Origin of the sequence: Thermoanaerobacter wiegelii Rt8.B1 (genome assembly GCF_000147695.2) — a bacterium.
GTDB lineage: Bacteria > Bacillota > Thermoanaerobacteria > Thermoanaerobacterales > Thermoanaerobacteraceae > Thermoanaerobacter > Thermoanaerobacter ethanolicus.
In genome coordinates this window covers 2,114,387-2,172,057 of sequence record NC_015958.1, presented here as the reverse complement: position 1 = coordinate 2,172,057, position 57,671 = coordinate 2,114,387, and the positions used below count along the sequence as shown (strand labels likewise).

The window sequence follows — 57,671 nt, the reverse complement described above, 5'->3', positions numbered from 1 at the left end:
TCTTTTGCGTCCTTTTTTTGCTTTTTCTTCATTCTTTACAGATTCAATACTCGCTTTTAATGCACTTACTAAATCAAGAACATTATCGGCTTCAGGTGCTTTTTGGGGAATTTCTACATCTTTGTCCTGTATTTTTGACTCAATCATTTCAATTAACGCTTTTCTGTAGCTATCATCATATTTTTCGGGTTTAAAATCGGAGGTCAAAGTATCAATAAGTTGTTTGGCCATTTTTATTTCATTTTCCTGTAAGCTGACTTCTCTTAAGGGAGGAAGCTGGTTTGCGTTTTTTATTTCATCAGGGAAATGCATTGTTTCCATGACCATGTATTTTTCATCATACACTCGTATGCATGCGAGGTTTTGCTTTGACCTAATTACCACTTTCGCTATTGCAACTCGCTTTGTTTCTTTCATAGAATCTCTTAAAAGTACATAAGGCTTTGTACCAATATCTTCAGGTACAATGAAATATGTTTTGTCATAGTATATGGGGTCTATTTGTCCTATATCGGTAAAATCTACTATATCAATGGTTTTAACTGTTGGCATAGGTATTCTTTCCAAATCTTCATCATCTATAATGACAAATTTACCTGGTTCGTATTCATACCCTCGTACTATTTCCTCATCTGAAACGGGTCTATTACATACAGGGCATATTTTTTCATATTTTATGGGGGATTTACATTCTTTGTGAAGTTGCCTAAAATGTATGGCATGGTCTTCTGTAGCGGTATACAGTTTTATGGGGATACTTACAAGACCAAAACTTATTGCTCCTTTCCACATTGAGCGCATATTTAAATCACCTCATAATTAATATCCCCATTAAGAAACTTTTTATTTATAAAATCATATTTGTAAATTGGTATATATGGATATATATATTTGTTGAAATATGATGTTATATACAGTATAATATGGAGTTGAATGGGGGGATAAAATTGAAGAATATAAAAAAGATACTTTCATGGATTCTTATTATTGCTATTGTTGTATTGATACCTATATTTTCGTATGCAAGAAATCTTCCAAAATTCACTTTTGGGTCAAGGCTTTTATATAGCGGGACGTATGGAACTGATGTAGAAGAATTACAAGCTATGTTAAATAAAGCGGGATTTGATACAGGTACTGTTGATGGCATATTTGGTAAAATGACATTAAATGGAGTTTTAGACTTTCAAAGGTACAAAAATTTTGTACCCGATGGAATTGTAGGTCCTAAGACATATGCTGCTCTTGAAACTGTTTCCTGGGCTGACCCGATAGTTTACTCTGTCAAACCAGGGGACAACTTATACTTTATAGCAAAGCGCCATGGAACGAATGTCCAAAATATAATGGATGCAAATGGATTAAATGATGGGGATAGTTTATATGTTGGGCAAAAGATTTTAATTCCTCATCCGCCTGTTGAAGTGCCGCAGCAATTGAACAATGCTACAAATTATCAAGAACTTAAAAATAACATTCAGGTATTAATATCTCAATATCCTGGTAAATACGGAGTTTACTTTATTGACTTAAATACAGGGCAAACTTTTGAAATAAACGGTTATGATTCGTTTATTGCGGCAAGCACTTATAAAGTACCTCTTAACTTTTACCTTTATACTCTTATAACCGATGGAAAAATAGACCCTAATATGAAAGTGCAATACACTCAAGCTGACTATGAAGGGGGTGCCGGTTCTATACAGGCAGACCCTGTTGGAAGTTATTATACTATAAGAGAGCTTTCAAGACGTTCGATTGAAGAGAGTGATAATATAGCATCAAATATGATTATGAGAGTTGTAGGGAGGGATAACTATATAAAATTCATGGAAAGCTTAGGAGCAAATGTAATACCTTATAACAGCAATGTTACTTCCCCAAGAGATATGAGTATGTATATGGAAAATCTCTTAAATTATGTGAAGGCTCATCCGGATACAGCTGGAGAATTGATGTATTATCTCAAAAATACCATATACAACGATAGAATATCTTAATTGATAATTTAAAAGTTAGAACTCATGACGATAGATTAAATGAATTAATAGATATTGCTGTAACAAAAATTAAAAAACCAAGACAAGAAGACAGGATAATGGCTTTAGAAAAAATATGGGATGCATTTGAAAGACTAAAAACGTTTTATACAGATGACAAAAAAGAATCTGTCACAAAGTTAATTAAAAAAGTAGCTGGTAAAACAGCAAAATTTGATGCTCTTTTAGAGGAGGAATTCAAAATTTTAACACGTATATGTAATGAGTATCAAATAAGACATTTTGAAATTGATAAAATTCAAATAGAATCTTTACAGCAAATTGATTATCTCTTTTATAGAATGATTGCTTTAATAAACTTATGTTTACTAACAATTAATTTGTAGTTTTTTAATTGGAGTAAAGATACTGGCTAGCTAGTTTCAAATAATAAGAAACTTTTTGTAAATAAAATCAGGTACTTTTATTACAACCGATTCTCTCGCTAAGTACTACAAGGCTTGTAAGCAAAATTTTCGAGGTAAAATATACTTAAATAAAACAAAGTTAAGCTTCTAATAAACAGCAGAGGTTATTAGATGGATTTTTACACTTCTTATTGAATTTGCAGGCTCATTTTCTTATTAGCCCATATTATACAAACTTCCGATGTGGTCAATAGTGGTAGATGAACAAGGAGAAGGAGGCATTAGGAGTGCCTGAAAGAACGCAAAAACTGTGCATTATAGACCGCTTTGAAGAAGGTTGGGTAGTAATCGAATATGGAGAACAATTTTTTAACTTTCCCAAAGAACTTCTTCCCAAAGAAGTAAAAGAAGGCGATATACTTAAATTCAATGTAGAAATAGACATTGAAGAGACTGAGAAGTGTAAAAAGGCTATTGAAGGCCTTGCGAAGGAACTTTTCACCGACGAGTAAATCGGTGGATTTGAAATGGGGTGGATGTATGGCGACGGAAATAAAAGTGTGGCAGATTATTAACGGCAATTTGGAGCCTATTGAAACAACAATGGTTGAAGCAGGACGTAAAGAAATAGAAGACCTTGAAAAATGGATTAAAAGCAATCCCAAAATCCTTGGTGAAGATGTATTAATTATAGGGGAACAGGTGCCAACAAAATCAGACCCAATGGATTTTCTTGGTATAGATAAATCAGGAAATCTTGTTGTGATCGAATTAAAAAGAGATAAACTCCCAAGAGATGTACTAACACAAGCCATTGATTATGCCTCAGATGTTTCTTCATGGGATGTTGATAAGCTTAGCGAGATATGTACTAAATATACTGGCCAAAGTTTAGAAGATTACCTCAGTGAGAAATTTGAAGAAATTGATCTGGAAGATTTAACTATAAATAAGACGCAAAGAGTTCTTCTTGTCGGTTTTTTGATTGAGGAATCGTTACAAAGAATGATTGAATGGCTTTCAAATAATTATGGAGTTAGTATCAATGCAGTCATTTTGAAATATGTAAAAACAAAGAATGGCGAAGAGCTTATCGCCCGAACAGTAATAATACCGGAAGAGATCGAAAAAGAAAGAATTAGAAAAAGACAGCTTGAAATTTTAATGTCCGACGAACCTGGGAAATACAACGAAGATGAACTTAGAGAGCTGCTGATTAACTATTTGTCAGAGAATAGAATTACTCCTCGTCGAATAAGGGAAATACTATTTCCTCTGTGTTTGGAGCACAAGTTTGTAAATAGAGAAATGATAAAAAAAGAATTACTTAAAAGAAAAGAAGCCGAAAACGATACACAGGCAGGTATTATATTGACCACCATTTCTAGAGAGATTGGAATTGCTAAAAGAGATTATTTAAGGCAGATTATTCAATATGATAAACCTAACCCATGGGAAAAAGAAAATTATAGACTAGTAGAGCATTATAGAAATTTAGTAAAGAATGTATTAGAGATGTTGAATAAACAAAAAGAAGAAAAGTGATATGCTGCGTTACAAGTTCAGCTGCGGTCGGGAATTAAACATGATTGGGATCGGGTACTAATGATCGGAATAAAGGAAATTAATAATATGGTGTCTCAGCTGTCACGAAGTATACCTGAACTTTACATCATAAACTAATTCGAAGGTTACTGAGAAACGATTGAATACGAAGTAAAATTCTTTACCTTTCCAAAAGAGCTTCTTCCCAAGGACGCAAAGAAAGCGATGTATTTAAATTCAATGTAGAAATGAAAATTGAAGAAACTAAGAAGTGCAAAAAACTGTTGAGGACCTTGCAAAATATTTATTTGTAGATGAATAAATATAGGAGGAAACAACAAACCACGTTGAAGAAGAGATTACTCTCACTGCTTTTAATTTTCATTCTTCTCCTATTTTCCTTTGCAGGCTGCTCAGGTACAACAAACATAGACCAACAATCAACGTCAATACAAACACAGCAAGTGAATGCTGTCCAGACACAACAAACAAATACGCAGGAAACCAATCAGGCAGCACAGCAGCAGTCTAATAAAAGCACAAATACTTCAGTGTCAGGCAAACTCACAGCAAGCTTTATAGGCATGGGACAGGGCGACAGCATATTCATTCAAACACCATCAGGTAAAACAATGTTAATAGATGCAGGAGTTCCTGAAATGGGCAGCAGAGTAGTGGACTTCATAAAAAGTCGTGGAATCAATAAAATAGACATACTTGTCGGTACACACCCTCATGCGGACCATATAGGTGGTATACCGGCAGTAATAGAAAACTTTCAAATAGGCAAATTTTACATGCCTAAAGTAACAACAACCACAAAAACTTTTGAAGATGTTTTAAGAGCAGCAAAAGCAAAGGGACTTTCAATAAATATTGCAAAAGCTGGAGTTGCATTTGACCTTGGTAGCGATGTAACTGCAAAAATGATTGCACCTAATAATACATCTTATGATGATTTAAACAATTATAGTGCGGTAATAAAGCTCACATACGGAAATACCTCTTTTCTATTTACAGGAGATGCAAGTGCCCAGTCTGAAGAGGAAATGCTCAGCAAAGGATATGATTTAAAAGCAGACGTATTAAAAGTAGGACATCATGGAAGCTCTTCAGCTACAACATGGGTATTTTTAAAAGCAGTCAGTCCAAAATATGCTGTAATTTCAGTTGGTAAGAATAATGATTACGGTCATCCTCACAAAGAAACAATGGAAAAACTCAAATCTCTTGGTGTAACAGTATACAGGACGGATGAATGCGGAACAGTAGTTGCAGTAAGCGACGGCAGGACAATTTCATTCAATGTTAAACCGGGAGATTACACAGCCGGCAGCAGTGGAAACAGCAGTACATCAAGTACATCTTCGTCAAAAACTTTTCAAAGCCTGCCGTATATATGTAGACAGCAGCGGTAGGAGCTTAATTAAAGGCAATATCAACAGCAAAGGAGAGAAGATATACCATATTCCAGGAGATCCATGGTACAACAAAACAAAATAGGTTATCCCATATGTATTTTATTGTAAAAGTAAAATATAAACTTATTTGGAAGGAGTTGTTTTAAAAATGGATAACATCAATACAGAAAAAATATTGGGTTTATACGAAGAAAATTATCCTTTTGTCCATTTTGAAATAATAGATGAAAATGGTAATTCTTGTGGAACATATAACAATAATTTAATAAGAGTCTACTTGCCACAAGTAAAAGAATTATACGATAAATGTATAAAAATAGCAAAAGACAATAAATTTTGTGATTTTACTCTATATGATTGTATTTCCTATACTCTTGACCATGAATTAATTCACCATGATATTGAGAAAACTATAATAGCAAAATATGGTTATACTAATTTTTTAGGATATGCGGAATATCTCTTCTTGAGTGAAGCAATTGTTAATTACAAGCAGTATATTGACTATCATAAAAATAATAAAATAAAATTTTCTATTATAAAATCTAGATTACTTGATTTAATAGATGTGATTAAAAACATACATGAAAATAATGAATTATATGGAGAAAATAAAATTAAAAAACCAAAGCCGATAGAAAAAGGTTTTAACTTGCGTCAAAAAAACTATTCGGATGAGAAAATTATTAATTTTTATGGTGGTTTAATAGGCTGTCAATTGGCTTACAATGAAGTAAAAGACAACTGGAATGACGAATTAAATAATTTCAACAAAAAAATAGTATCTTTGCAAAATATTTGAATCAGTTTGCCGATGATATATTAAGTTCTGCAAATAATTATGAAAACATTACTGAAGAATTATTAAATAAAATGCAAAGAAAGAATGATATTTTTATAAGTCAGAATGGTCTTAAAACATATATTTAAAATCTAGTAATGAAGGAGTAATAATTTAAAATACAGAAATTTGGAATGTTATTTCAACAGTAATTACGGCAGGAATGGCTATTGCTACTGCCTGGATGGCGATAATGCCCATATTTTTGAGGATATTGACCTGATTTTGAAAGATAGAGGTCAAATAATCATGAGAGAACTCATTAATAAAACGGCGAAAAATCCATTAAGAAGGAAGAGGTTTAGAAATATCGAAGCCATAAAGATGAGCAATGATAAGATTGTTGCGGAGATAATCTAAAAGGTCAGAAATTGTACCAAATCTTAGAGCTTAATAACAATAAAAACTCTAAACATTCCATGATGAGAATAACCCTTACGTCCATGATTAGAGGAAGGGAATTCAGGTATTGAAGATAGGTCAAGATTTTTAAACATAGAAGAATAGAAATCAATTTTAGACTGAGAGGTAAAAAGCTCAGGTATATTTAAAAGTAATTGAAGTTGGTACATGTAGGATTTCCTCCTCCTTAAAAAAATTTTTTATAGTGTATATATAATAATTCGACAAATGGGAGGGGAAATCCTACATAAAAGATAAAAAATTCAAGAGTGATAGTGAAAAAGTATGTCTACAAAGTGGCTTAAATGAAGGCTTTTGGATTTTGCACAAGTCTATAGACTTAATTAATTTTTTTAAAACATTTGGGTTGAAAACATGGGATTTTATATAATTTCAACATAACATGTAAAGAGGCGATACTGTGATTAAGTCAAAGTTAGATTATAGCAAAGGCGCTCAGCCATTATATTTTCAAATCAAGCAGATTTTAAAAGAGAAAATTGAGACTGGTGAATATAAACCAGGTGATATAATTCCTTCAGAAAGAGAATTACAAGAGCAATTTAAAGTAAGCAGAATTACTATACGACAAGCTATAAATGAGCTGGTGGGAGAGGGATATTTATCTCGCAAGAGAGGAAAAGGTACTATTGTAATACCTCATAGAATTGAAGAGATGTTATCAAGAATCAGAAGTTTTACAGATGAAATGATTTTGAGAGGATTAAAACCTTCTACTTCAATAGCGCAAATAAGTATTCAAGAAGCTTCTAAAAAGGTTGCGTTAGCTCTTAATATTAAAGAAGGAGATAAGGTATATAGATTAAAAAGAGTAAGATGTGCAAATGATGAGCCGATTGTTGTATTTGACACTTATTTACCAAATTTCCTTGAACTTCCACTTGATGATAATTTATATTATGGTTCTTTATACAAACTTCTTGAAGAGACAAATGGAATTAAAATTACCGAAGCTATAGAGTATATTGAAGCAACTGTTGCCGATAAAGAAATTGCTAATTTGTTAGAAATGGAGGTGGGGTATCCAGTTCTAAAAACAGTAAGAACTTCCTTTAATGAGAGGAAGAATCAGATTGAATATACAGAATGTTTCTATAGGGGTGATAGGTATAGGTATTTTGTTACATTAAAATGAAAAAAGAAAGGAGGGTTTTTTATTCTAAAAAGATATAACATTATAACAAAATAACATTATTACATTAAGGAGTAGTAATTATGGTTGGAATTATATTGATTTCTCATGGTAAATTAGCAGAAGGACTTCTCGACGCAGGAAAAATGATTTATCCGAATATTGAAAACGTTGAGACGGTGATGCTTTCAAATATGGAAGGAATTGAAAAATTTACTTTTGAATTAAAAAAACAATTGATGGCTTAATAACCTGTGAGGAAGTTTTGCTAATGTGTGATTTACAAGGTGGTAGCCCATATAATGTGAGTTTAGAACTTGCAATTAAAAAATATTCAAATAAAAATATACGAGTAATTTCTGGTTTAAATTTACCAATGTTTTTAGAAATAATTGCAATGAGAGACACTGCTAATTTGGAGGAACTTGTTAATATAGCTATACAAACAGGTAAAGAAAGCATTTTTGCTCCTGAAATATAAAAATTGCCAATAGAATAATTGAGGGGGTTATTAAAATGCCAATAACACTTGTCAGAGTGGATGATAGAGTTATTCATGGACAAATTGTAACAAGGTGGGCGAGAGAGAAAAAATGCGACGAAATAATTGCTGTGGATGATAAAATAGCATCAGATAAAGTTCTTTCTATGGTTATGAAAAATGCCGCTCCTCCTGGCATAAAATCTAGTATTTATACTATCAAAGATGCAATTCCTAAAATTATTGAAGCAAGGGATTCCCAAAAAAATTACTTTATTATTGTAAAAACTCCCATTACTTTACTTAAACTAATTGAAGGGGGGTGTGATTTTATAAAAGAAGTAATTTATGGGCCCTCAAGTGCGAGGCCAAACACAGTAAATGTTGCTCCAAATGCATCTCTGACGTATGAAGAAATAGAAGCGTGTGAACAATTGCATAATTGGGGGGTAGACATAACATTTCAACTTGTACCTGACAGCAAAATGTATAGATGGAGTGACATAAGAGAAGAGTTTGTAAAAAAATAAAATTAAAAAATTAAAAGGGAGGATTTGAAATGCTTTTAAAGGCAATATTAATAGGTATATTTTGCTACCTTGGTTCTTTGAGTACGCCGTGGATCTTAGGTACAACAGGCGGATGGTATACACTAACACGTCCTCTTGTTTCGGGAATGATTGTCGGTCTAATACTGGGAGACGTACAAAAGGGTATTTTAATAGGAGTTGCTGTACAGGCAGTATATATAGCTTTGATAACACCCGGAGGTACAATGCCGGCAGATCTTAATTTTGTGGCTTATCCTGCAATTGCACTTGGTGTATTATCAGGTGCTGACCCTAAAGTTGCTGTAACACTTGCTGCTACAATTGGTATTGCGGGAACAATCGTATTTAATTTCATGATGGTATTAAATTCTGTATATGCCCATATGGGTGATAGATTTGTGGAAAAGGGTGACTTTAGAGGAATTGTATTAGTAAATGCAGTTTATCCGCAGATAACGAATTTTCTTTTGAGGTTTATACCTTCGTTTATTGCGGTTTATTTTGGAGCACCATATATACAGCATTTTGTAACTGCAACACCTAAAGTTGTTATTGATATTATGAGTGTTCTTGGCGGTATGTTACCTGCAGTTGGTATTGGTATTTTATTAAAACAGGTTGTTAAAGATGTCTCCTTGCTAGCATTCTTTGCTGTTGGTTTTATAGCAGTGGTTTTCTTAAAATTGAACATGGTCGCACTTGCTATGTTAGGTATTGCTTTTGCTGTAATGCATTATAAATATAGTTCCTCAAATAAGGAGGCAATTGAAAATGAGCAATAGTGCAAATGTAAAGAAACTCGAAAAGAAAGATTTAATCGCGGGATGGTGGAGATGGCTTTTCTTCAATTTGTCTTCAATGAGTTTTGAAAGATTAGAATCATTTGGATTTTGTCATTCAATGATTCCAATCATAAAAAAATTATATGACAAAAAAGAGGATCAAATAGCTGCTTTAAAAAGACACTCCGCTTTTTACAATACAGAACCTCAAATTGGCAGTATAGTAAATGGTATTGTGGCTGGATTAGAAGAAGCAAAAGCAAATGGAGAGGATGTTGATGAAGAAACTATTCAAAGTGTTAAAGTAGGATTAATGGGTCCTTTAGCAGGAATAGGAGATTCTTTAATTCCTGGTATGCTTATACCAATCTTGTTAAGTATAGGGATGGGGCTTGCTTCTGGAGGAAGTGTTTTAGGGCCTATATTTTATATAGTGACGTATAATCTCATTATAGTTTTAGGCACCTATTATTTATACATGAAAGGATATAGTTTAGGTCTGGATTCTGTAAAAATTTTAATAGGAGAACAAGCTAAAAGGATAACGGAATCGTTTATAGTACTTGGAATGATTGTAATTGGAGGAATAGCAGCTAGCTACGTTAATCTTTCAACTAAGTTGGTTTATAAAAGTGGAAATGTCAACATTGAGTTTCAAAAATTACTTGATAATATTTTCCCTCATTTATTACCTTTTTTGCTAGTTATAATAACGTGGTATTTAATGTCGAGAAAAAATGTATCTGCTTTAAAAATGATGATAATCTTGCTTATAACAGCAATTGTAGGAGTTTTACTTGGAATATTTTAAAAAACCGGGCTTTTGCCCGGTTTAGCATTGAATATTGATAATATTTTAAATTATATTAATATTGGGAGTGTGTATAATAATGAGACAATATTATGGAATTGAGATAATACCGACAAAAGAACCTCTGGGTTTTATTTATGGTAAAAATGTATTTGGGCCAGAAGTAGAGTATAGAAGATTAGAAGATATCAGAAAAAGTTTATTAGATCCTATGTGTGAAGGACCAGAGATAGTATATGCTATAGCAATGGATGTAGGAAAAAGTAAAGATAAAAATGTATTAATAAAGAAAAACTTACTATTTGGTATAGTAACTTATGCTTCTGGTAGGTTGGGGAAAGAACCTGTAAGGTCACAAGGACATATCCATGCTTTGTCAAGGTATTGTAATTGTTCAACGCCGGAAATATTTGAGATTTGGACAGGTGAAGCAGTTATATATATGCAAGAAAAAGTGGAGGATAATCCTGATAGATGTTTTGCAGTATACGCAAAACCTAAAGACATTGTAATAGTTCCCCCGGGTTGGGCACATTATACTGTAAGCGCTAATACAAAAGAACCTTTAACATTCTTAGCACTATGTGTGAGAGATTATGGTTTTGAATATGAAAGAATAAGAAGTTATGGTGGACTGGCTTGGTACCCAATTTTAGAACATAATGACAAAATAGAGTGGGTAAAAAACAATCGATATAAAGAACATGATTTAACAATAAAAGATCCAAGAAATTATGATGAATTTTCTATCAAACAAAATGTGCCTTTATATGAACAATTTGAAAAAAATCCAGACATATTTGAATTTGTTTCAAATCCTAATATGGTCCAAAGGCTGTGGAATAATTTTATTCCATAGTTTCTGGATAGTTAATGAAGGGAGAAATGTTTAAGATGAATATATTAAAACCAAAACTACAGTTTGACAGGGTAAAAAATATTTTGGTTGGAATAAATGTAAAACATTACAAAAAACATTTGAAAGATGTTTTACATTTATATGCAGATGCTGATGTTTCTATTTATAATCATGAAACTATAATGTATGAAGTTTATTCATACGGAGAAGGCGATGAAGATAAACAAGGAAATTTATTATATGGACTTACTGTAATGTATCCAGTTTATATTAAAAATGAATGCAATATGACGCAAGGACATTTCCATGTTGATAAAAATTGTGCAGAATATTATTTTGGCATAGAAGGTGAAGGATTGTTATTACTGATGAATGAGCAAAGAGAAATGTATGTGGAAAAAGTATTTCCTGGGTCCATTCATTACATTGATGGTAAATATGCACATAGATTAGTTAATACTGGAGATTCGGTTTTTAAAGTGGCAGCTTGTTGGCCAACAACAGCAGGTCATGATTATGAAGCTGTCAGAAAAGGAGAATTTCCATATAGAGTATATAAAATTAATGGCAAAATTGAGTTTGTTAAAAGATAAAATTATATTTATGTTTAAGGAGGTTTCGATGTGAGGTACAGAGCAACAATATCAAATTTCAACAAGGAACCTGAAGTAGTTATACATGGGTATGACAATTGTGCATGGGAAGGTTATTCTGATATATTAAAGGAAATTAAAAGCAAAATAAACAAAGAAAAATTCATTATTACAGTGGATACCTATTTGGGAGTTAGGGAAAGTGAGGTTTTAACAGCTTTCAAAGATGGATTAAAACCTACATTAATAATAAAGAGTGATGACATTTTTTATGAATGTAACAAATTAACTGAGCTGATGCAAAGAAATTTAACCGATGATAGGGTTTTTGGTATTATGTATTACGGAACAATCTATGATTTTATAGATACTGAAAAACTACAAAAAGCTAAAAGGGCAGTTGAGGAAGTAGAAAAAGGATTAATTCTTATCTATGGTTTTGCAGCTAGTGTTGTAAACAGAGGAGATATTCTTATATATGCAGATTTGGCTAGATGGGAAATACAGCAAAGATTTAGAAGAAACGAATTAGGTAATTTTAAACTAGATAATTTTGATGAAGATGTTTTACGAAAATATAAGAGAGCCTTTTTCATAGAATGGAGAATAGCTGACAGACATAAAAAAACTCTTTATGAGGAAATAGATTATTTACTTGATACTAATATATATGATAAACCCAAAATGATTACTGGAAACGCTTTTAGAGCTGGGTTAATAGAGGTAACGAAACGACCTTTTGAATTGGTACCGTATTTTGATCCTGGGGTATGGGGAGGTCAGTGGCTGAAAGAAGTATGTGATCTTGATAAGACAAAAGAAAACTATGCTTGGTGTTTTAACTGTGTCCCAGAGGAAAATAGTCTTTATTTAAGGTATGGAAAAGTTAGAATAGAAATACCCTCGTTAAATGTGGTATTATACAGACCCAAGGAACTCTTAGGTGAAAAAGTCTATGCGCGATTTGGTGCAGAATTTCCAATAAGATTTGATTTTTTGGATACAATGGATGGAGGTAATCTCAGCCTTCAAGTCCATCCCACAACCGAATATATTCAAGAAACTTTTGGAATGCATTATACACAAGATGAAAGTTATTACATTTTAGATGCTAAGGAAGATGCACATGTGTATTTAGGATTGAAAGAAAATATAGACAAAGAAAGTTTTATTACTGAACTTAAAGAAGCGGAAAAAGGGAAATTAGAATTTGATGCGGAAAAATATATAAACAAATTCCCTGTCAAAAAACACGATCATCTTTTAATCCCAGCAGGTACTGTCCATTGTTCAGGTAAAAATTGCATGGTTTTAGAAATAAGCGCTACTCCTTATATTTTTACTTTTAAATTATGGGATTGGGGACGGGTAGGTCTTGATGGTTTGCCAAGACCTGTGCATATAGATCATGGTGTCAAAGTTATCCAATGGGGAAGAACTACAGAATGGGTGAAAAAAAATCTAATTAATAAAATAGAACTCATAGAGGAAGGAGAAAACTACCGAGAAGAAAAAACTGGATTACATGAATTAGAATTTATAGAGACGAGAAGACATTGGTTTAGTGGACCAGTAAAACATAACACGAATGGAATAGTAAATGTGTTGTGCCTTGTGGAGGGTGAAGAAGCTATTGTTGAAAGTCCGGAGAATAAATTTGAGCCTTTAATTGTACATTATGCAGAAACATTTATAGTACCTGCTGCTGTTGGCGAGTATACGATAAGACCTTATGGAAAGAGTAAAGGAAAAACAATTGCAACAATAAAGGCATATGTTAGATGTTAGAGAACATTTCTTTGGTATTGTGTTTATTTGTTTATTTTTTATTTAATATTCTAGATAGAAGTTAAAAAGTGTTAATTTCAATTAAAGAAATATGAAGAATTTAACATTATTCATAATTTGGGGTGAAAAAATGAAATTAGAGGCACAGTGTATACCTTGTGTAATAAATCATGCATATAAAGTAGCTAATAAATATTTTAAAAATGAGGATGAAAAAATACTCTATTTGAAGGAAGTGATGAAAAATGTAGTAGAGGTACCCTCCTCTAAAAGTCCTCCCTATATTACACACATCACGTATAATTTGCTAAAGAAATATTTAGGGATTAGTGGAGACTATGATTTTTATGCAAAAGAAAGAAAATATTTCAATAAAAAGTTATTGAGTTTAACAAAAAAGCTAGAATATATTATAGAAAGTTCACAAGATAGACTCTTAACATCGATAAAAATTGCAGGGGCAGGTAATATAATAGATTTTGGAATCTTTGATAATGTTGAAGAAAATGTAATGGAAAAAATAATTGTTCCAACTTTAAAGAAAGAGTTTTCTATGGAAGTATATAATAAATTTAGAGAAGACATAAAAAAAGCCGAGTATATTCTTTATTTAGGTGACAATGCAGGAGAAGTTGTTCTCGATATGCTTTTAATAAAAGAGATAAAAAATTATAATCCTGACGTGAAAATAATTTTTGGAGTAAGAGGAGGATATATATTAAATGATGTTACAAAAGAAGATGCATATATGGTAGGAATAGATAAATTTGCTTGCATTATTGATAATGGCACTGCTATACCGGGCACAGATTTAGAAGAAGTATCTGATAAATTTATGAAGTGGTTTAAAAAAGCGGATATCATTATATCAAAAGGCCAAGGGAATTTTGAGACTTTGAATGATATTTATGGACGTAATATCTATTTTATTTTTTTGTGTAAATGTGATGTTATTATGAAAAAGATCCAGCTTAATAGTCTTGATATTGCTTTTTTAAACATACACCTATAGATGAGAAAAATTTATGGTGTTTATTGTAAAATAAAAATGGACAAAGTTGCAAAGAAAAATCCCCAGATTTGCAAAGGGTCATTGCAGGCACCCATAAAAACCATTATTCCTGTAGTTAGGGAAACTCTTAAATTGCAAGGAAGGAATGGAGGATGCTCACAATGACCCAAATAGATAATATCAGAAATGCGTTCTTTTTAAGGGGTTAAATATCAGTGAAATAGCAAAGAAATTTAAAGTTGACCGGAAAACGGTGCGCAAATATGTTTACCAGGAATACTGGGATGCTTCAATTGACACCAAAGCGAAAAAGGTATTTCCAAAACTTGAGCCTTTCAAAGAAGATATAGATAAGTGGCTTGAAGAAGACAAAAAAGCCCGAAGAAAACAAAGTCATACTGCCAAACGAGTTTATGATAGGCTGTGCGAAGAATATGGTGATAAATTTAATTGTTCTTATCGCACTGTAGCAGGATATGTGGCTATGGAGAAAAAGAGCTGTATCAAAACAACTCATGCCGTTTACCATTAGAACATATACCAGGGGAGGCTCAAGTAGATTTTGGTGAAGCTGATTTTTATGAGAATGAAACATTGTATCATGGATTTTATTTGAATCTATCATTCCCCTACCAGCAATGTAGGTTATACACAGCTTTTCAAGGGAGAAAATCAGGAATGTTTATTCCAGGGATTGAAGAACATATTTGAACATATCGGTGGGGTACCGCATAAGCTGTGGTTTGATAATGCCAGTAATATTGTAAAGCTATTAAAAAATAGTGAAAGAAAACTTACAGATGCATTTCTAAGGTTTGGGAAGCATTACGGTTTTGAAGTTACATTTTGCAATCCAAATGCGGGGCATGAGAAAGGGAACGCAGAAAACAAAGTAGGGTATCACAAGCGTAACTTTCTAGTACCACCTCCTCGATTTGAAAAGTTAGAGGATTTTAATGTGGAACTTTTACGATTATGCGATGAGGATATGGAACAGGAACACTCTAGGAAAGTGGGAACTCACGCCGAACTTTTCAGAGAAGACAAAAAAGCCTTGCTCAAATTGCCTGCTAACTCCTTTGAGGTAGCAGAGTATGTAATAGTTAAAACCAATGCTTATGGGAAATTCAGTCTGAATGGTGGCAAGCATATTTACTCTACTGCTCCAAAATATGCTAACAGTCGAGTATTAATCAAGATAACACCTTACGAGGTTATACCACTTGATGAGAATTATAGAGAAATTGTACATCACCATCGGTTTTACGGTGACACAAAACAAGAGAATATGAATTGGCTACCATATAATGCCCCCATTTGTCAAGACAATTTTTTTAAAAATCTAAGTTAGATTTTTGCTGGTTAGTTGTATAATTAAATGCAACAGATAAAAAAATAGAAACCATAGTGAAAATCGTGTATGATATAGGTGTCAAATCAACATCATACAAGGAGGATTTTCACTATGGTTCATAATAATTGTACCACAAAAAAGCGTTCTTTTAAACACTTAAGTAGCTATGAACGAGGAGAAATCTATGCATTACTCAAGGAAGGAAGGAGTATTCGGTATATTGCTAAAAAACTTAATCGATCTCCAAGTACCATAAGCCGTGAAATTAAACGTGGAACTACTACACAACTTAGAAGTGATTTGTCTTCTTATACAAGCTATTTCCCTGAAACTGGTCAGGCTGTCTACGAAAAAAATCGTTCAAATTGTGGAGCTAAATTTAAAGCAGCTAAAGCAGAAGATTTTTTGAAATATGCTGAAAATAAAATATTACATGAAAAATGGTCGCCGGATGCAGTTGTAGGTTATTGTAAGAAGGACCCAAGCTGGAATAATAAAACCATTGTTTGTACTAAAACACTCTACAACTATATAGATAGAGGATTATTAAAAGTTAAAAACATTGATTTACCTTTAAAACTACGTTTAAAACCAAGGAAGAAGCAAAACCGTAAAAATAAACGTATTATGGGTAAAAGTATTGATTTTAGGCCTAAAGAAGTTGAAAGCCGTGAAGTTTTTGGACATTGGGAAATAGATACGTTAATTGGCAAGAAGTCTAATGACAAGGTCCTTTTGACATTAACAGAGCGTAAGACTCGCCATGAAATAATACTTCTTTTAGATGCAAAAGACAGCAAATCTGTTAAAGATGCACTATCAAAATTAAAAGATATATTTGGTGATAATTTAAACAAAGTATTTAAAACCATAACATCTAATAATGGTACAGAGTTTAGTGATTTAGAAAGTACTCTTTTAGAATATGGGGTAGAAGTATATTATACACATCCATATTCATCTTGGGAAAGAGCTACGAATGAACGACATAATGGTCTTATACGACGTTTTATCCCTAAAGGAAAAAGTATTAAAGATTTATCTATAGATACGATAAAGAGAGTAGAAAATTGGCTTAATAACCTTCCACGAAAATTGTTAAATTATAAAACACCTAAAGAATGCTTTTATGAGGAACTGGCAAAAATCTGTTAAGCCCATCTCTTATAAAGTATAGAGCTCGCTCGTGATTTGTCAAGGGGCAGGCTTCGCCTGACTTAAACCCTTGACAAATTACGACCTTCGCTCAATTTGTTAACTAAGATGGGCTTAAGGTTATATATGATTTGTCCCAAATCCTATATCTACATGATTTTCATTAAGTGTTGCATTTAATATTGCAATTTATAACGAAAACTTGACACAGACTTTTTCATATGATAAGCTTTACAGTTATTGTTTTGTGATTTATAATAATTTCTGTAGTGTTTTATAGTGTTTTAGATAGGGGGTATTGTATGGAGAGAAAACAAAAAGTACTTCTTGCATTAAATAAACTATCAGAGAAAAACAAAGAATTAATTAAATTTGAAATTGGTTTTACTGCAGAAGAGGTTGCACGCGAAGCTGGTATATCACGGTGTAATGCCAGTAGCGATTTAAATTCACTTGTAAAAGCGGGAATTGTTATAAAATTTAATGGAAGACCCGTAAGGTTTATTTCGAAGAAATATTATGAACAATATTATAAAAGTAATGATTCTTTAAATACATTAAAAATCGAAGTTGATCCTTTTTCTTCAATAATAGGATGGAATATGAGCTTAAGAGATGCGATAGACGAAGCTAGAGCAGCGATAAATTATCCACCATTTGGACTCCATACACTACTTATAGGACCAACTGGATCTGGTAAAACTTATTTTGCCAAAAAAATGTTTGAATATGCAAAAAATATTGGTAGAATTTCTGATAAATCAGATTTTGTGGCTTTCAATTGCGCTGATTATGCTCATAATCCACAGCTTTTGATGAGCCACTTATTCGGACATATTAAAGGTGCTTTTACAGGTGCAAACAATGAGAAATCTGGCCTTGTTGATAGTGCGAATAATAGCATTTTATTTCTTGATGAGATTCACAGGTTACCACCTGAAGGACAGGAAATGCTTTTTTATTTAATGGATACGGGGCAATATAGACGCCTTGGGGAAACAAACGGATTTAGAACATGCCAAACAATGATAATTGGTGCCACAACTGCGGATCCACATTCCTCTTTATTAAATACTTTTTATCGCCGTTTTCCTGTTGTAATAAGGATACCATCTTTATCTGAGAGGCCAATTGCGGAAAAGAAATTAATGGTAAAGCAATTTTTTACACAGGAAGCCCATAAGATCGGAAGACCATTGAAAATTGCAACAGATGTTATTAAAAGTTTTATAATGTATGATTGTATAGGAAATATAGGACAACTAATTAATGATATAAAGGTTACCTGTGCAAAAGCATTATTAAACGCTATAAAAAATGGAATGTATGAGATTAAAATAACAAGAGAAGATTTGCCACCACATGTAAAAAAGGTGCTATTAAACGATAATTCATGTGATGATTTTTTATTAATTAATATTATGCTCGATGAAGAATGGAATTTTGACAAAGAAGATGCTTATGACGATGATGTGATAGGTGAAATTTATTCATTATTAAATGAAAAAGAGAAAAATAAAAATACGGTGGAGAAAAAGTGGAGTAAGGCTAAAAGTCTTTTAGAAAATTATTATAAAAATCATATAAATAAAATCTATCAAAATAAAGATAGGGTTATTTTAAACTTAACAAATATCATTGGGCAAGATGTCTTATCTATAGCCAATGAATGTGTAAAAATAATAAAACAGAATTTAAAAGTTGAAATAGATAAAAATATATTACCTGCGCTGGCATTACATATATATGCCTGCCGTGAGCGAATTATGTCTGGACTAAGGATAGAGAATCCATATATCGATAAAATAAAAAGAGAGTATCCAGAAGAATTAAATGTTGCTAACATGATAGTAGAATTAATGAAAGAGAGACTCAAGTTAGATATACCTGCAGATGAAGCGAGCTTTTTAGCAATGCTAATTCGATCAAATGAAAAAAATGAAGATGCAATAGAGAAACCTGTAGGTGTAGTTGTTATGTGTTATGGTGATAGCACTGCTTCAAGTATGGTAGCGACAGCAAATAAAATTATAGGTTCTGATATTGCTATACCAATAGATATTCCAGTAGATTCTGATCCAAAACAATATTTAGAGTATGCTATGAATGAAGTGATCAGAGCTGATAAGGGGAATGGGGTACTGCTTTTAGTAGATATAAAGAGATTTGTGTCATGGGGAGAAATAATAGCGGCGAAAACCGGAATTAAGATTAATATTATTGAAAATGTAAATACATCTATGGTTATTGAAGCGGTTCGAAAAGCAAGAAGAATGAAACTTGAAGATTTAAGTGCAGAAATTGAAAATTTTAATAAATATCCAGACTACTGGGTTGTTGACGAAAATAAAAAAAGTAAAACTTTAATATTAACATGTATAACAGGAAAAGGTACAGCGACTCGTTTAAAAGAATTGATAAGAGATTTAATAAAAGATGATGATATAAACTTAGTTACGCTTAACATAAATGGGATCGATATAGAATCTGGTTTGAAAGCGGATTATTTTAAGAAAAAGGAAAAGCCTGTAGCTATAGTTGGTAGTGTAGATTTAAAAATACCCGGTGTACCATTTATATCACTTGAAGATTTATTTTTTGGTGATGGGGAGAATAGAATTGCAAAATTATTAAATTTAGAAAATGTAAACATAGATATTACACCAACGGAAATAGAGAATGTTCTCAAATATTATCTTCGCTTTCTTGATAATAAAAAGATATATAAATTATGTACATCAATTATTAATAGGTTAAAAGAATCTGGATTTAAATTAAAAACGCATCAAATTATAAATCTTACTCTTCATTTAAGCTGTCTTGTAGAAAGAATTATCTCTGGTGAGGATTTTGGAAAATGGCCAAAAGAGGAAAAAATAAGAAGCGAGTATAAACACGAATGGGATACGGTAAGTTCAGCACTTTCTATTATTGAAAGGGAACTTAATATACTGATACCTGATAGCGAGGTAGCATATATTGTTCAGTATTTGATGGAGGGATAAGCCTCCTTTTGTTTTATAGTGTTTTAAACACATACTCTATACTATTGAAAATATAGAGTTGGCATGAAATTTGCTTTATATAAAGGGTAGATTAAAAAAAGGTGGTGATTGGAAGAAAACAATAACAAAAAGGTGGATAATAACAAAGGGGTGACTTTAAAAATGAGCAAAGTAGTTTTGTTTCGCATCGATGAAAGGCTAATACATGGTCAAGTTGTTACTGCATGGGTTGGATACACTAAAGCGAAAAACATACTGGTTGTTGATGACGAAAGTGCAAATAATCTCTTATTATCAAAGGTATTAAAAATGGCAGCACCACAAGGAGTTCAAGTAAAGGTTGTTACAATCAAAAATGCAGCAGATATGCTAAAAAATAGTCAGATTGACAATATCATGATTATTGTTAAAACTACAAAAACTGCTAAGGAGCTAATAGATTCATGTGATAAAGATATATTTCCTGCTGAAATTAATGTAGGAAATTCCGGCAAAACTCCTGAGAGGGAGAAGATTACATCAAATGTTTATCTAAGTGAAAATGAAATAGCAGATTTAAAATCAATAAAAGCGAAAGGCTTCAATATTTATTTTCAAATGGTTCCTGATGATACAAAATATACATGGGAAAAAGTAATAAAAGAATAGGAGATGGTATTTATGGCGTTGTGGCAGGCAATTGCGATAGCATTTTTTGCATATCTTGCATGGATTGCTACACCGTGGCTTGGTGGGCAGACAATTGGTTATCAGGCATTTGGTCGTCCGCTTATTGCGGGTACAATTGTTGGATTGATACTTGGTGATGTAAAGACTGGCATGATAATAGGTGCAACAATCAATGCTATGTATATAGGCGCAATAACACCAGGTGGAGCTATGGCGGCAGATCTGAATTTCGCAGGCTATGTCGGAACAGCATTAGCGATGATATCACATGTTAAACCAGAAGTCGCTATTACACTTGCAGTTCCACTTGGTCTTGTTGGGACATTTACATGGCAGCTTTTTGCAACAGTCGGCGTATTTTTTGCCCATATAGCAGATAAATATGCTGAAGAAGGAAATACAAAGGGTTTAACATTTATGGTTATGGGTTTACCACAAATTTTTGCTTTCATTTTGAGGTTTGTACCTGCATTTTTAGTTTTATATTTTGGTGCCCCTATTGCGCAAAACATGGCAAACCTTATACCCGCATGGCTCACAAATGCACTGACAGTTATTGGTGGTTTATTACCAGCATTAGGAATGGCTGTACTCTTAAAGATGCTAATAAAAGATGTAAAATATATAGGATTTTTCCTCTTGGGTTTTATAATGGTGGCAACATTAAAAATTCAGATTCTCCCAGCATCTGTAATAGGTATAGCCCTTGTATTAATCAATTTGATTTATATTAACAATAAAAAGCCAGAGGAGGCTTCATTATGAACGAGAAATCAGGTATTGTTAGTAAAAGTGAAGAAATAACAAAAAAAGATTTAACCAAAGTAGCATTAAGATGGCTTTTCTTTAACACATCAGCATGGAATTGGGAACGTATGCAGCATATCGCATTCGCTTGGAGCCTCTTACCTGTTTTGAGAAAACTCTATAAAAATAAAGACGACCTTGGAAAAGCATTAAAACGTCATATGGTATTCTTCAATACTGAAATGGTTATAGGTAGTCCTATAATTGGTGCAGTCGCAGCAATAGAAAAAGAGAAGGCAGCGGGTGAAGACATACCAGATGATACTGTAAATGCAATAAAGAGTGGTCTTATGGGGCCCTTCGCTGCAATAGGTGATTCTCTATGGAGTAGTGCTATAAATGCTATATTATTAAGCTTTGCAATGGGACTCGCGATGCAGGGTAATATATTTGGCCCGATATTATTCGTTGCTGCGTGGGCTACATTAGCATGGTATGTGACAAAATTAGGTATTAATATAGGATATCGTATGGGCGTAAACCTTATTAATTCAGAGTTCCTTACGCCCGAAACAATAAACAAAGTAACAATAAGCTTAAGTATTCTTGGATTGGTTGTTGTTGGTGCATTAAGTGCAAACTTTGTAAATCTTACAACACCGCTTAAATGGATTGTTCAAAATAAAGAAACAACACTGCAGTCTATACTTGATAGTATGATGCCTAAGGTGTTACCTTTATTATGGATAGGGTTGATATGGTATTTACATCAATATAAAAACTGGTCTGTCATGAAACTATTAGGTTTTACAGTTATAATAGGCCTGTTAGGATCTTTACTGCATATTTTTTAGTTTTAGCCCGGTTTATTCGGGCTAATTCTTGCTATGAAGAGGCTAGATGGCTTGCTAGCTCAGCTCACACATAAAAATTGTACCACACTGTAAGGGTCTCTCCCTTTTTCGAATAGTTGCCGGTTATTCCAGGCTACAGGAGGTGTTAGGAGTACTGCTCGCAGCTTAACCTAAATTAATTTTCATAAAAGTACGCATATTATCAAGAATCAAAAATCTTTTTTTGATTAATTGATAAATTTAATCTAAATCATTATTTTATACGAGCTTAATTGAGTTAATCACAAAATATTGAGATAGGAGGCTACAACTGTGGTAGGAATTTTATTACTAACACATGGAGTATTGGCTGACGCAATGATTGATGTGGTAAATATGGTGCTTGGCAAGCAAGAGCTAACTGCAAGTGTTGGTCTAAAATCGGGTGATAATATTGATGATTTTCGCAAAAAGGCTTATAAGTATGCAAAAGAGCTTGACGAGGGAGACGGCGTTCTGATTTTAACAGATATACCTGGGGGAAGTCCTGCAAATATAGCGGCAGAAATAGTGTGCTATCGTAAAAATGTTGCAATGGTAACAGGTATAAATTTACCTATGCTTTTAGAGACATTTGTTCAGAGAAAAGTAGAAAACCTTAATAATCTTGCAAATCAAATAGTAACTTGGGGTATTGATGGCATAAAGGTATATAAATCTGAAGACATTGGAGGTGTTGTATTATGAATAGCAGAGAAAGGGTATTAAGAACATTAAAACATGAGGTACCAGATAGAGTGCCGCTTGCACTTGGTGGAAGTGCATATAATATTAATGATATTGCATATAAAAATTTAATTAGATATCTTGGTTTATCAGATGATTGGAAGCCATTTAGAAATGATGGATTTAAAACAAGTAATTATCTTGATGAAAGAGTTTTATCCGTATTAAATATTGATTTTAGGTATATTTATATGCCAACACCTGACCTTGTGAAAAAGGATGGAGGGATTTTCCGCAATGGCTGGGGACAAACAATAGAGAAATCGGGCGAATTTTTACATACAAGCGCAACACTTGCGGATGCTACAATAAAGGATATAGAGAATTATGCATGGCCAAATGCTGATGATTATAAGATAAGCCCTGATGTTATTGAAAAAGCGAAACAATATAAAGAAGCTGGGTATGCAGTAGTTGCTCGATCTGTATGCTCATATGGATTTATGGAGCAATCTGAACATCTAAGAGGTTCGGAGCAATTTTTAGTAGATATGATGATAGATGAAAGTATTGCGAAATGTATTGTGGACCATGTTGGAAATACAATATTAAATCTCACTAAGGTATATTTAGAAAATGTCAAAGATTTTATAGATATATATGAGCTTCCTGGCGATGATTATGGTTCGCAGGCAGGTCCCCTAATATCAGTAGACCTTTTTAATAAATATTTTAAACCGTGGTACAAAAAAATCGTTGAACTCGTGAAAGGAATGTCACCTAATGTTTATGTACTTGCACACAGTGATGGTTTTATAACACCATTTATACCTGAATTCATCGATGCTGGAATAGATATAATACATCCACTTCAACCAAATACAGGAATGGATAACACTGCTATAAAGAAAGAATACGGAAAATATGTTACATTTTTAGGTGCAGTTGATATACAAAGTGCATTGCCTTCGGGAGTAGAAGCTACAAAAAAGGAAGTAAAAACACGCATAAAAGAGCTTGGAGATGGTGGTGGATATATTGTTGCACCAGCAAATCATATTGGGCCAGACGTAAAACCGGAAGCAATTGTTGCTATGTATAAAACAGCTATGGAATATGGGAAATATTAAAGATGTGAATCCTTGTTTAAAGGCTTCTCTTACCATAACAAACTATATTTGACATTTCTAAGCGCCATAATGGTAAAAGAGATCAAAGCCATTTGTTTGTGTAAAATTCACTCTGGTTAAAATCAAGTGATCTAATTACCACCATTTGTCGAGAATACTGCCTCTAGCCCTTAGGGGTCAAGGATACGCTGCCACTAGCTTTTGTCGGTTCTTGACCAGAAGGGCTTCCGGCGGTTATTAACAGTTATGGCTATCTTATTGAAACTACCTTTTCCTTTGATTTTTTAGAGGTCTTCTTTCTGCTATTCAAAGTACTCGGCTATATCGAGTACTTTTTAGTAGAAGCCCATTTTTCATACTGTTCCATTAGTAATTTTCAGCCGATTGCTAGTTGGGAAATATCCTGATTATTCTTTCACGCTGGTGATTTCTTCATTTAGCCGTTCTAGGCTATTAGTAGTATTGAGGCCTTTTTCGATAACGATCAGGAAGCTTTAATACGGTTATAGCATCCTCAAAACCAGTTTCTAATACATCCAGGGTCTTAGCAGTTTTAGTTTTATACTCATTTCGTACTTGATTTAGTAGCATTCTTGCTGCTTTTGTATCTGGAGCTAAGCCATGACAGCTTTGATGTTGTGGAGGTCATTGGTCATCCTCGACATCAATTCACGTATCTTTATGTCGTCAAAAATTTAAAAAGCATTGCCTGTATGGGCTTAAACAGATTGTATTTTAAATCGAGTACAGTGTTTTCTGAGACCATTTCCAGCTAATATGAGCATAGCTATATCAATATCAATATAATCCTCTTATGGCACTTATAGATAATAAAAATTGCCAGTATGTGAGTTAAAAGTGCCTCCTTATAATCACCTTATCTATAAGTACTCTAGAAAAATATGAGGTATAAAAGGTAGAGGCCTACAGTTAAAGCTATGGATAAAAAAGGCAATAATGAAATAAAAACAACTCTCTTTTTATTCTGTTTGCCACTTGCCGAACTCAAGTTAAAGATACTTACCATGAGTTTGGACTTGTGTAAGAGGGTTTGATGTTGTTTTGTGTAACATTTTTGGTATAACATTAGCATATAAAATTTAAAAAAATCATAGCAAATTAAAAGATATGTATATTCCTGCGTGGTACTATAGTATAAAAAAGGGGAAGTTTCGTATGCCAATTGAAAAAAATAGAGAGGTGTTTATAGATAAAAATATTGTTTTCAAAAACTTAGGATATAATGAACTTAACAATATACCACAGGATATATTAAATGAAGTGGATGAAACTATATCTCATTCCATGTCGCTTATAAAACCTATGGTGGTTTATGAAAGATTGCCTTTTGAAGTAAATGAACAAGAAAAAGTTGTTTTAATTGACGGCAAGTATCAATTTAAAAGTGACTATCTCATAAAAAAATATAAAAGAAGCTGATTCCATGGTTATAGCTATAGCTACTATAGGCCCAGGCATTGATGAAATGTGTGATAAATATTTTAGCCAAGGACATTACTTAAAAGGAATGATTTATGATGCCATAGGTACCGCGGCATTGATCAACCTTATGAGAAAATTCTGGCTTGACCTAGTGAATAAAGCGAAAAATGAAGGCGTTGGTATAACACGGGGATTAAGCCCGGGTAATAAGGATTGGGATTTAAAGGCTCAAAAAATGATATTTAGCATCCTTGATGGTAGTTCTATAGGTGTAGAATTATCGGAAAACTTTATGATGAAGCCTATTAAATCTATATCTGTGGTTTATGGAATGGGTAAAAACATACCTATAGCTGTTGTGGATCATGACTGTGCAGACTGCGAAATAAAGGATTGTTCTTTTAGAATTACACCAAGATTAAAAGAAAGGTATAAAGTAGATATAATTAATGGAAATAACAAGCTAACGGTAGAAGTAGAGAGGTAAACGCTTATGGGACTTGCTTATGGAAAACAAAATACCCGTACAGAGTTCTTGTGGTGGGCATGGAACATGTGGAGAATGCAGGGTTATAATGCACCCTGTGAAACAATTTAATCAATTAACTCCAGCAGAAAAGAAATTTATATCTCTACAAGATACCCAAAAAGGCTATAGATTAGCGTGCACTATTTTTATTGATCAAGATATGGAAGTTATAGTACCAGAAGTAAACAAAGATGCGAAAATATTATCAGTAGGTGATGAAAAAGAAATAGAGTTAAAGCTTAGAGTGAAAAAAATAAATGTTATAATGAAAAGACCAGAATTAGATGATCAAAGGGATGACCTCAAGCGATTGGAATATAATATTGGAAGAATAAAATCAGTTCCCAATGTTATACGAAAGTTACCTAATGTTTTAAGACAAAACGAATTTAACATAAATGTTGTAATAAGAAATGGAGAACTTTTAGACGTAGTATCTCCAAACAACAAAAGTCTTTATGGTATAGCGATGGACATAGGCACGACGACAATTGTTGCATATCTCATAGATTTAAATACAGGAAAACAACTTGATGTTTATTCAAACCTCAATCCTCAAAAGCCTTATGGAGCCGATGTGATAACAAGGATAAACTACACTATTACAAACCCAAAAGGGTTAGAGGACCTTCACAATTCAATAATAGATGAAGTTAACAATATCCTAGCTTATTTTTACCAAAAGAATGGCATAAACAGCAATGACATATATGAAATTGTAGTAGTAGGTAATACCACCATGATGCATATATTTGCAGGGATACCTTGTGTCAATATCGCCAATGCTCCTTACATACCTGCATATACTAAAGAATTGGAATTTAAAGCGAGTGAAATAGGTATAAATATAAATCCTAACGGTTATATAGTAATGCTGCCTATGGTATCTGGATACGTAGGAGCAGATACCATTGCAGCGATTATCGCTAGTGGCATGTATGAGAGTAAAGAGATGAGTTTACTAGGAGATATTGGTACAAACGGCGAAATAGTACTCGGTAATAAAGATAAGATGGTATCCTGTTCTGCAGCTGCAGGTCCTGCTTTTGAAGGTGCTGAAATAACTTTTGGGACAGTTGGTGTAGCTGGCGCTATAAGTTATGTAGATCTTAACAGCGATAGTATTTATAAAACCATAGGTGACAAAAGACCTCCTATAGGGATTTGCGGCTCGGGTATCGTAGATACCGTTTCTGAGCTTATTAAAAAAGGTATAGTTGATGAGGCAGGAAAAATGCACAAAGCTGAAGAACTGGAAGACTTATTGGAACCCAGACTTTTAAAAAGGTTAGTGGAATATAACGGACAGGTTGCATTTGTACTTGATGATTCAACGGGAATTGTATTAACTCAGAAAGATATAAGGGAATTTCAGTTAGCAAAGGGAGCTATAGCAGCTGGCATAAACATACTAATAAATGAGTTAGGTATAGAAGCAGAAGACATACAGAAAGTTTATTTTGCAGGAGGTTTTGGTAACTACATAAGAATAGAAAGTGCTATAAATATTGGACTTATTCCCAAGATTTTAAAAGATAGGATTATACAAATAGGAAATGCAGCAGGAGTAGGAGCTAAGATGGCTCTGCTTTCAAATGATTATTTAAAATTAGCATTAGAAATAAAGAATAAAGTAAAATATATAGAACTTTTTGCTATACCAGAATTTCAAATAGAATTTATGAATGCAATGTATTTTTAGGGGTTGTTTCCTATGATATCTAAGGAAGTGCTGCAGAAGAGTATGGATGCGTACAAAAATTCCACTGGCATAGACGTATACGCGATAAATCCTGTGGGAGATGTGTTGTACCAAACTAGTTACAACTATGAATTCTGCCGTTATTTCAAGAAATTGGTAGGTGATAATTATTGTAGAAAACTCCAAATTGAGTCAGGTTATAGAGCCGAAAGCTTTGGAGAATCGTATATATTTTCTTGCTTTGGTGGTCTTGTACATTGGTCTGCGCCTGTAGTGATTAATAAGGTGATGGTTGCCATTTTAGTGGCAGGACCTGTATTGATGATTCAACCTGATGACATCATGTTGGATGATATGGCAAAAAAATATGGTTTAAATAGTCAGCAGCTTGATTTATTAAAGCAATTTCTTAAAAGCATACCTGTATTTATACCAGAACGCATTCGCTATCTATCAGAACTTTTGCTTATGGTGTCAGAACACATAAGTTCTGAAGAGATGTTTCAGTTAAAAGCCAAAAGAGAATTTTATGAGTCGCAGGCCAGAATTGCCGAAGAGATACAGGAGATAAAGTATGAAAACACATTTTTCTATTATCCCTTTGAAAAAGAAAGGCAACTGGTAAGACTAGTAAAATCAGGTGAAAAGATTGCGGCGAAGGCCTTGTTAAATGAACTGCTAGGTCATATATTTTTTAAAAGTGGTGGCAATTTTGAATACATGAAAGCCAGGGCTTTGGAGTTAGTTGTGATTCTGTCAAGAGCAGCAGTAGAAGGTGGTGCCGACCTTGAAATGATTTTTGACCTTAATTTAAAATATTTTCAAGATGTTGGTGCCATATCTGATGTTGATGAACTGTGCTACTGGCTTGTAAAAGTCCTGGATAAGTTTACAGAGAGTATATATAATATCGGCCAGTCTAAAAATACAATAATTTATAAAGCTATTGATTATATAAAAAAGAATTATAAAAAAGGCCTGACCCTTGAAGAGGTTGCTAGGTATGTGTATTTAAGTCCTAATTATTTTTCAAAGTTGTTTAAAGAGGAGGTGGGAATGAGCTATACAGATTACCTCAATAAATTAAGGGTAGAAGAAAGTAAGAAATACCTGATGCGATTGGATCTAAATATTCTCGACGTGGCACTAATGGTAGGATTTCAAGATCAGAGTTATTTTACTAGAGTATTCAAAAAGTATGAGGGAATATCCCCAGGTCAATTTAGAAAAATGAGCTGGGGCAATATATAAAAAACTAAATTTAGTGAGGAGGATTTGCTTTATGGAAATTTTGAAGGAAATTTCAGAAGCATTACAGGTAGGAAATGCTAAAAAAGTTAAAGAGTTGGTTCAAAAAGCTTTGGATGATGGCATAAGGCCCAATGATATTTTGAATAATGGACTTATTGAGGGAATGAGTATTGTAGGTGTTAAATTTAAAAACAACGAGATTTATGTACCAGAGGTATTGATTGCAGCGAGGGCTATGCAGGCAGGCATGGACGTGTTAAAGCCACTTCTTACTGCATCTGGTGTAGAACCTATTGGCAAAGTGGTGATAGGTACAGTTCAAGGTGACCTACACGATATAGGTAAGAACCTAGTAAAAATGATGATGCAGGGAGCAGGCTTTGAGGTAATTGACCTAGGAGTAGATGTATCTGCCGAGAAATTTATAGAAGCAGTCAATGAGTATAATCCTAATATTGTTGCAATGTCAGCTTTACTCACGACAACGATGATACAAATGAAAAATGTAATTGAAGCGCTTAAAAATGCGGGTTTAAGAGATAAAGTTAAAGTGATGGTAGGAGGTGCACCTGTAACAGCAAATTTTGCAAAAGAAATAGGAGCAGATGGTTATGCGAAGGATGCGGCAGAAGCCGCAGAACTAGCAAAAACATATGTTGTAGCATAGCAAAAGTTACGCAGAAGAATACCAAACATGGTATCTTTTGTAAAATATGTTCAAATAAAACAAAAATGAAATAGGAGGGGTTAAAAATAGACCTTCTTAATGCCTTATTCAAAGAAAACAAACTACCAGTAGTACCTTTAATGGGTTTTCCAGGTATTCAGTTGACAAACACAACAATAAAACAAAACTTAGAAGATGCACAAACACAATTTAAAACTATAAAAGCATTAAAAGAGAAGTTTAATCCCGATGCGGTTTTATATATGATGGACCTTTCTGTTGAAGCAGAAGCCTTAGGGTTAAAAATAAACAAGCCTGAAAACGAATCCTATACAGTTTCAGAACATCCAATAACAAATATAGAGGAATTAAGAAAATTAAAAATCCCTAACCCTTTAAAAGATGGTAGAATGCCTTTATTCGTAGAGGTAACAAAAAAGATGGCAAAAGAATTTCCTGATGTACCTAAAATAGCATATGTGATAGGGCCATATACACTTGTAGGACTGATGACAGGAGCAGAGAACACCGTTATAAATTCTATGATGGAAGTTGAATTTGTACACGAAGAATTAAACTTTGCAGTAGAAGTCATAAAAAGGTATGGAGATGCCCTAATAGAAGCAGGAGCTGATGCCTTGTGCATATTAGAACCAACAGCTACAGTATTATCTCCTGCGATGTTTGAAGAATTTTCAGGTAACTATGTAAAGCAGTTAAAAAAATATTGGAATTACCCTACTATACTACACATATGCGGTAATACCACTCATCTAATACCGAGTATGGTCAAAACAGGATGTGATGGATTAAGCCTTGATTCCGATGTAAGCCTAAGAGATGTAAAATTTCAAATACCAGATGGGGTACTTATAATAGGAAACCTAAACCCAGTTTCAACAGTAGCCTATGGCAAAAGAGAACAAGTAGAAAAAGAAATAAGGCGGTTAATAGAGGATATGAAAGACAAAAAACACTTTGTACTCTCATCAGGCTGTGACATACCAGGAGATGCAGATCTTGAAAACATACAATTAATGTTTGATGTAGCGAGAGGGAGAATATAAGTTTAAATGCCTTAATGTCAATAACAAAAATGATATGCGAAAAGGAAGATAAAAATGAAAGTAAAAGCCTATCCTATAGAAATTGATAAAGAATCTGTAATAAAATACCTTGGATACAAAGACAAAAAAGTTCCAGAGGATATTTCAAAGGAAATAGACATTGCTATTAAAGAATCTTCTCAAATAATAGATGCTAAAATCTGCTATGACGAATTTAAAATACAGTATGATGAAAGCAAAAAACAAATTATTTTACCTGATGGAAGTATTTTTAAAGATGAATATACTGTAAAGAATATAAAAGACGCTGACTACATAATAATGGCAATTATGACATTAGGCAAAGAAATAGACGATAAAATTTCCTATTATTTTAACAATGGTGATTACATGAAAGGCATGATATATGAGTCTATTGGAGTAGCTGCATTAGACTATTTAAGCAAAAAGTTTTGGCAAGACCTGATGAAAGATGTGTCAAAGCAAGGTCTTGGCATTACACATAGATTATGTCCAGGGGATAGCAGATGGGATATAAAAGACCAGCGAATAATTTTTAAGAATCTTGATGCTTCAACAATAGGGGTATCTCTAAATGAAAACTACATGATGACTCCTACAAAATCAACTTCTATGATATATGGAATAGGTAAGAATATTAAAACATCACTAATTGACCACGAGTGTGAAGATTGCGACCTTGTAAACTGCATTTATCGACACACATCAAAAAAGACGAAGCATGTATTAAATGTAGAATACATGGGACAAAGGAAAACAATACTTGCTGAAAAAGGAGAAAACCTTTTTAGAGCGCTAATTAAGAATAGCATAAACATTCCAAGCGATTGTGGAGGACATCATATATGTGGTAAATGCAAAATAATAGTAGATTCGGATGCAGATATAAACGAAGTAGAAAAAAAGTTTCTCACAGAAGAAGAAATAAAATCAAATATAAGACTTGCTTGCTTTTTAAATGTGGACAGAAATTTAAATATAACCATACCAGATACAAAAGGGGAAGCAGTAATACTGACAGATAACAAAGGAATATCACTTAAATCACTTAAGCCAAGAGTAATGAAAAAATTTCTAGACCTTTCCAAACCTTCATTAGAAGACCAAAGAGGGGACTATGAAAGAATTACTGATATTTTAGGTAAAGAAACAAAAATTCCTTTTAAAATCCTCAATAAATTGCCAGATATTTTAGAAAAACATAATTATCAAATTGTCTCAGTAATACGAAATAATGAAATAATCTCGTTAGAAAACTTGGAAAGTTTTAACCAAACATATGGCATAGCTATTGACATAGGTACAACAACAATTGCTGCGTATCTTTACAACATACAAACTGGAGAAAAAATTGATGTAATTTCCACATTGAACCCTCAAAAAACCTTTGGGGCAGATATCATATCAAGAATAGATTACACAATCACAGAAGAAGATGGACTTCAGAAAATGCACGAGAAAATAATTGAAGAAATGAACAACATAATTAATAACTTTTGCAAAAGAAATAAAATAAGTAGGCAAAGAATATATGAAGTCATATTAGTAGGAAACACTACAATGATCCATTTTGTTTTAAATGTACCTGCAAAAAACATTGCAAATGCACCTTTTATACCTGCTTTTACCTCCAAAATGGAGATAAAAGCAAGAGAGCTTAATATAAATATAAATCCAGAAGGGTATATAATAACACTGCCAATGGTAGCTTCCTATGTAGGAGCAGACACAATTGCTGCTGTATTAGCAAGCCGCATGTATGAAAAAGAAGAAATAAGCCTGCTTGTTGATATAGGGACAAATGGAGAAATAGTTCTAGGAAATAGAGAAAAGCTTGTTGCTTGTTCAACTGCTGCAGGTCCAGCATTTGAAGGAGCAGGAATCACATTTGGGATAGGTGGAGTTGTGGGAGCAATTGATCATGTAGAGTTAAGTAAAAGACCCATCTACACAACAATAGGGAATGCAGAGCCAAAAGGAATTTGTGGTTCAGGAGTAGTAGACGCTATAGCTGAGCTTGTAAAACTAGGAATAGTAGATATGACAGGAAGAATACTTTCAAGAGAAGAAATTGCGAATAAAGATATACCACTGGATATCATAGAAAAAATAAAAAAATAAAAGAATACAAAGACGAAAAAGCTTTTCAACTTGATGAAGAAAATGGAATATATTTAACACAAAAAGATATAAGGCAAATACAACTAGCAAAAGGAGCAATATATGCGGGGATAAAGGTACTAATAAAAGAAATGGGGATAAAGGCGAAAGACATCAAAAAAATGTATTTTGCAGGTGGATTTGGTAACTATATAAGTGTAGAAAGTGCTGCTACAATTGGGTTAATACCAAAAGAACTAAAAGACAGAGTAGAACAAATAGGAAATGCAGCAGGGACAGGAGCAGTGATGGCTTTACTATCGGAGGATGAACTAAAAAAGACAGAAGAAATTAAAAAGATGATAAAGTATATAGAATTATCAAGTATGCCATCATTTCAAGAAGAGTTTATGTATGCAATGTATTTCAAAAATTAACCAAAAAATCCGGTACGTGGTGAAGACATATTTACTACCTAATTTATTCCGTAGGAGGGTATAGAAGGTATTTACTTTTCTTAGAATTTCTTCAAGCAATAAGGTGGGGAATAGGAAAACATGGGAGGAAACCAGCACTTTGGAATCCTTAAACTTTTCAAAAGGAGTCCTCCCATTCATTCCCTTCCCATTGTGAGGTCTAAAAAAGTTCCATGTATCTTGCCACTTTTGAGCTCTTACCATAAATTCTTCTTTTGTTTTACATCTTTCTGCATGAATTATCAAAAAATATTCGTCATCTGCTCTGTGGGAATTTTCAATTATGCCCATTAGATGCTTTGCCCTAGGAGGAATGGGATTAAGTTCTACTCCAAGATAGTATAACATACTATTCCACTCCTCAAGCTTTTTTTGACTACCTCCACAAAACTCTGCACCATTGTCTAATCGTATTTTGATTGAGTTTCTCACGTTGTGAGTTCTTAACCATAATGCAACTAAAACTATAAACATAAAGCCAAAGGTAGAAGACAATTCATAAGTGTCATTTCTCAAATTAATTCAGCCCAAAACCGATAAAATTTTTCAGATTAAATAATCTTGTGATAAAATTAATGCTAAAGGAATGTGAAAAAAATTCATCACATTCTTTTAGCATTAATTTTTTAATTGGAGATGTTGTTTTATGCAAATAATTTTTCATGTTGATAACATTGAAGAATATTTGCAAAGAAGTAAAGATTACAATTTTCCTGACCCACCAGACAGATGCCCTCATTCTGACTGCAAGTGCAGAGTAAAACTAAAAAAGCACGGTTTTTACTACCGTTACTATTTAGATGGACCTAACTGTGTAAAAATAGCCATAAGAAGGTATATATGCCCTGTGTGCAAAAGGACTCTTTCCTACCTCCCTGATTTCTGTATTCCTCATTTTCAGTATTCTTTCAATATGATTGTAAAGTCTTTAAAAGAGACACTTACAAGAGAAAAAACTCTCAGTTCTTTCATAAATGACTTAAAAAGAAACTTCCCTACCATACTATTTTCAAGACAGCATATATATTTTTACACCAAAAGGATAATGAATAATTTAAGTTTTATCATATATGGATTAAGGCAAATAGACCCTTACATAAAGTTATTCGAGGTTAGTTCTCAAAGAGAGAGGGCCAGAGAGATTTTGGACATAATAAACATTGTACCACTCTTTTCCCAACAGTTTTATGCCCATTGCCAAAAATCATTTCTGGCCCCTCTCACATAATTTTAGCATTAAACATGAAAGATTTAAATAAAAATTTTGATTTTTTCTTAGCAACATAGCTTTTTCCTTTAATGTCCCCCAGATATGAGCTAAAATTACGATTAAGAAATCAAAAAAGTGAAGGGGGAACATATAAATGCTTGATGAAAAAGCGAGAGAAGCTATAGCATTAAAGAGATTTTCACTGATAAGTCCGGTGTTAAACGGACAGGTAAAAAATCAGAAAGAATATTTTGATGCTCTTTCCGATAAACCTATTGAGATACCTTATCTTGGAATGAGAAGATATACTCCCAAGACACTTAGAGGGTGGCTGTATCAGTATTTAAGAGGTGGTATAGAAGCGTTAAAGCCGGGTTATCGAAGTGACAGAGGCAAATACAGAAAGATAGACTTTGAACTTTCAGAGAAAATAAAGCAAAAGAAGCTTGAACATTCTGAAATGCCCAACAAACTTCTTTATGAGACATTGATAGGAGAAGGAATAATATCACCGGATAAAGTATCCCTTTCGACATTCTATAGGTTTTTGAAAAACATTCCTGTAAAATCTCTAGATAAAGAAAAAGAGGGTAAAACAAAGAGGTTTTCCCATGAATACATCAATGAACTGTGGCAAACTGATGTCATGTATGGGCCATATATTAAAGAAGGTAAAACAAAAAGACAAACGTACCTTATTGCATATATAGATGATGCTTCAAGGCTTTGTACCTATGCTCGCTTTTACTATACCCAGAATTTTTTAGCTTTAAGAGACTCATTTAAAGAGGCGGTGCTAAGAAGGGGGATACCCAAAATGCTTTACACTGACAACGGAAAGATATATAGAAGCACTCAATTGGAATATATCTGTGCTTCACTAGGCACGTCTCTTATTCACGCTGAGCCTTTTTCACCTCATTCAAAAGGAAAAATAGAAAGATTCTTTCATACGGTGAGAATGAGATTCTTAAGCACAATAGATCCTACCTCCGTAAAGAGTATAGATGAACTCAACATGATGTTTTTTAAATGGCTGGAGGATGATTACAACAGAAAAGAACATAGCAGTATTGGCATGAGTCCTTTAGATTTTTTCATGTCACAAGTATCAAGAATAAATATGTGTAACATAGATATGTTGAATGAATGTTTTCTCATAAGAGTAAATCGTAAGGTAAATAAGGATGCTACACTTAAAGTGGAAAATATACTTTATGAAACAGAAGAAAAGTTTAAAAATATGCACTTAGAAGTCAGATATGACCCTGAGTGGCTTAAGGATAATACACCGCTTCTACTTTATTATGAGGGCAAAAAAGTGGGGGAAGCGTATAAAGTGAACTTTCATGAGAATGCTAAAATTCCTGCTGCGTATATAAAAGGCAAAAATGACGTAAACGAAAATGAAGAAATAAGTGATTTTACCAAGCATAAAGTAATCTCTTTTGGCTCTTTGTCAATAGTTGGGGTGGGTATTTTTCTGAATGCCCGCCCTATAATTTTGTATTAGAATATAAGTAACTATTGTTTGTAAATTTTAGAAGAAGATATTTAAATTAAGGGACTTAAAATGAGTAAGTATTTAGCTGTTTTCCAAATCAAGTGTGAAGCAGATAAATTATTAATCTGTTTGCTGCAACGACCTTGTTTTGAAAGGCGGCAAACAAATTTATATTATGTGGTATAACAGTATTATTTGCGATGATGAAAGAAACAAATATGTTGTTTCCACCTGTATAGATTTATCCCAGAGATGTTAAAACAGTCCTCAATAATCTATGTAATCATTTTGAGGAAAAAACACATTTTATTTATGCGAATACAAAATCAAAACAAAAAAGACAAAAGACGGTAGATATATTTGAGTTCTAAGCAGGGGAAAGTCATTGTAGGATGAAGAGGACAGAGCCATAAGAATGGCAGGGTCGCACACAAAGTATTAAAAACTATATTATCAAAAAATTGTTAACTTTTTTCATCTTTATTTTAAAACTTACTTTTGAAGAAAATATGAAGAGAAAATAAATATAAAAGTACGTTTTTTTATGAGATTTTCAAAACTGGAATTAGGAATGGAGGTGAGTTATGAAACCTATATTTGATAAAGTATTTCGGTAATATGTCAAGAGGGTGATAAAAAAATCAAAGAAAAAATTTAATAAAATTAAAATAAGAGAAAAAAGGGCATAGCAAAGCTAACCATCACGCAACAAGCTGATGAAAATTAATGTAAAATATGGTTATGGGATAATATGTTAACTTATACAATCATCTCCTTTCATTATTGGGGATTTATAAAGTTTTTCTTCGCGCAGCAGAGCGAAGACTAACCTTACAGTTTTACGTGCAGTCAATACAAGAGCACGTTTATGCTTGTGAGTTTTGCTTTCTTTAAATTTGCGAGTATTATAGTATTGTAAGAACTCAGGTAAATGCTTCCTGAGCTTAAAGCTGCTTGAATAAAATAATATCTGAGATACTCATTACCAGTACGCTTGAGATATGTGTTCTCCGCTTTAAAATCAGTAGCATTAATTCTATAAGACTTGCGAACAGCCTCTTGAAGCAATTTAGCTGTAGCTTCTGGATCATCAAAACGATCTTTACTCTTATCAACCAAAAAGCTGGCAAGTTCATCAAGCGGTCGAGCCGCAATATCATCAAGGGTGAAAAACTCATTAAATATTTCAGTAGCAGCTTTAGCAAAATTATTACTAAAGACTTTATTTTGGCACAAACCACTAAACTTAAGGAACAAATTGCTGAGTAAATAATTTTTTTCTCTAACAATACTATTAACAATGTGAAAGCGATGGCGAGTAAGCCTCTTTAGAGCAAGGTATCTAAAATCTACAGAACAAGATTTAGGGAGTATGCATAACTGAAGGAGATACACTTGAGGAAGCACTATATATGGCTAAAAAAGCTTTAGAGCTTTTTATATACAATTTAGAAGAAATAAGGAAGCAATCCCAGCTCCAACGGCTCCAGAAAAAATAAAAGTTCCTGAGGGGGCTTTCGTTACTTTCATTACTCTCATTGAAGTTTATATGCCTCCTGTGAGAGATGAAATGGCAAATAAAAGTGTAAAAAAGACAGTTACACTTCCACGGTGGTTAAATGAAGCAGCAGAGAAAGCTAATATAAATTTCTCACAAGTACTTCAGTATGCTTTAAAAGAACAGTTGAAAATAAGGGAAAGAGGTAAAAAGATATAACTCATATTGTACCATGTGACTATATAATTAATTATGAAGGAAATTTTCTAAAATATATAGGAGAAGGTATTCCTCTATCAATGAGGACTGCTGGAAATGTGGGAAACTCAAGTGTTTCGAAAATTGCCTGGAATAGAGTGATAAAGTATGCATAAAGTTGTGAGCGTGAAAACAACAGATGATTATAAACTGTTTGCTACTTTTGATAAGGAATTGTAAAGGAATACGAGATGAAACCAAAGCTTAACGAGTGGCCATTTGAGTTATTAAAAAACAAAGCCTTTTTCAGAGCGGTAAAAGTTGATGCTGGTGGGTATGGTGTGAGTTAGAATAGTGAAATAGATTTGAGTGAATATGAGCTTTGGAAAAATGGAAAGAGATCAATTTGGTTTAAATTTGTTTTAAAGAAGAGAAGAGAGAAGAGGGGGAATAAAAATAATATTGACAATATTTTTAGCTTCAATATCTTTAAAATTCTAACAAGTAGTAGAAAGTATTAAATTAGGCTTAATACTTCATTAAAATTTTCATTAATTTTTAATTGAAAATTTGTTATACTAGTAGTATAATTTAATTAAGCAAAGGATAAAATAGGAAGGAGGGATATACATTGTTAAAAGCGGGTGATGTAGTTATGAGTAAGAGAAAATTTTCCAACCTTAAAAATCTGGTTTCGTATATGATTTCTGTAAGCGACTTAGGAAGAGGAAAAGCATCTAAGATTATAGAGGAAGTTGCTAAGAAAAAGGAGCATTATATAGTTATAAAAAACAATAAACCACAGGCAGTAATTATACCTATTGAGCAGTATGACGAACTTATGGAAGCACAGGAAAATTTGGAACTTTTGCAGCTTGCAATTGAAAGAACAAAGAACTTAAAAGAAGAAGATCATATACCTTTTGAAGAAATTCTTAAAGAAGATGGGCTAACTAGAGAAGAATTGAAAAAGTATATTGATATGGTGGAGATTGAATAATTATGTGGGACATTTCTTTTATACCTGAAGCGAAGAAAGATTTGTATAAGTTAGATAAAAATATCAGGACTATTGTATACGCAGGTATTGAAAAAGTAAGCTCTAATCCTCTTCCCCAAAGCGAAGGTGGCTATGGGAAACCTCTAGGTAACAAACATGGTAATAACCTGACAGGTTTTTTTAAGATAAAGTACAAAAATATAGGAATAAGAGTAGTGTATACACTTGTTAGAGATAAAAAACTTATGAATATAATAGCTGTTTCTCCAAGAGATGATGATTATTGTTACTCAGTAGCAGAGAAGAGAAAAAGAAAATACGGACCTGAGCTATTAACAAGCGAGTTTGAGAAATTGGAAAGTGACTGATTTTACTTAAAAAAAATTAAAAGAAAAAGAGGGGGAATAAAGAATATTGACAATATTTTTGACTATTATGGCTGTACTTATGTGGTTTATTGCATTTTGCATGCTTTTTAATATTAATTTTGAATACAAATATAGCTTTTTAAAAATTTCTCTAGAAACGGAAGAAAAGAAAAATTGAGGTATTATAAAGTACGTTCATAATTGAGAGCGATTCGATGCTACCATTTGTTTCCATAAAAAGAAAATAATCGCTTTTTCAGAAAGGATATTGGTTTTTATTTCTGAAAAAGCGATATTTTTTGTGTTTTAATTTTTTAACCTGACTTTTGCAGCAGAAAAGGATAAAAAATGCCCTCAACTCCTTTAAAATAAAGGGTTTAGGGCATTTTAATTTTGTCATAAGGTTGTAGTGAAAATTAACTTTTTTTCGTTTGTCCTAAAATTTTTTTAATCTCTCCCAGCCTCATAAATTTTTTACTAAAATCAATACTTAACTCTTTACCTATATCCTCAAGAACATCATTATAAAAATCAAAAAGATAATAATTCTCCTTAATATGACTACAAGATGCTCTTCTCAAGCTCTCAAGTATCTCTGATACAGAATATTTTCCCTTTAATCTATGCTCCAGTATCCTTGCAATTACAAGTGATATAAAACATGTCAGAAAATGAGCATCAATGTGATCCTTTAATGATAAATAAACCGGTCTACTCTCAAAATCACTTTTCGTTACCTTGAAAGATTCTTCTATCTTCCAAAGCCCACGGTACATTTCAATGGTTTTCTCAGGGGTTCTTTGTATTCACTGGTAACAATAGGATAGTAACCGTCAAACTTTTCCTCTTCACGTAATCTTTCTTCATCGAAAACTAAATGCTCATGAACACTCTCCAATATTTCAACGGTGTTAGGGTCAAATGTAAGGTTTTTTACGTATTTGGCAGCACCATATGCTGTTGATTTATTGTATTTATAAGGATTTTTAATCAAATCCATCGCTTTAATTAATGCAGCTTCACGATCTTGCTTAGCTTTTGCTGCATATTTAGGACTATAGAAAATAACCTGTCTTTCATCCACTACCTTTTTTATCTTTTTCCCGTTTGTTGCAGTTACTTGTATTTCTCTTGGATAAAGCCTTGATTTAATTTTAAAACCATCACCTTTGTCGATATATCCATTTTCATCAAGAACATAGTCTTGAAAATCCTTGTCTGCACTACGAATAGAATAGCTTAATACATAACCATTTTTAGCTGATAGAATGTACCAAATATTATCTCCAGTAGTTAACCCTTTGTCTGCTACTACAATAATTCTGCCTAAAGAATACTCACGTTGAATTCTACTTAAGGCGGGAATCAAAGTAGTTTTATCCGGAGCATTCCCAGGAAAAAGCTTATATGTAATGGGTATACCATTTGTGTCCATAAATAATCCCATCTGTACAATAGGGTCAGGATGATGTTCTTTTGAAACACCTTTTTTCCTAAGGTCATCCTGCTCATCAATTTCAAAATAATAATTTGTAACATCATAATAAACAAGCTCCGTATTGCGATTATACAAAGATTTAATACGTTCATGAAGCCAAAGCTGAAGAGCATCACTGTGTTTACTAAACAGAGAAAGGCTTCTATAATATATCATCCAAAGAAAAATCAAATTTTTCAAAGAACATATCTTTGTTTTCATAAGTTTTTTTCTTAGAAGCAGGATAAAGCAAGCGGGAGAATACCAGTAGTTTCATGATGGCATTTGCATCATATTTTTCATTTGAATGTCGTTGCCTGTTTCTTATAAATTTATCTATTCCAAGTTCATGATAAATTTTACTCAAAGCAGTATAGCCAAAATTCTTGCGAGCATTATAATTAGAATCCATAGATTCATTTAAAGAAAGCTGGAGATTAATAGAAAGCTTCTCATTATTATTCTTCTCATTCATCTTACGAACTTCTTCAGTAAAAAAAAGCAATTGGATCATCATATTCTTTTAGAAGTTCATCCAGATAACCAAGAGAGCGGACTGTGGACGTACGAGATTGCTTAGTTTGCTTATCATAATAACTATTAACAATTGACAAATAAGTTCTGCCTGTTTTACGGTTCGTACTTTTTTTAAGATACAAGTTTAAACACCTCAACAATCTTGTAATACGAAGGATTATATTTTTATTATACCACAATTCGCCAGAAAACGCTAGTAAAATTTGACGAAAAACAGAGATTTCGCATCTAATTTCCAATAAAACTTTTTTCTTGACAGGAAATCAGACGTATTCTATTTTGTTGAAATTTTGGAATTTGAAAAGGCCGTAGGCCGTGTATATAGATACACTTTCCCCCTCCCCATTATATCGAAAAGATATACTTCCAATTTTATTATCAACTATGTAGTGTTAAAAATTGGATTAATCCAATTCATAATTATCAACATTTCATCTTTCAGATCTTCTATTATATTTATCTGCAAATGTCTTTTCCCTCTAAATCCCCTAATGTTTCTAAAAAAGTATAATTGGGTCAAGTTAAAGGCTATCATCATGAATCCAACTATAGCCTCTACGCCCCTAGGGCTATGCAAATAGCAATGATCAAAATGACACTCTGTTTTCAATTGGTGAAATACATTATTTTCAATATCCCATCTTTTATGTATTATCTTCCATAAAGTCTCAACACAAATATTTTTGTTGGTGGTTACAATCCAGACTTCTTTTAACTCTTTCTTATCACCTTCTTGAATATTCTCTAAAAATCTTATAAATCTCACCTTAATATCCATACCCCTCATTTCAAATCCATCATCATCCCAAGCACTAACGATAATCTTCTTTGTGTTTCCTTCACGCACTATCCATTGTTTGTCAGCTTCACGTCTTTGAAACAGTCCTAATGCGTCTTTAACAATATGAAGCCTTTCATCTTTTACTCTGATAACTGCATCCATTCCAATTGCTAGAACTTCCATAATCCATGATGCTTTGCAATACAAAGCATCCGCAACTATAACATCTGCAAAATGATGAAATTTTTTATAAAGCTTTCTAATAAGTCTTTTACCTCCAGTAATTTCACCTTCATCTTTATTTGAAAGGTCTTTTTTAGGTTCTAACATCTCATAGCCTAATACAATATGGGGATCAGAACCCACAGTTGCACAAACAACTGCTCTGTGGAAGTAATGAGTTATTCCTTGTTTATCAACACGGGTAAGGCATTTTTCACACCTCTTTTTTGTACTTTCAAATATCTCAACTCCATCAATAGCAGCAACCTTTATTCCATCTATTGTACCATTTCTAAATACCTTATTTTTGAATATAGTGCTTATTATATGATCATGCAAAATATTCAAACCGTTTATATCAAAACTACTTAAGGAACGTCTAACAGCATCAATATGGGGCAATCTTGTTTTCTTTGGAAATAAATTTTTAAATCTTCTTTTTTTAAGCCAATGTTCAAGTCTATTAAAACTTTTAAGTCTACAGATAAATGTAAGCAAGACTATAAAAGAAATAGTTGAAGTCTCAATTTGAGGATTTAATCTTCCATCTTTTAACCCCTTGATTTTTTCTCCAAGATGGTATACCTTAGAGAAGTAGGTGAGCATTTGTTTTAAATAGCACTTGTTCATCTTAACATCCTTTCTATTGAATTGGTTACAAGATTCATTATAGAAAGGATGTTTTTATTTTTAAACACTAAATTTTTTTCCAGTAAAAATCGGAATTTACATGCTTCAATTATTATTCATCTAATCCTTGTCATATCATGGGCTAAGCACTGTTTGTTTTTTAATCTGCGAAATCTCTGTGACGAAAATTTAAAAAAATTTTACCCGAAATCATTAGTAATATAAATGGTTTCGGGTTACATTAATTCAAAATTTGCTGCAAAACTAGGGAACTAGGGGGTACAAAGCAAAAAATTTTTAATCTAAAACATATTGACAAAATTAACAATTTGGTATATGCTAAAATTAGAACGTTTCAATCATTTATATAGTTAATAGTTAAAACGTTTCAAATTATTTAAAAGGGGTTAATAGAGTGATGCCAACCATAAAAGATGTAGCAAAGTTAGCAAATGTATCCATTGGTACAGTTTCACGTTATTTAAATGGATACAATGTTAAAGAAGAGAATAAGAAAAAGATAGAATTGGCTATTAAAGAACTTGACTTTAAATTTAATCCTATGGCAAAAGGATTAAGAACAAATAAAACTTTCTCAGTAGGAGTTTTAATTCCAAGTATAACTGATATCTTTTGTACACAAGTAATCGAAGGTATGCAAGAAACTTTTGATAAATATAACTATAGTATTATTATCTGTGATACAAGAAATAAATTAGAAAATGAAATAGAAAAAGTTAAATTTTTGATGGCAAAGCGAGTTGATGGAATTATTATTATGCCTGTAAGTAACAATGGTGAGCATATAAAATTGATTCAAAATAGTGGAATGCCGGTAGTACTTATAGATAGGTTAATAGAAAATTTAAGCTGTGATACCATTGTTTGTGACAATGTAAATGGTGCTTACGAAGCTGTAGAAAACATAATAAGGAGAGGGCACCGCAAAATTGGAATTATAGCTGGTCCTCAAAATATATATACAGCAAAAGAAAGATTAGAAGGCTATAGAAGAGCATTAAATGATTACAATATTGAAATTAATGAATCGTTTATAGTTTATAGCGAATACAAAAAAGGAGCTGGATACGAAGCCTATGAAAGACTTTTAAATTTAAAAGATAGACCTTCAGCAATTTTTGCTACAAATTATGAAACTACTCTAACTGGAATAATTTTTTTTAAGAATATGGGGATTTCGATAGGAGAAGATATTTCTTTTTTTGGATATGATCAAACTGAATTATTTCAAATGTTAACGCCGCCTTTATCAGTAGTAGTTCAACCTATGAATGAAATTGGGAAGGACGCTGCTGAACTTTTAGTAAAACGTATGAATGGTGATATGTCATTTTTTCCGTTAATTAAACGATTAAAGACTAGTATTGTAGTAACAGATTCAATAAAAAATTTAATTGACACAAAAATAGAATGATTATTTTAATGCGTAGTTAAAATTAAAACTTTTAAAAAATTAATATAGTTTATAGAATTAATATTCCTAACAAAAGAGAGGGGGTGAGTTTGAAATTATCTTTAGAGATGATTTATTGTAAACTAATAGTTTAAATTAGAGTTGGAAAAGGAGGGTTATAAATGAGAAAATTAATTAGTATTATCACAATTATCATGTTTTCTTTATCAATCATTTCTTTAAATGGATGCCAAAGTAAATCCTCAACCACCACATCAGCAAATAATGGAAATAAAAAGATTACAATTGGTGCTTCTTTATTAACACAACAACATCCATTTTATGTTCAACTTAAAAATGCATTAGAAGAGGAAGCAAAAGCCGAAAATGTTGATTTAATAGTATCAATAGCTAATCAAGATTTAAATAAACAAATATCGGACGTTGAAGATTTTATTACTCAAAAGGTTGATGCAATAATTATAAGCCCTGTTGATTCTAAAGGGGTAGCTGCAGCAATAAACAAAGCGAAGGCAGCAAATATTCCTGTTATAGCAGTTGATATACCTGCTACTGGTGCTGAGACAGTATCTTTTGTAGGAACTGATAACTATACAGGTGGGAAGATAGCAGGAGAAGAAATGGCAAAAGTATTAAATGGTAAAGGTAAAGTTGCTATAATAGATTATCCCACAGTCCAATCTGTAATAGATAGAGTAAATGGATTTAAAGAAGTAATTGCTAAATATCCTGATATAAAGATTGTAGCTATCCAGCCAGGTATTACAAGGGCAGAAGCATTAACAACAGCACAAAATATTATTCAGGCACATCCAGATATCGATGGTATATTTGGGTTTGGCGATGATGCAGCGCTTGCAGCTGTTGCGGCAGTAAAAGCTGCTAACAAAGAAAATCAAATAAAAGTAATAGGTTTTGACGGTATGCCAGAAGCGAGAAAAGCAGTTCAAGATGAGAAATGTTTTGTAGGTGTGGTGACACAATATCCTGATGAGATGGGTAAAATAGCTGTTCAAACAGCTGTTAAAGTGATAAAAGGTGAGAAGGTTGATTCAAAAATACCTATAAAACCGGGGTATTTTGATAAAAACGGAGAACATAAGGACATAAATATAGAATAAAATTTTGTTAGAGTATGTAAAGGGAAGACCTTTACATACTCTAATATATACTTTCATTTTATTTTAAAATAAAAAGCAAAACAGATAAAAATAAAACAGATAAAAATAGATAGTACAATTTAGTTCATAAAAAAAACAAAAAATTTTATTATTGTTGTATATTTTAGGATAAAAAGACTTAGGAGAATAAAAACCACTCTTAAAAGTAACTTAAAACGAACATTTTTAGGATTTATACAACTAGTCTATAACAATTATAAATTGAGGTGTTCAAAATGTTACTAGATGCAAATATAATATTAGAAATGAAAAATATATCAAAATCTTTTAGTGGTATTACTGCACTATCAGGTGTCAACCTAGCTTTAAAAAAAGGTCATGTTCATACAATACTTGGTGAAAATGGAGCAGGAAAATCAACGTTGATGAAAATACTAGCGGGAGTATATCAACCAGATGAAGGAGAAATATATATAAATGGTGAAAAGGTAACATTTAAAAATCCGTTGGATTCTCAAAAAAAAGGAATAAGTGTTATATATCAAGAACTTAGCTTATGTCCTAATCTTTCAGTTGCTGCTAATATATTTGCTAATAGGGAACAGATAAAAAATAAGTTTTTTTAGACGAAGCTGCAATGTTTAAAAAGGCGGAAGTCATCTTAAATGAATTAGATTCTAGGATTAATGTAAATGAAAGTGTAAGAAATTTAACTATATCTCAACAGCAACTTGTTGAAATTGCAAAGGCTCTTTCTCAAAATTCTAATATTTTGATTATGGACGAGCCTACATCTGCACTTAGTGAAGCAGAGACTGAAAGATTATTTAATATAATTAGGAAACTTAAAGAAAAAGGAGTATCTATTTTATATATTTCTCACAGAATGGACGAAATTTTTAAGATATCAGATGAAATAACAGTTTTAAGAGACGGCAAGTATATTGGGACAGTTTTGGCTAAGGATGCTAAAATTGATCAATTAATTAAGATGATGACAGGACGAGAGTTTAAGGATATATATCCTCCAAGAGTTAGAAATATAAGTAATGATGTTTATTTTAGGGTTAGAAATCTTTCATGCAAAGGTTATTTTGAAGATGTTAATTTAGAACTTAAAAAAGGAGAAATTTTAGGAATATTTGGAATGGTTGGTGCTGGTAGATCTGAAGTTGCAAAAACTATTTTTGGTATAATGAAAAAAAATAGTGGTGATATTGAAATAGATGATCGTAGGGTTGAAATAAATTGTCCACATGATGCAATAAAAAACGGCATAGCGTTTGTAACAGAAGATAGAAGAAAGGAAGGTCTTGTACTTATAAATTCAGTAAAAGTAAATATAACAATGGTAAGTTTAGCTAATATTATAACAAAACTTGGTTTTTTAAATGCTGAAAAAGAAAATAACATAGCTAACAATGCTGTTACAAAATTGCGCATAAAGGTTACGAGTATTGACCAGAAAGTTAATAAGTTAAGTGGAGGTAATCAGCAAAAAGTAGTATTAGCAAAATGGCTTGAAATAAGACCCAAAATATTGATCTTAGATGAACCCACAAGAGGAATTGATGTTGGAGCAAAATATGAAATTTATCAGATTATAAGAAGGCTTTCTGAACAAGGTATAGGTATAATACTAATTTCATCAGAACTACCTGAGGTTCTTGGAATGAGCGACAGAATTATTGTTATGAGGGATGGAAAAATAGTTAGAGAATTTAAAACAGGAGATACTTCCCAAGAAGAAATAATAATGTATGCAACAGGAGGTAATAATAATGGATAATTTTATAAAAAACTCTTTAAAACCTTATTTTGGTATTTTATTAGGGCTTCTTGCATTGATTATTGTTTTTTCTGTAACATCACCAAAATTTTTTGAAATAGGTAATTTTATGAATATATTACTTCAATCATCAATAATAGCTATATCTTCTTTTGGAATGACTTTTGCTCTAATTATTGGAGGAATTGATTTATCAATAGGTTCAACGATAGCTTTAGCAGGAACTATTATAGCAATTTTAATACAAAAAGGTATGCCATTAACGATTGCTCTACTTGGTACACTTATTGTAGGAATTATATGCGGGGCTTTTAATGGTACACTTATTGCCAAAGCACATATTCCTGCGTTTATAGTTACTGTTGCTACTATGGGTATATTTAGGGGAATTACATATTTACTAACAGGTGGTGTTCCGATTAGTATAGACAATAAAGCATTTTTGTATATAGGTAATGGGTCATTAGGCATGATTCCGTTCCCTGTAGTAATACTAATTATACTTTTTATATTTATGCAAATTTTGCTTGGGAAAACTAGGTTTGGCAGACATGCATACGTAATCGGAGGTAATGAAGAAGCAGCAAGGTATGCAGGTATAGACGTCGAGAATGTACAAATGCGTATTTATATGATAACAAGTTTAATGGCTACAGTGAGTGGCATTATCCTCGCTTCAAGGCTTTATTCTGCTCAGCCTAATGCTGGTAGTGGTTATGAGCTTGATGCAATAGCCGCTGCAGTTTTAGGAGGCACAAGTCTTAGTGGTGGATATGGAACAATAACGGGAACATTTATTGGTGCTATGATTATGGGTGTTATAAACAATGGCATGAATTTATTAAATATGTCGTATTTTTATCAATTAATTGTTAAAGGAATAGTAATACTTATTGCGGTGTTTATAGATGTTCAAAATAAGAGAAAACTATTATAATTACAATATTTTGGTAATAAAATTTTTATAAAATGTCCTGACAAATTGGAAGAAAAAACAAGCTGATTTATAAAATATCATAGGAGGAGGATTTTAAGATGCCGCATGTAATTACTATAGGTGAAGTTCTTGTAGAATTTATGGCGAAAAATATAGATCAAAAATTTTATATTACAGGAGAATTCACGGGGCCATATCCCAGTGGTGCACCTGCCATTTTTATTGATCAGGTTGCAAAATTGGGAACCAGTGGTGGCATTATTTCCAAAGTTGGATTTGATGATTTTGGTAAATTAAATTATGATAGATTGAAGTCAGATGGGGTAGATGTTAAGTATTTTTCTTTTACAAATGAGGGTGCAACAGGCGTCGCTTTTGTAAGTTACAAGAATAATGGTGATAGAGATTTTATTTTTCATTTAAAAAATTCTGCCACGGGTTTTCTTAACATAGATGATATCCATGAGGAATATTTTGACGATTGTAACTTTTATCATATAATGGGTTCTTCGTTATTTAATGATAATATACGAAATGCCGTGGAAAAAGCAATTTCAATTGCTAAAAAGAATAATATTAAAATATCATTTGATCCTAACCTTAGAAAAGAAATCTTGCAAGATGAAAGTTATAAAAATTTTATTAACTATATATTAGAAGAATGCCATATTTTCCTGCCAAGTGAAGAAGAACTAAAATTAATTACAGGAATAGAAGATGAAGAGACTTCTATACACTTTCTTTTGGATAAAGGGATAGAGTATATTGTTGTAAAACGTGGTAAGAAAGGATGTACTGTTTATGATAAAAATAATAAAGTTACATTTGCCCCAATAAAAGTAGAAGAGATTGATCCAACAGGAGCAGGAGATTGTTTTGATGGCACGTTTATTTCTTTTTTAGATAAAGGCTTTGATGTCAAGACTGCGGCATTATATGCAAATGCGGCAGGTGCAATAGCTGTTACGCGTAAAGGGCCAATGGAAGGGACTTCTACTCTTCGGGAAGTTGAGGAATTTTTAAAAAGCCAGTCAAATATTTGAGGATAAAAAATTCTATAAAAAATTCAATGATTCTGGGGGTTAATGGGATGTCATTAGTTAACACTAAACAAATGTTGCAAGATGCAAAGAAAAACAAATATGCAGTAGGAGCCTTTAACATACACAACCTTGAAACATTAAAAGCGGTTGTAAAAACTGCAGCTGAGATGGAATCACCTTTAATTTTACAGACAACACCTGGCACAATAAAGCATGCAGGAGAAGACTATATAGCGGCAATGGCAGAAGTCGCATCAGAAAAATATGACATACCAATAGCACTACATTTAGACCACGGAAATTCCTTTGACCTCGTTGTAAAATGCATAAGAGCAGGTTACACTTCAGTAATGATTGATGGGTCAATGCTTCCCTATGAAGAAAATGTGGAACTTACAAAAAAGGTTGTAGAGGTGGCTCATGCAGCAGGTGTAACCGTGGAAGCAGAACTTGGGAATATAGTAGGCGTTGAAGACGATATGTACGTAAAAGAAGATAAAAGTGCATTTACAGATCCCAAAATGGCAGTAGATTTTGTAGAGAAAACAGGAGTTGACTCATTAGCTATAGCAATTGGTACAGCACATGGGATGTACAAAGGAGAAGTAAAACTTGACTTTGAAAGGCTAAAAGAAATAGCGAGCTTAGTAGACATTCCATTGGTACTTCATGGTGCATCAGGAGTTCCTGATGAGTTGGTAAAAAAAGCTATAGCACTAGGCATATGCAAATTAAACATTGCCACAGAATTAAAAATTCCTTTTACAAATGCAATAAAAGAAGTATTTAAAAATAACCCAGATGAGAGCGATCCAAGAAAATTCCTTGCACCTGGAGAAAAAGCGATAGAAGAAGTCGTAAAAGAAAAAATAAAACTTTTTGGCTGCGGGGGAAGGGCATGATACTGACAGTCACTTTAAATCCCTCAGTTGACAGAAGTTACAGAGTGGACAATTTTCAAGTGGGCAAAATTTTCAGAGCACAGGAAGAAAACAGCGTGGCAGGTGGCAAGGGAATCAATGTAACAAAGGTTATAAAAACATTGGGAGAAGAGGTAACAGCAACAGGATTTTTAGGCGGCAAATCAGGAGAATTCATAGAAGAAGAGCTTAACAAAATAGGTGTCAAATGTAGCTTTATCAAAATAGATGGAGAGACTCGTACCTGCATAGCAATTTTGGACCCTGTGTCAAAAACTCAGACGGAAATTTTAGAAAAAGGACCTTATATATCTCAAGAGCATATAGAAAAGTTTTTAGACAATTTTAATGAACTATCAAAGAGCTGCAATATCATAACAGCCTCTGGAAGTGCACCTTCTGGTGTTCCTGAAGATATCTATGTAGAACTAATAAATATCTCAAAGAAAAATGGTGCAAAACTAATTTTAGATACAAGCGGTGCATACCTATCAAAAGCCATTAGAGCAAAACCATTTATGATTAAACCTAACAAAGAAGAAGTAGAAAAACTACTCAATAAAGAATTGGGAGATACTGAAGAAATCAAAAAAGCGGCTTTAGAGCTCAAACAGTTTGGAATAACTATTGTGTCAATATCTTTAGGCAGTGAAGGTTCTATTGTTGCATGTGAGGAGGGAGTATTTAGACTTATACCACCTCAAATAAAAGTAGCAAGTCCTGTGGGCTCAGGGGACTCATATGTTGCAGGTATGGCAGTAGGCATAAAAAAAGGACTTGATATTGTTGATGCTGCGATATTAGCAACTGCATGCGGTGCGGCAAATGCCATGTATTACAAGACAGGATATTTGACGATTGAAGACGTAGAATATTTAAAAAATAAAGTTATAGTAACTATATATGAGAAAATTTGGAAGTGAAAAAGATTCTGTGTATTTAGATTAATTTCATACTCTTTCTTGGCAAGAATTAATTAGTTACCATTGAAAAATGCAATTTTAGATTTTTATTGGGAGTGAAAAAGATTTTGTGTATTTAGATTAATTTTATCCTCTTTCTCAGCAAGAATCAGTTAACATTTTTATCTGTTCTATCTTTAGTATGACCTTTTTTCTATATCTTATGCATGAAAGTGAATAATTTTGGTTAAAATATTTAATTAGGGATTCTGTAAGCTTTTCTTTAGAACCCTTGAATCCCTAGGAATTCAAGGGTTCTAAAGAAAAAATTTTTTCGGGCTTCGCCATTATAAGTATTTTTCAAGTCTGCCGGGATACATTATGATTAATTGATTTAATACTATATCCCAGTTTTTATACCTCACTGTCCATTTCTTTAATACATTCATTGTTACTAAGTATAGCATTTTTTCTAATGCTTCATCAGATGGAAATATTGTTTTTGATTTTGTAACTTTTCTTAACTGCCTATGGAATCCTTCAATTATGTTTGTTGTATACATTATTTTCCTTATTTCTTCAGGGAATTTGTAAAATGGACTTAATACATCCCAGTTATTTTCCCAACTCTTTATGGCATAAGGATATAGATTCTGCCATTTGTTTTTTAATTTCTCAAATTCATCTCTTGCTATTTCTTCATTAGCTGCTTGATATACTGCTTTAAAGTCTTTACTGAATTCTTTAAGGTGTTTATATGACACATATTTGAAACAGTTCCTTAATTGATGTATTATACATCTTTGTATCTCTGATTTTGGAAATGCTGCTTGTATTGCTTCTTTTATCCCTGTTAATCCATCTACAGAAAATACTAAAACATCTTCTACTCCTCTGTTCTTTAACTCATTTAATACTCCAAGCCAGAATCTTGAACTCTCATTTTCTCCAATCCAAATCCCTAATACATCTTTTATACCCTCTATCGTTACCCCTAATACTACATAAGCTGCTCTATTGATAATATGGCCATCTGTTCTTACTTTGTAATGGATGGCATCCATAAATATGAAAGTGTATATCTTTTCTAATGGTCTTGATTGCCATTCTTTTATTTCCGGTACTATTCTTTCGGTTATTTTACTTACAATTTCTGCAGATAATTCTATTCCATACAGGTCTTTTATCTGGTCATGAATATCTCTTGTTGACATTCCTCTTGCATATAGAGCTATTACTTTTTCTTCAATTCATGATATGTCTCTTTTGTATTTTGGAACTATTTTGGGTTCAAATTCTCCTTGTCTGTCTCTTGGAATATCAATTTCCATCTCACCAAATTGCGTTTTTACTGTCTTTTGAGTATAGCCATTTCTTGAATTTTGAGTATCTTTGTCTTTTTTGTCATATCTTTCGTAGCCAAGTTCTGTTGAAAGTTCTGCTTCAAGCATTTCTTGAATAGTATCTTTAAAAAGGTTTTTTAATGATGTATAAAGGTCTGGAATAGATTGAATATTGTTTTCACTAATGAAATTTCTTAATTGTTCTTTTGTCAATAGTGACATTTTTAAAACCTCCTTCTTGGTTTAGTATATGTTCTAATTCTTACCAAGAAAGAGGTTTTTAATCAGTTTACACAAAATTTTTTACAGTCTCTGTAATAATAGTACTATGCTTTTCATACCTTTAAGATATTAGCTGAAAAAATATATTTGAAGCATCTGTGTCTATTGGTAAATACCCTACTTCGTCTATTATTAACACTTTATACTTTGAAAAATGTTTTAATCGGATCTCTAAACGGTTTTCTGCTAATGCCTTTTTTAATTAAGACATTAATTCTTGAAAATGAATAAAATATGTAGGATATCTGTGCTTAGCACATTCTATCCCTATGGCGGTGGCAAGATGTGTCTTGCCTACCCCGGGGGTTCCTACAAACAATATATTTTCGTTATTTTCTACAAATCTTAAGCTTTTTAAATCAAGAATTTCTTGTTTGTTTATGCTTGGTTGAAACTCAAAATCAAAATCATCAAGTTCTTTTAAAAAAGGGAAGTTTGCTACTTTAACACATGCAAGTATTGCTTTTTCTTGTTTTGATTTTATTTCTAAATTGCTTAATTCATATAGAGCATCTATAACACTTTTTTCTCCTGATTTAATCAGGTTTAAGTACATATCTCTATTATTTTTTATGTTATTTAATCCGAGCTCTTCTAAATTGTTTAATAGCTTAATATAGTTACTCACATTTTCACCTACCTATGCAATAATTTATCTAATTCATTAAGATTATTTGTACATATTTGTTCAATATCTTCTCTATTTTTGATGAGATTTTCCACTAATTCTCTATCCTGAAAATGGTGTCTCTCAAAAAGGCAATAAAAAACTAAACCCATACCGATGTAAAAATATGGGATAAATGAATGGTTAATAAAGTTAAATTAAAAATTAAGACACTGCAGATTCGACCGTGACCTTAAGGCCTAAAGGCTCTAGCTTTTTTAAAGATTGACGAATAATCATATTACGCTTTTTCTCTTCATAATAAGTAGGACCTAATTCAATATATGGTTGCTTTCGCTTGAGAATATGATAAACTATAATTAAAATGCTATGTGCCACTGCAACTGCTGCACGGTTTGCTCCTCTTCGAGCAGCGATGCGGTGGTACTGACTTGAGAGATAAGTATCTTTTGCCCTTGAGGCAGCTCTGGCAGCTTCAATAAGAGAGCTTCGCAATTTTTGGTTACCTTTTCGAGTTCTTGCAGACTTTTGTTTACCAGCACTTTCATTATGACCTGGACACAACCCTGCCCAAGAACACAAATGGGCAGCAGAGGGGAACTGTTCCATATTCGTGCCGATTTCGGCTATTATTTGTTCTGCAGTTCTTCTTCCGACTCCAGGGATTGTATCCAGCAGTGCCAGGTCTTTTTCAAAAGGGAGCATTCGATTTTTAATTTCTTCGTCTAATTTTGCTATTTCTTCATCAAGGTAATCAATGTGTCTAAGCTGTATTTCCAGAAGCATCCTTTGGTGATGATTGATCAAGCCTTTTAAAGCGCGTTTTAGTTCATCCATTTTATTTTTAGCTTGCCTTGAGAAAGCTCAGCCAGGGTTTCGGGATTTTCTTCACCATTTATAATAGCCTCAAGTATAGAACGACTGGATGCCCCGTTGATATCAGAGACTACGGAAGACAGTTTTGATATTAGCTCCTTCTAAAACCTTTTGTATGCGATTAAGTTCTCTTGATTTTTCTTCAATGAGGCTTTTTCTATAGCGAACAAGCTCGCGAAGTTCTCTTTGTTCACGATCTGGCACAAAGCTGCCTTGCAAAAGGCCATGTTGCAAGAGACTTGCTATCCACTCAGCATCTTTTACATCGGTTTTTCTACCAGGGACATTTTTAATATGCTTAGCATTGACGAGTAGGATTTTAATATTCTCAAGCTCAAGGAGATTGTAAATAGGTTTCCAGTAAGAGCCGGTGCTTTCCATAGCAACAACAGAACAACCTTTAGCTTTAATAAATTCTTTTAATGCAATAAGGTCATCGGTCATAGTTGAAAAAGTACGGATTTCCTTACCTTCTGGTGTTATTATACAAGCTACGACATTCTTTTTATGGACATCTAATCCGCAACGTGAGAGTAAACTAAATCCATGAAAGAACCAACTCCTTTTTTAAAATTTGAACGATAGCGACTGTAAAATTGAAGAGCTGGTGCAACAACCATAAGGGGTTATTCTATCCTGCGTGCTTCCCGTAAAGGGAGCAACAATCTGTGGTGCACCTGGTCGTTGGAGTCTGTCTATAAGTCGGGCTCAAAGCACCAAAGTAAGAACGACCTTTCTTCACCAGCCGCTGTACTGATTATATCATCAAAAAAGGACATTTTCATCCTCTGCTGGTGCCGCATTTGCGGCATGGGAGTCTATATGGGTTAATAATGCTATATTTAGGATGTCCTCCGACTATCATTCCTTTGATGCTCAAAATTTGGTGTTACTCTAATACCATTTAATGTAAGCTTGGTGCCATTTTGGTGCCCAAATGGTGCCCAAAGACACCAAAAAAGGTTTAAAAAACTCAAAGCAAAAAATGGAAGTAAAGGCTATGATACTAGAAAATAAGCCATTTAAGAGCACTGCAAAAAACAAGAGCAAAAGTGGACGACAGAATATCTTATCCAATACCTGATGAAATAGAAGTAGCACACAAAATAGGCAACCTTTCAAATGTTGTAAATGACACTGCAATAGTTTTTCATCCCACAAAGCCTTATATCTTGACGGTCTTGGCAAACAATGTAGATGGGTCAGATGATTCTTATGCATATACTGTAATAAGGCAAATATCAAAGATGGTGTACGATTTCCAAAGCAGGTAAAAGTTTAAGCCGGAAAATTCCGGCTTAAACTTTTTTATAACATAAATACCAGTCAGTACAATTATATCCTTCAATGTTTTTAACTCTTTCTTTAAGTTCGGCATAAGTTTTTGGAGGTGGAACGATGACAGGCATACCCGGATACCAGTTGGCGGGTGCCAAAACCTTGTATTTATCTACTGTTTGCAGTGCATCAATAATTCGTATTATTTCTTGGATGTTTCTACCTATTTCGAGAGGATAATACAGTATAAGGCGAAGTATCTGTTTGTCATCAATTACAAATACAGCTCTAACAGTACTTGTAGAACTTTCTGCGGGGGATATCATTCCGTACAATTTTGCTATTTTCATATCTTTATCTTCTATTATAGGGAAAGGAATTTCTATACCAGTATTTTTGTATATATTTTGTACCCAAGCTAAATGGGAAGGATTACTGTCTATACTTAATCCTATCAATTGGACATTTCTTTCTACGAAGCTTGTGTAAACTTGTGTAAATGCTATAAATTCAGTAGTACAGACAGGAGTGAAGTCTCCTGGATGCGAAAAAAGTACTACCCATTTACCTCTATAATCTGATAATTTTATAGGTCCAAAAGTGCTATTAGCTTTAAAATCTGGAGCAGGTGCTCCTATTTGAGGGAGGCAAGTTCTTGGGATACTTTCCACTGCTTCTGTTTCCATAAAATCACCTCTTAGTTTTTACTTTCAATTCATTATATTCAAGGATTATGACAAGTGTTATAGATTTAAAGGTTAGAACAAAGCTTTATAAGCTATTATAAGTAAAATAACTCCGCTTATAATTGTGCCAAATTGTCCGATGGTAAAAGAGCCTATTCGTATATTAGCAACTTTTGTTCCTAATTGTACTCCTGCCCATACAGAAACAAAGCTTCCAATTGATGTAGTGAAAGATATAGCAAAGGGAGAAAATCCCAAAAGCCCTGCTCCTAGTCCGTTTGTCAGAGCATTTGCTGAAAGGGCTATTCCCAAAAGGATTGCTTCCCATAAATTGATTTCTCCGGATTTGTCCAAATCTACAATTTCAGGATTTTCCAAAATTTCTTTTATAGAAGTAGTCTTTGATGATACTTGTTGTATATTTTTGGAAGAAGATTTACGAGGAACAGCCAGTAAAATAATTCTAAGTCCTATTATAAAAAGCAGAAATGCTCCTACAATTATAGGTAATGATCCTGGCAGGATTTTATTTAACCATTTACCAAAAAATATCCCAGATATGCTAAATAAAAAAGAGATTACTGCGATGATTGCATTGGAAAAAATACTTATTCGTATATTTCGTATACCATAGGAGATGCCTACTCCAAAATTATCTATGCTTGATGATATTGCAAAACCCAGGATGATTAGCCATTTCATATGTTCACACTCCTCTCTATCTACCTTTATAGTACGCAATAGATAGAGAAGATGTGATTCATAGGAAGTTGATAAAAAAAGACCACCTTTTAGGTAGTCCATACAATTAATATATAAGTTCACTTTTATTTATCATTTTTACAGTGAGTATGGATAATATTATGCAGTATAATACCACTGATAAAACTGTGCTAATTATATCATCTGTGTTAAACGAATTTGCGGTTAATATTAAATTATATGGAATAAATTTAGACATGCTAACAACATTCATCAATATTGTCAAGACTACGTGAAATACTACTGATGATATTGCAGCTATTATTCCTTTTTTAAAAATACTGCTGAAAAATATAAGTAATGTTACTATAAAAGCGAAATAAAGTGACATGAGCAATGAAGATATTAATATTTTGTCAAATGTTATGACATTTTTATTAAAAAGGGTTGTTGCATAATAGTAATTAATAGAAAATCCGCTTATTATAAAAATTGACAAAACGGCCGAATGATGAAGGATTTTTGAAATAACGACTGCAGAAAGATTACATCCTTTAGAATAGGGAAAAATTAATTTTTGTGATGATATTTCATCACTTAAAGTACCCATGAGAGTGAGAATTACTATTAACAACGATATTTGACTTAAATCTTTTATATAATTTTGTACAGCTGTTTTCATGTCAATCTGTATAAGTAAATTCAAATCGCCGGGTATCTTATTTTTAAGTATCTCCGGCAACAATTTAAGTATTACAGGGTCAAGTATAGAAAATAAAATAA

46 protein-coding genes and 11 pseudogenes (2 of these 57 running past the window's edge) are annotated in these 57,671 nt (G+C 32.7%); 45 read left to right on the top strand and 12 right to left on the bottom strand.

Going from position 1 to position 57,671, the window contains the following annotated elements; all coding sequences use genetic code 11:
* Nucleotides 1-801, bottom strand: the 5' portion of a protein-coding gene (gene ku, locus THEWI_RS10630) for a non-homologous end joining protein Ku (protein ID WP_003870034.1). 12 nt of this gene lie to the left of the window's left edge; only the first 801 of its 813 coding nucleotides appear in the window; its start codon is at nucleotides 799-801; its stop codon lies off the left edge, out of view.
* Between the two features lie 122 nt (nucleotides 802-923).
* On the opposite strand from ku, the pseudogene THEWI_RS10625 reads away from it, so the two are divergent.
* The 7 genes and pseudogenes from THEWI_RS10625 to THEWI_RS10600 form a co-directional block, all read left to right on the top strand.
* A pseudogene (locus THEWI_RS10625) lies at nucleotides 924-1,997 on the top strand (serine hydrolase); the annotation flags it as partial.
* Nucleotides 1,998-2,098: 101 nt separating this feature from the next.
* Nucleotides 2,099-2,386: a hypothetical protein gene (locus THEWI_RS10620; protein WP_052877868.1), complete on the top strand. Its 288-nt coding sequence runs from the start codon at nucleotides 2,099-2,101 to the stop codon at nucleotides 2,384-2,386.
* A gap of 308 nt (nucleotides 2,387-2,694) precedes the next feature.
* A complete protein-coding gene (locus THEWI_RS10615; protein ID WP_014063420.1) occupies nucleotides 2,695-2,919 on the top strand; it encodes a DUF3006 domain-containing protein in 225 nt (74 codons plus the stop codon).
* A gap of 28 nt (nucleotides 2,920-2,947) precedes the next feature.
* A complete protein-coding gene (locus tag THEWI_RS10610; protein WP_041589243.1) occupies nucleotides 2,948-3,952 on the top strand; it encodes a PDDEXK family nuclease in 1,005 nt (334 codons plus the stop codon).
* 347 nt (nucleotides 3,953-4,299) lie between these two features.
* Nucleotides 4,300-5,370, top strand: coding sequence for a ComEC/Rec2 family competence protein (locus THEWI_RS10605; protein WP_014063418.1), 1,071 nt, complete (start codon nucleotides 4,300-4,302; stop codon nucleotides 5,368-5,370).
* Entirely contained in the window at nucleotides 5,291-5,455 is a 165-nt protein-coding gene (locus THEWI_RS15865) for a sunset domain-containing protein (protein ID WP_483027926.1), read from the top strand. The genes THEWI_RS10605 and THEWI_RS15865 overlap by 80 nt, the downstream gene beginning before the upstream one ends.
* A 66-nt stretch (nucleotides 5,456-5,521) precedes the next feature.
* Nucleotides 5,522-6,175, top strand: a complete 654-nt coding sequence (locus tag THEWI_RS10600; RefSeq protein WP_014063417.1) for a hypothetical protein — start codon at nucleotides 5,522-5,524, stop codon at nucleotides 6,173-6,175.
* Between the two features lie 207 nt (nucleotides 6,176-6,382).
* On the opposite strand, the pseudogene THEWI_RS10595 reads toward THEWI_RS10600, so the two are convergent.
* Nucleotides 6,383-6,786: pseudogene (locus THEWI_RS10595) on the bottom strand (transposase); the annotation flags it as partial.
* A gap of 251 nt (nucleotides 6,787-7,037) precedes the next feature.
* Between THEWI_RS10595 and THEWI_RS10590 the strand changes: the two are divergent.
* The 25 genes and pseudogenes from THEWI_RS10590 (at nucleotide 7,038) to THEWI_RS15055 (ending at nucleotide 33,482) form a co-directional block, all read left to right on the top strand.
* Nucleotides 7,038-7,772 carry a GntR family transcriptional regulator gene (locus tag THEWI_RS10590; protein WP_014063415.1) on the top strand — a complete coding sequence of 245 codons (735 nt, stop codon included), beginning with the start codon at nucleotides 7,038-7,040 and terminating at the stop codon, nucleotides 7,770-7,772.
* A gap of 80 nt (nucleotides 7,773-7,852) precedes the next feature.
* Nucleotides 7,853-8,250: pseudogene (locus tag THEWI_RS15675) on the top strand (PTS sugar transporter subunit IIA).
* A 35-nt stretch (nucleotides 8,251-8,285) separates the two neighbouring features.
* Nucleotides 8,286-8,780 (top strand): PTS sugar transporter subunit IIB, encoded by a 495-nt coding sequence (locus THEWI_RS10580; RefSeq protein ID WP_014063413.1) that lies wholly within the window; start codon nucleotides 8,286-8,288, stop codon nucleotides 8,778-8,780.
* 29 nt (nucleotides 8,781-8,809) lie between these two features.
* Nucleotides 8,810-9,583 carry a PTS mannose/fructose/sorbose/N-acetylgalactosamine transporter subunit IIC gene (locus THEWI_RS10575; RefSeq protein ID WP_014063412.1) on the top strand — a complete coding sequence of 258 codons (774 nt, stop codon included), beginning with the start codon at nucleotides 8,810-8,812 and terminating at the stop codon, nucleotides 9,581-9,583.
* Nucleotides 9,573-10,394, top strand: a complete 822-nt coding sequence (locus THEWI_RS10570) for a PTS system mannose/fructose/sorbose family transporter subunit IID (RefSeq protein ID WP_014063411.1) — start codon at nucleotides 9,573-9,575, stop codon at nucleotides 10,392-10,394. Before THEWI_RS10575 ends, THEWI_RS10570 begins: the two co-directional genes overlap by 11 nt.
* Before the next feature lie 79 nt (nucleotides 10,395-10,473).
* Nucleotides 10,474-11,253 carry a glucose-6-phosphate isomerase family protein gene (locus THEWI_RS10565; protein ID WP_014063410.1) on the top strand — a complete coding sequence of 260 codons (780 nt, stop codon included), beginning with the start codon at nucleotides 10,474-10,476 and terminating at the stop codon, nucleotides 11,251-11,253.
* Between the two features lie 26 nt (nucleotides 11,254-11,279).
* Nucleotides 11,280-11,846, top strand: coding sequence for a glucose-6-phosphate isomerase family protein (locus THEWI_RS10560; protein WP_208854398.1), 567 nt, complete (start codon nucleotides 11,280-11,282; stop codon nucleotides 11,844-11,846).
* A gap of 30 nt (nucleotides 11,847-11,876) precedes the next feature.
* On the top strand, nucleotides 11,877-13,634 hold the full coding sequence (locus THEWI_RS10555; RefSeq protein WP_014063408.1) for a class I mannose-6-phosphate isomerase: 1,758 nt from the start codon (nucleotides 11,877-11,879) through the stop codon (nucleotides 13,632-13,634).
* A 130-nt stretch (nucleotides 13,635-13,764) separates the two neighbouring features.
* Nucleotides 13,765-14,646, top strand: a complete 882-nt coding sequence (locus tag THEWI_RS10550; protein WP_156786939.1) for a damage-control phosphatase ARMT1 family protein — start codon at nucleotides 13,765-13,767, stop codon at nucleotides 14,644-14,646.
* A 161-nt stretch (nucleotides 14,647-14,807) separates the two neighbouring features.
* Nucleotides 14,808-15,952: pseudogene (gene istA / locus THEWI_RS15060) on the top strand (IS21 family transposase); the annotation flags it as partial.
* Between the two features lie 159 nt (nucleotides 15,953-16,111).
* Nucleotides 16,112-17,155 (top strand): IS30 family transposase, encoded by a 1,044-nt coding sequence (locus THEWI_RS10540; protein ID WP_014063406.1) that lies wholly within the window; start codon nucleotides 16,112-16,114, stop codon nucleotides 17,153-17,155.
* 302 nt (nucleotides 17,156-17,457) lie between these two features.
* Entirely contained in the window at nucleotides 17,458-20,160 is a 2,703-nt protein-coding gene (locus THEWI_RS10535; protein ID WP_014063405.1) for a sigma-54-dependent transcriptional regulator, read from the top strand.
* Nucleotides 20,161-20,268: 108 nt separating this feature from the next.
* Nucleotides 20,269-20,808, top strand: a complete 540-nt coding sequence (locus tag THEWI_RS10530; RefSeq protein WP_014063404.1) for a PTS sugar transporter subunit IIB — start codon at nucleotides 20,269-20,271, stop codon at nucleotides 20,806-20,808.
* A 12-nt stretch (nucleotides 20,809-20,820) separates the two neighbouring features.
* Complete coding sequence (locus THEWI_RS10525) at nucleotides 20,821-21,594, top strand: PTS mannose/fructose/sorbose/N-acetylgalactosamine transporter subunit IIC (protein WP_014063403.1); 774 nt, start codon at nucleotides 20,821-20,823, stop codon at nucleotides 21,592-21,594.
* Complete coding sequence (locus THEWI_RS10520) at nucleotides 21,591-22,430, top strand: PTS system mannose/fructose/sorbose family transporter subunit IID (RefSeq protein WP_014063402.1); 840 nt, start codon at nucleotides 21,591-21,593, stop codon at nucleotides 22,428-22,430. The genes THEWI_RS10525 and THEWI_RS10520 overlap by 4 nt, the downstream gene beginning before the upstream one ends.
* 312 nt (nucleotides 22,431-22,742) lie before the next feature.
* The gene (locus tag THEWI_RS10515; protein ID WP_014063401.1) at nucleotides 22,743-23,156 is read left to right on the top strand and encodes a PTS sugar transporter subunit IIA; all 414 of its coding nucleotides are present in this window, start codon (nucleotides 22,743-22,745) and stop codon (nucleotides 23,154-23,156) included.
* On the top strand, nucleotides 23,153-24,265 hold the full coding sequence (locus tag THEWI_RS10510; protein ID WP_014063400.1) for a uroporphyrinogen decarboxylase family protein: 1,113 nt from the start codon (nucleotides 23,153-23,155) through the stop codon (nucleotides 24,263-24,265). The genes THEWI_RS10515 and THEWI_RS10510 overlap by 4 nt, the downstream gene beginning before the upstream one ends.
* Before the next feature lie 1,176 nt (nucleotides 24,266-25,441).
* Complete coding sequence (locus THEWI_RS13675; protein ID WP_052877866.1) at nucleotides 25,442-25,705, top strand: hypothetical protein; 264 nt, start codon at nucleotides 25,442-25,444, stop codon at nucleotides 25,703-25,705.
* A gap of 4 nt (nucleotides 25,706-25,709) precedes the next feature.
* Nucleotides 25,710-26,195, top strand: a complete 486-nt coding sequence (locus THEWI_RS13670; RefSeq protein WP_052877865.1) for a vitamin B12 dependent-methionine synthase activation domain-containing protein — start codon at nucleotides 25,710-25,712, stop codon at nucleotides 26,193-26,195.
* A gap of 19 nt (nucleotides 26,196-26,214) precedes the next feature.
* Nucleotides 26,215-27,939, top strand: coding sequence for an ASKHA domain-containing protein (locus tag THEWI_RS10505; protein WP_052877864.1), 1,725 nt, complete (start codon nucleotides 26,215-26,217; stop codon nucleotides 27,937-27,939).
* A 12-nt stretch (nucleotides 27,940-27,951) separates the two neighbouring features.
* Nucleotides 27,952-29,190, top strand: coding sequence for a PocR ligand-binding domain-containing protein (locus THEWI_RS10500; protein WP_014063398.1), 1,239 nt, complete (start codon nucleotides 27,952-27,954; stop codon nucleotides 29,188-29,190).
* Between the two features lie 31 nt (nucleotides 29,191-29,221).
* Entirely contained in the window at nucleotides 29,222-29,857 is a 636-nt protein-coding gene (locus THEWI_RS10495) for a corrinoid protein (protein ID WP_014063397.1), read from the top strand.
* 140 nt (nucleotides 29,858-29,997) lie between these two features.
* On the top strand, nucleotides 29,998-30,924 hold the full coding sequence (locus tag THEWI_RS10490; RefSeq protein ID WP_052877863.1) for a uroporphyrinogen decarboxylase family protein: 927 nt from the start codon (nucleotides 29,998-30,000) through the stop codon (nucleotides 30,922-30,924).
* A 54-nt stretch (nucleotides 30,925-30,978) separates the two neighbouring features.
* Nucleotides 30,979-33,066: an ASKHA domain-containing protein gene (locus tag THEWI_RS10485; RefSeq protein ID WP_244262224.1), complete on the top strand. Its 2,088-nt coding sequence runs from the start codon at nucleotides 30,979-30,981 to the stop codon at nucleotides 33,064-33,066.
* Nucleotides 33,063-33,482: an ASKHA domain-containing protein gene (locus THEWI_RS15055; protein ID WP_244262366.1), complete on the top strand. Its 420-nt coding sequence runs from the start codon at nucleotides 33,063-33,065 to the stop codon at nucleotides 33,480-33,482. The genes THEWI_RS10485 and THEWI_RS15055 overlap by 4 nt, the downstream gene beginning before the upstream one ends.
* On the opposite strand, the pseudogene THEWI_RS10480 reads toward THEWI_RS15055, so the two are convergent.
* Nucleotides 33,438-34,025, bottom strand: a pseudogene (locus THEWI_RS10480) (IS481 family transposase); the annotation flags it as partial. The gene THEWI_RS15055 and the pseudogene THEWI_RS10480 overlap by 45 nt on opposite strands.
* Before the next feature lie 142 nt (nucleotides 34,026-34,167).
* On the opposite strand from THEWI_RS10480, the gene THEWI_RS10475 reads away from it, so the two are divergent.
* Both THEWI_RS10475 and THEWI_RS10470 read left to right on the top strand, forming a co-directional pair.
* Nucleotides 34,168-34,749: a DUF6431 domain-containing protein gene (locus THEWI_RS10475; protein WP_014063394.1), complete on the top strand. Its 582-nt coding sequence runs from the start codon at nucleotides 34,168-34,170 to the stop codon at nucleotides 34,747-34,749.
* A gap of 136 nt (nucleotides 34,750-34,885) precedes the next feature.
* A complete protein-coding gene (locus THEWI_RS10470; protein WP_014063393.1) occupies nucleotides 34,886-36,244 on the top strand; it encodes a DDE-type integrase/transposase/recombinase in 1,359 nt (452 codons plus the stop codon).
* A 745-nt stretch (nucleotides 36,245-36,989) separates the two neighbouring features.
* Here the strand turns inward: THEWI_RS10470 and THEWI_RS14000 are convergent.
* Nucleotides 36,990-37,606, bottom strand: a pseudogene (locus THEWI_RS14000) (transposase); the annotation flags it as partial.
* A 199-nt stretch (nucleotides 37,607-37,805) separates the two neighbouring features.
* On the opposite strand from THEWI_RS14000, the gene THEWI_RS15860 reads away from it, so the two are divergent.
* The 3 genes from THEWI_RS15860 to THEWI_RS10445 all read left to right on the top strand — a co-directional run bounded on the left by THEWI_RS15860 (nucleotide 37,806) and on the right by THEWI_RS10445 (nucleotide 39,299).
* Nucleotides 37,806-37,952 carry a hypothetical protein gene (locus THEWI_RS15860; RefSeq protein ID WP_341853087.1) on the top strand — a complete coding sequence of 49 codons (147 nt, stop codon included), beginning with the start codon at nucleotides 37,806-37,808 and terminating at the stop codon, nucleotides 37,950-37,952.
* 610 nt (nucleotides 37,953-38,562) lie between these two features.
* Entirely contained in the window at nucleotides 38,563-38,931 is a 369-nt protein-coding gene (locus tag THEWI_RS10450; protein ID WP_014063392.1) for a type II toxin-antitoxin system Phd/YefM family antitoxin, read from the top strand.
* Nucleotides 38,932-38,933: 2 nt separating this feature from the next.
* On the top strand, nucleotides 38,934-39,299 hold the full coding sequence (locus THEWI_RS10445; RefSeq protein ID WP_014063391.1) for a type II toxin-antitoxin system RelE family toxin: 366 nt from the start codon (nucleotides 38,934-38,936) through the stop codon (nucleotides 39,297-39,299).
* Nucleotides 39,300-39,715: 416 nt separating this feature from the next.
* Here the strand turns inward: THEWI_RS10445 and THEWI_RS15660 are convergent.
* Nucleotides 39,716-41,435 (bottom strand): annotated as a pseudogene (locus THEWI_RS15660) (IS1634 family transposase).
* Nucleotides 41,436-41,695: 260 nt separating this feature from the next.
* A complete protein-coding gene (locus tag THEWI_RS10435) occupies nucleotides 41,696-42,946 on the bottom strand; it encodes a transposase (protein WP_014063390.1) in 1,251 nt (416 codons plus the stop codon).
* 418 nt (nucleotides 42,947-43,364) lie between these two features.
* On the opposite strand from THEWI_RS10435, the gene THEWI_RS10430 reads away from it, so the two are divergent.
* From THEWI_RS10430 to pfkB, 7 genes and pseudogenes are all read left to right on the top strand, one after another.
* Nucleotides 43,365-44,381, top strand: coding sequence for a LacI family DNA-binding transcriptional regulator (locus THEWI_RS10430; protein WP_052877886.1), 1,017 nt, complete (start codon nucleotides 43,365-43,367; stop codon nucleotides 44,379-44,381).
* Between the two features lie 161 nt (nucleotides 44,382-44,542).
* A complete protein-coding gene (locus THEWI_RS10425; RefSeq protein WP_014063388.1) occupies nucleotides 44,543-45,502 on the top strand; it encodes a substrate-binding domain-containing protein in 960 nt (319 codons plus the stop codon).
* Between the two features lie 275 nt (nucleotides 45,503-45,777).
* Nucleotides 45,778-47,291, top strand: a pseudogene (locus THEWI_RS10420) (sugar ABC transporter ATP-binding protein).
* Entirely contained in the window at nucleotides 47,284-48,228 is a 945-nt protein-coding gene (locus THEWI_RS10415) for an ABC transporter permease (protein WP_014063386.1), read from the top strand. The pseudogene THEWI_RS10420 and the gene THEWI_RS10415 overlap by 8 nt, the downstream one beginning before the upstream one ends.
* A gap of 98 nt (nucleotides 48,229-48,326) precedes the next feature.
* Nucleotides 48,327-49,271, top strand: a complete 945-nt coding sequence (locus THEWI_RS10410) for a sugar kinase (RefSeq protein ID WP_014063385.1) — start codon at nucleotides 48,327-48,329, stop codon at nucleotides 49,269-49,271.
* A gap of 47 nt (nucleotides 49,272-49,318) precedes the next feature.
* Nucleotides 49,319-50,173: a class II fructose-1,6-bisphosphate aldolase gene (fba, locus tag THEWI_RS10405; RefSeq protein ID WP_014063384.1), complete on the top strand. Its 855-nt coding sequence runs from the start codon at nucleotides 49,319-49,321 to the stop codon at nucleotides 50,171-50,173.
* Nucleotides 50,170-51,114: a 1-phosphofructokinase gene (pfkB, locus tag THEWI_RS10400; RefSeq protein ID WP_014063383.1), complete on the top strand. Its 945-nt coding sequence runs from the start codon at nucleotides 50,170-50,172 to the stop codon at nucleotides 51,112-51,114. Before fba ends, pfkB begins: the two co-directional genes overlap by 4 nt.
* A 326-nt stretch (nucleotides 51,115-51,440) precedes the next feature.
* On the opposite strand, the pseudogene THEWI_RS10395 reads toward pfkB, so the two are convergent.
* The 3 pseudogenes from THEWI_RS10395 to THEWI_RS10385 form a co-directional block, all read right to left on the bottom strand.
* Nucleotides 51,441-52,658: pseudogene (locus THEWI_RS10395) on the bottom strand (IS256 family transposase).
* 121 nt (nucleotides 52,659-52,779) lie between these two features.
* Nucleotides 52,780-53,346 (bottom strand): annotated as a pseudogene (locus tag THEWI_RS10390) (ATP-binding protein).
* Between the two features lie 204 nt (nucleotides 53,347-53,550).
* Nucleotides 53,551-54,705, bottom strand: a pseudogene (locus THEWI_RS10385) (IS110 family RNA-guided transposase).
* Nucleotides 54,706-55,235: 530 nt separating this feature from the next.
* Here THEWI_RS10385 and THEWI_RS10380 point away from each other — a divergent pair.
* Complete coding sequence (locus THEWI_RS10380; protein ID WP_083820908.1) at nucleotides 55,236-55,496, top strand: serine hydrolase; 261 nt, start codon at nucleotides 55,236-55,238, stop codon at nucleotides 55,494-55,496.
* 24 nt (nucleotides 55,497-55,520) lie between these two features.
* Here THEWI_RS10380 and THEWI_RS10375 read toward each other — a convergent pair whose 3' ends face one another.
* The 3 genes from THEWI_RS10375 to THEWI_RS10365 all read right to left on the bottom strand — a co-directional run.
* Nucleotides 55,521-56,186 carry a peroxiredoxin gene (locus THEWI_RS10375; RefSeq protein ID WP_014063382.1) on the bottom strand — a complete coding sequence of 222 codons (666 nt, stop codon included), beginning with the start codon at nucleotides 56,184-56,186 and terminating at the stop codon, nucleotides 55,521-55,523.
* A gap of 72 nt (nucleotides 56,187-56,258) precedes the next feature.
* Nucleotides 56,259-56,990, bottom strand: coding sequence for a sporulation membrane protein YtaF (ytaF, locus tag THEWI_RS10370; RefSeq protein WP_279625641.1), 732 nt, complete (start codon nucleotides 56,988-56,990; stop codon nucleotides 56,259-56,261).
* A gap of 4 nt (nucleotides 56,991-56,994) precedes the next feature.
* Nucleotides 56,995-57,671, bottom strand: the 3' portion of a protein-coding gene (locus THEWI_RS10365; RefSeq protein WP_014063380.1) for an ABC transporter permease. Its footprint extends 82 nt past the window's final position; 677 of the gene's 759 nt are visible here — the last part of the coding sequence; its start codon lies off the right edge, out of view; it ends in the stop codon at nucleotides 56,995-56,997.

Excerpts from the sequence above, each read along its gene's own strand:
- THEWI_RS13670 (WP_052877865.1), top strand. The coding sequence starts at position 25,710 with ATGGTTATAGCTATAGCTACTATAGGCCCAGGCATTGATGAAATGTGT.
- THEWI_RS13675 (WP_052877866.1), top strand. The coding sequence starts at position 25,442 with ATGCCAATTGAAAAAAATAGAGAGGTGTTTATAGATAAAAATATTGTT.
- THEWI_RS10525 (WP_014063403.1), top strand. The coding sequence starts at position 20,821 with ATGGCGTTGTGGCAGGCAATTGCGATAGCATTTTTTGCATATCTTGCA.
- THEWI_RS10430 (WP_052877886.1), top strand. The coding sequence starts at position 43,365 with ATGCCAACCATAAAAGATGTAGCAAAGTTAGCAAATGTATCCATTGGT.
- ytaF (WP_279625641.1), bottom strand. The coding sequence starts at position 56,990 with ATGGACTACCTAAAAGGTGGTCTTTTTTTATCAACTTCCTATGAATCA.
- THEWI_RS10485 (WP_244262224.1), top strand. The coding sequence starts at position 30,979 with ATGAAAGTAAAAGCCTATCCTATAGAAATTGATAAAGAATCTGTAATA.
- THEWI_RS10505 (WP_052877864.1), top strand. The coding sequence starts at position 26,215 with ATGGAAAACAAAATACCCGTACAGAGTTCTTGTGGTGGGCATGGAACA.
- THEWI_RS10540 (WP_014063406.1), top strand. The coding sequence starts at position 16,112 with ATGGTTCATAATAATTGTACCACAAAAAAGCGTTCTTTTAAACACTTA.
- THEWI_RS10610 (WP_041589243.1), top strand. The coding sequence starts at position 2,948 with ATGGCGACGGAAATAAAAGTGTGGCAGATTATTAACGGCAATTTGGAG.
- THEWI_RS10500 (WP_014063398.1), top strand. The coding sequence starts at position 27,952 with ATGATATCTAAGGAAGTGCTGCAGAAGAGTATGGATGCGTACAAAAAT.
- THEWI_RS10600 (WP_014063417.1), top strand. The coding sequence starts at position 5,522 with ATGGATAACATCAATACAGAAAAAATATTGGGTTTATACGAAGAAAAT.
- THEWI_RS10375 (WP_014063382.1), bottom strand. The coding sequence starts at position 56,186 with ATGGAAACAGAAGCAGTGGAAAGTATCCCAAGAACTTGCCTCCCTCAA.
- THEWI_RS10565 (WP_014063410.1), top strand. The coding sequence starts at position 10,474 with ATGAGACAATATTATGGAATTGAGATAATACCGACAAAAGAACCTCTG.
- THEWI_RS10470 (WP_014063393.1), top strand. The coding sequence starts at position 34,886 with ATGCTTGATGAAAAAGCGAGAGAAGCTATAGCATTAAAGAGATTTTCA.
- THEWI_RS10570 (WP_014063411.1), top strand. The coding sequence starts at position 9,573 with ATGAGCAATAGTGCAAATGTAAAGAAACTCGAAAAGAAAGATTTAATC.
- THEWI_RS10575 (WP_014063412.1), top strand. The coding sequence starts at position 8,810 with ATGCTTTTAAAGGCAATATTAATAGGTATATTTTGCTACCTTGGTTCT.
- THEWI_RS10445 (WP_014063391.1), top strand. The coding sequence starts at position 38,934 with ATGTGGGACATTTCTTTTATACCTGAAGCGAAGAAAGATTTGTATAAG.
- THEWI_RS10415 (WP_014063386.1), top strand. The coding sequence starts at position 47,284 with ATGGATAATTTTATAAAAAACTCTTTAAAACCTTATTTTGGTATTTTA.
- THEWI_RS10620 (WP_052877868.1), top strand. The coding sequence starts at position 2,099 with ATGGCTTTAGAAAAAATATGGGATGCATTTGAAAGACTAAAAACGTTT.
- THEWI_RS10550 (WP_156786939.1), top strand. The coding sequence starts at position 13,765 with ATGAAATTAGAGGCACAGTGTATACCTTGTGTAATAAATCATGCATAT.
- THEWI_RS10510 (WP_014063400.1), top strand. The coding sequence starts at position 23,153 with ATGAATAGCAGAGAAAGGGTATTAAGAACATTAAAACATGAGGTACCA.
- fba (WP_014063384.1), top strand. The coding sequence starts at position 49,319 with ATGTCATTAGTTAACACTAAACAAATGTTGCAAGATGCAAAGAAAAAC.
- THEWI_RS10435 (WP_014063390.1), bottom strand. The coding sequence starts at position 42,946 with ATGAACAAGTGCTATTTAAAACAAATGCTCACCTACTTCTCTAAGGTA.
- pfkB (WP_014063383.1), top strand. The coding sequence starts at position 50,170 with ATGATACTGACAGTCACTTTAAATCCCTCAGTTGACAGAAGTTACAGA.
- THEWI_RS10560 (WP_208854398.1), top strand. The coding sequence starts at position 11,280 with ATGTTTAAGATGAATATATTAAAACCAAAACTACAGTTTGACAGGGTA.
- THEWI_RS10475 (WP_014063394.1), top strand. The coding sequence starts at position 34,168 with ATGCAAATAATTTTTCATGTTGATAACATTGAAGAATATTTGCAAAGA.
- THEWI_RS10425 (WP_014063388.1), top strand. The coding sequence starts at position 44,543 with ATGAGAAAATTAATTAGTATTATCACAATTATCATGTTTTCTTTATCA.
- THEWI_RS10490 (WP_052877863.1), top strand. The coding sequence starts at position 29,998 with ATGGGTTTTCCAGGTATTCAGTTGACAAACACAACAATAAAACAAAAC.
- THEWI_RS10535 (WP_014063405.1), top strand. The coding sequence starts at position 17,458 with ATGGAGAGAAAACAAAAAGTACTTCTTGCATTAAATAAACTATCAGAG.
- THEWI_RS10495 (WP_014063397.1), top strand. The coding sequence starts at position 29,222 with ATGGAAATTTTGAAGGAAATTTCAGAAGCATTACAGGTAGGAAATGCT.
- THEWI_RS10410 (WP_014063385.1), top strand. The coding sequence starts at position 48,327 with ATGCCGCATGTAATTACTATAGGTGAAGTTCTTGTAGAATTTATGGCG.
- THEWI_RS15860 (WP_341853087.1), top strand. The coding sequence starts at position 37,806 with ATGGCAAATAAAAGTGTAAAAAAGACAGTTACACTTCCACGGTGGTTA.
- THEWI_RS10580 (WP_014063413.1), top strand. The coding sequence starts at position 8,286 with ATGCCAATAACACTTGTCAGAGTGGATGATAGAGTTATTCATGGACAA.
- THEWI_RS10520 (WP_014063402.1), top strand. The coding sequence starts at position 21,591 with ATGAACGAGAAATCAGGTATTGTTAGTAAAAGTGAAGAAATAACAAAA.